The following is a 57671-nucleotide window of genomic DNA, read 5'->3' on the forward strand; positions in this document are numbered from 1 at the left end:
CACGAAGCTGGCTACTCATGACTCCAAGACGCTCAATCAAGCACTTATCTCGCCGTACACGAAAAACGCGAGAAGATATGGGTAAAGCTATGGATGTAGTCCGATCAGCATGGTCATAGCAGCCAACGGGGATTCGCCTCCTCCTCGTCTCCCCGAATTGACGCCATCGTGCGACGCGACGTCCACGATGGCGTTTTCTTGTTGAGCGCTCCCAGACCTCACTGTATTCTCGTGCACTTTCGGTCCGGCACGGTCCGCGACGGATAGCGCTCCACGGCGTTGCGCACCCGACCGCAGCAACTGCTGCTCGACCCCCCAGCGCAGAGTCGACCCCGAGCCCACAATGACGCATACCGAGAGCACCTCTCCGCAAGGCTGGGCCCAGACCGGCAGGGAACTGCTGAATCCGAACGTCGTCACCATGCTGTTTCTCGGCTTCTCGGCCGGAATTCCGCTGCTGCTGATCTTCTCCTCGCTCTCGCTGTGGCTGCGCGAGGCGGGCGTCGAGCGCGACGCGGTCACCTTCTTCAGCTGGGCCGCGCTGGGCTATTCGTTCAAGTTCGTCTGGGCCCCATTGATCGACCGGCTCCCGGTCCCCTTCCTGACCCGCTGGCTGGGTCGGCGCCGCGCATGGATGCTGGTGGCCCAGGTGTCGATCGCCGCCGCCATCATCCTCATGGCAATCACGGATCCGTCCTCGGATCCGAATAGTCTGACCCACATGGCGCTGGCCGCCGTCATGCTCGGCTTCTCCGCCGCGACACAGGACATCGTCATCGACGCCTTCCGCATCGAGTCGGCCCCGCCTCGGCTCCAGGCGCTCATGTCCTCGACCTATATCGCAGGCTATCGCATCGGCATGGTGGTCTCGGGGGCCGGCGCGCTCTATCTGGCGGCCCTGTTCGGCTCGGAGGCGGGCGACTATAGCTACCTGGCCTGGCGCAACACCTATATCGCCATGTCGGCGACCATGCTGGTCGGACTGCTGACGACCCTATTGGTCAAGGAGCCGGTGACCAAGCGCTTGGCCGAGCATGCCTATACCCCCAGCGACCACCTGCGCCTACTCGGGGTCTTCCTGATAACGGCCGCCGCCTTCGCCACCAGCTTCTTCCTCAGCGGCGGCCCGTTCGACGCGCTCAAGGCCGCGCTCGGCGGCGGCTCCCTGATGCACTTCCTGATCGAGATCGTCCATTTCGCCCTGGCGGTCGGCATCGCGGCCTGCACCGTCTGGCTGTCGGTGCGGCTGGGCGCCATCAATCGCACCATGGCCCGCGAGACCTGGGTCGAGCCGGTGCAGGATTTCTTCGAGCGCTACGGACTCAAGACGGCGCTGCTACTGCTCGCCCTCATCGGGCTCTACCGGATCTCGGACATCGTGCTGGGGGTCATCTCCAACGTCTTCTACCAGGATCTGGGGTTCACCAAGCCGCAGATCGCGACCGCGGTCAAGACCTTCGGGGTCTTCGTCAGCATCGCTGGCGGAGTGCTCGGGGGATTGCTGGCGACCCGCCACGGCGTGATGCGCATCCTCATGCTGGGCGCCATCATCGTGGCGGCGACCAACCTGGTCTTCGTGGCACTCGCCCAAGTGGGAGCCAACCTGCCGCTACTCTACGCCGCTGTCAGCGCCGACAACCTGGCCGGCGGGCTCGCCAGCGCGGCCTTCGTCGCCTTTCTCTCGAGCCTGACCAACGTCTCCTTCACGGCCGTTCAGTACGCCATCTTCAGCTCGCTCATGACCTTGCTGCCGAAACTGCTCGGCGGCTACTCGGGCTCGATCGTCGACGGCATCGGCTATCCGGGCTTCTTCATCTTCACCAGCCTGCTCGGGGTACCCATCATCGGATTGGTGTGGCTGGCGGGCAAGCGGCTCGCCATCGCGGAGACCTCGAGCTCGAAATGAGCGGAGCCGAGAAGGCGACGGCGGACACGGACCGAAAGGCATTCTGATCCTGATGATGATTCGTCGCCATCCATTGCGTGCGACGAAGGCCAGCGCCTATACTCGGGCGCACACATCACAATAACAGGCCATTCGCCCGGGATACGGGCGCGATGGGTCGTCAATCATTCCTCCGGCCCATCGGATCCTGCCTCGCTCTCCGTCGAGAATCGTGCACCTATCGGAGCACAGGCTCCGGGGCATGCCGCAGCGGCTCGATGCCATCTCCACATCACCGCAATGGGAAGTCGGAGCACCGATAGGATCCGCTGTCGGATCACATCCGCTGGAGGTTCGGGATCCATGATCCTCGAACGCCGTGGACCTCGACGTCTTTGTCGTCGGGACTCTCGGGGCACTCTCGCCCCAATGGAGACGCCATTTGGAGCGCGTCTCCGCAATGATCGCAACTCACAGGTAATGAGCATGAAGCAATCGATCAAATACGCCGGACTCGCGGCACTCGTCGGTCTGGCCGGCGTCTCCTTCAACGCGAGCGCCTGGTGGGGCGGAAATCCCGGCTACGGCAATGGCAGCGGCCTGTGGGACAACATGGGGGACATGTTCGGTGACGGCACCGGCAACTTCAACATGAACATGAGCGGCGGCGGTACCGGGCGCGGCTACGGGCGCGGACAGGGACGCGGCTACGGCTATGGCTACGGCGCACCCTACGGTTACGGTTATGGCGCACCCTACGGTTATGGGGCCCCCTATGGCTACGGCATGCCTTACGGCGGCGGCTACGGAGCACCTTATGGCGGCTACGGCGCGCCCTATGGCGCTATGCCCCCGCAGATGCAGGCCCCAGCTCAGGCCGCCCCCGCGCAGTAATGGCTCCAGCCCTCGCATTCACGGGGGCTGAAACGGACAGGTGCGCCCGATCGCCGGGCGCACGTCGGATCGAAGAAACGAACGCACACCTCCGTGCATTCGACCCGCAAGCGGCATCCATTTCTACGCCGACATCCCGCAATCAGACCGCGCCCCAGGCCTCGCGCTTGGCGTCGGTCTTGGTCGCCAGAACCTCGTCGAGGGTCTTGACCGGAAAGTTGGGCTTGTAGCTCTTGCCCGCCTCGAAGAGGGTCACGACCTTGTCCTCGCCGGAGAGACCCTTGAGGTCGTGCTTATCGATGTAGTAGGACTCGGAGAGCTCGTTCCAGACCACTCCATCACGATACTGGATCAGCACGTAACGATTGCCCTCGACCTCGATCTGGCAGCTTTCGGCCAGGTTATCGATATAGAAAACCGGAACGCATTCCGGATCCAGATCGCCCTTGAAGCGCGAGATGAACTCGGGCAATTCGTCGACGCTCTCGAAACTGCCGGCGACCATCAGCAGCTTGTCGGCATTGGCGAGCAGAACGGCCTGCTTGATCAGGGCGCGCGGCGGGGTGCGCTTGCCGGCGGCGGCCTTCAGTTCGCCCTCGAGGACAACGAACTCGCCACGAAAGGCCTGCATGCCAGGGTTGGAGGTGGCTCCGAACAGGTTCTTCAGCCAGAAACGTTCTTGTTCTTGGTATGTATCGAGCAGCATCGCGGAAGATTCTCCAGGAAAAGATAAGCACATCATGACGAGCGCCATGCACTGGTACCCGGCCATATGTCCGATAGAGCACCCCGTGTCGTCGCATTTGCTACAAAGGCGCGAACCTTTGACGAGGTGTCTACGCCTCCGATCGTCGACAGAACCGGAATAAGTCATGGACTTGCGACGAAGGAGGCCTTCTCGCGCACTTGCGGCCGCGGAGTCGGCAGGTTTGAGCCACAGGCGCACAGCGCCCATAAGCAATTCGAGTGCCAGCAGCCGGAATCAACGTACCGTGCAAATTCAGGGGCCCGATGAACCCCATGCATCGAGGACCCAAGTTCGGACGATCGCGTTGGAGCGCACTCGGCGGCTCGACCGCCATGACAGGGCATCGAAAACATGGCACCCTGCCGAGGATACGATCAGCCGACCCCGACCCCATGTCCCATTCGAGAGCGTCCACCACCCCTCCTCCCCGCATCCAGGCACTCGTCGTGTCGATGCTGCCCATCACTGCACTGTCCCAGCCCATGGAGCCGCCAGGCGGCGCCGGCGACCTTCTTTCAGAGGCGCTGTTCCTCAAGCTGGGCTTTTCCTTCATGATCGGCCTGGCGGTCGGCTTCGCGCTCAAGGTCGCCTTCAAGATCGCGCTGCTGATGATCGGAGTGGTACTGATCGCGCTCTTCGCGCTCCAGTACCACGGATTCATCATCATCGACTGGGCCGGAATCGAGCCGCACTACGACAGCATCGCCCATGGGATCAGAACCACGGGGGCGGCCTTTCTGGATTTCGCCGCGCACAATCTGAGCAGCGCGGCCTCCTTCTTCGCCGGCCTGGCCATCGGCCTGAAATTCTGAAAGGGATCGCGTCCCGCCCGATTCAGTCAGGCGCCGACGGATCGAGACGCTCGCCCCAGGCCGCGAACAGAGCGCGCAGCACATCGAACGCCTGCGCCTGGATGCCGGCCGCGCCCGATTCGCGCGGACCGGCGCAGTTGAGCGTGCGGATCCGGTTGGTCAGCAGCCAGGCGAGGACCCCCTCCTCGTCCAGCGGGCGCTCCAGATCGCGGACGCACAGCGGCCGGCCGAGCCGACGCGCCAGATCGGCGGTCAATTTCGTCCCGCCGCCGAGCGCGCCGCGACAGAGGATCAGGGTCGCGTCCGAATCGCGCACGTTCCACTGGGTGCGCTCGGCGTAGTCGCGGCTCCGGCTCTCGGTCAGTGGATAGCGATCCGGAATGCAGCCATCCTCGGCCCGACGCCCGCTTGGGCACCAGCCCCCGACCGCCAGACCGAGCGCGAGCGCCGCATCCAAGGCGGCACGATCGACCCCCGTCTGGCCGCCCGACAGGATCCGGATCGGCTCGCCGTCCGAATGATGATGCATGGCGCCGATCAATTCCCGGTCGCGGCGCGCGAAATAGAGATCCTCCTCGGCCTTCTCCTTCAGCTTGAGCTTGTCGACGAAGCTGGTCATGACACCTCCCCCATGGAACTCGTTGATTTCATTTCGAGCAGCCCCGCCCGATCCATCGGAGCTGGCAGCCGAAGGCCGCTTCCCATCAACCGCGTCGCGCGATCAGGATGGCCCGGATCGGCGCCGGCAGTCCCTCGACGGTCAGACTGGGATCCTCGGGATCCAGGTAATCGGGAAGCGACTGGAATCGCATCCAGTCGGTCGAGCGCTGCTCCTCCCGGGTGGTCCGGCTGACGTCGACCGCCCGTACCTCGGTGAAACCGCAGCGGCCGAGCCAGACCTTCAAGGCATCGACGGTCGGAATGAACCAGACGTTGCGCATGCTGGCGTAGCGTCCGGGCGGCACCAGCACGGAATCACCCTCCCCTTCCAACACGAGCGTTTCGAGGACCAGTTCGCCGCCGGGTCGCAGCAGACGGCCCAGTTCGAGCAGATGGTCCATCGGCGAGCGGCGATGGTAGAAGACCCCCATCGAAAAGACGGTGTCGAATCCCGTGATGCCGGCGGGGAGATGCTCGATCCCCAATGGCAGCACCGACAGCCGATCGTCCCCGAGATAGCGGTTGATGGCCTGGAACTGGACGACGTAGAGCAGCGTGGGATCGATGCCCATCACCAGACCCGCGCCGGCCCCGAGCATGCGCCAGGCGTGATAGCCATTGCCGCAGCCGACATCCAGCACCAGCCGTCCGTCCAGCGGGCTCAGCGCGTCGGCCAGACGGTCCCACTTCCAGTCCGAGCGCCACTCGGTATCCAGATGCAGCCCCTGCAGACGATAGGGTCCCTTGCGCCAGGGATGAAGACGCATCAGCGTCTCGCGCAGACGCGCCTCGGTCTCCGCCGACAAGGGATCCGGCCCCTGCAGACCCACGCAGGAATCGGTCAGAACGACGGCCGCGCCCGGCAGATCGGGCAGCTCGGCCAAGGCCGTCTCCCAGGCGGGCAGATCGCCGTGCGCTCCGGGACCGAGCCGCTCCAGGACGGCCTCCTCGAGACCGGATCGCCAAGGGGCCAGAGCCGTCCGCTCCAGCTGTTCGAGAAAGGGATGGAAGGGCGTCAGATCCATGCGACCCAGGCCACGAAGTTGAGACTCTGGAACCAGCGGCCGACACCGGCGAAACCCGCCGCGCCCAGTCGTGCCTCGTGCGTCTCGACGCTGTCCGGCACCAGGACGCGCTCCAGGGCCGTCCGCTTGCCGCTGATGGCCATCTCGCTGTAGCCGTTGGCCCGTTTGAAGTCCTCGTGCAGCTGGATCATGAAGCGCCCGCCGCGATCCTCCGGGATCAGCACCTTCTCGGCCAGCATCAGCACCCCGCCCGGCACCAGCCCCTCGCGGATCCGGGTCAGCAGATCGAGCCGCGACTCGGGCGGAATGAACTGGAGGGTCAGATTCAGAACCACGAAGGAGGCGTTCTCGATCGCCACGTCCCGAACGTCGGCACAGAGCGGCTCGACCCGCTCGGCATGGGGCACGTCCGCGAGCCGAGCCTGCAGCCCCTCGATCATGGCCGGGGCGTTGTCGACCGCGATCAGGCGGACATCCGCCTCCACCTGACGCAGAATGGAGCGGGTCACGGCGCCGAGCGAACAGCCCAGGTCGTAGCAGTGGGTTCCCGGACGGGCCGCCCGGCGGGCGATGAGTCCGGACATCCCGACCAGCTCGGCATAGCCGGGCACCGAGCGCCGCACCATGTCGGGAAAGACCCGGGCGACGTCGGCGTCGAACTCGAAGGGGCGGACCGGCCCCGAGGGGCGGTCGAACAAATCATCGATAAGGGTGCTGTCATTCATCGAAGCTGCGCGAGAAACCATGCTATTCAGGGCGGTGCAAAGACCGACGGCCCTACCACCCAGCGACTCGAGCCGAGGGGAATATCGGCAAATATCCTACCCATAGATTAGGTTATAATGCACTGGCTGAGGGCCGTGCATTCCGTCCGGCAATGTCCGCGTGCGCTTGCCATCGCTTCCTCGAACGAATTCATCATGCACTCGAGAAACCGCATGCTAGCGGAAACGCCATCGTAACCATTATTCAGTTCACGGAGGAGACGCCCATGCAAGCGCACATCGTCGTCGACGATCAATTGATGAACGAGGCTCTGCGCGTGACCGGCCTGAATGGCACCGAGGAGGTCATCGAAGTGGCCTTGCGGGAGCTGATCGAGCACCGCCGCAAGGATCCGCTTGCCCTGGCCTTTGGACAAATGCCCTGGGATGGCGATCTCGATGCGATGAGAACGGACCGATGATGGTGGTCGATTCGTCCGTCTGGATCGACTATTTCAACGGCCAGCCGACGCCTCAAACGCGATATCTGCGCGACCGGGCCGAGCGCAGCCAGATCGTCGTCGGCGACCTGATCCTATGCGAGGTTCTGCAAGGTTTCCGGCGGGATCGGGATGTGCGGACCGCACGCGAATTGCTGCTCGGCTTCCAGTACCGCGAGCTGGTCGGCCAACAGGTCGCCCTGGAAGCGGCCGGCCATTATCGAACCCTGAGGACCAAAGGCGTGACGGCCCGAAAGACCATCGACATGTTGATTGCCACCTTCTGTCTGCGCAACAATTTCGCGTTGCTGCACGCGGATCGCGACTTCGATCCAATCGAAGCTCACTTGGGTTTGCAGGTTATCCGGACGTGAGAACGAGTCGATCGATCGTGGCCTGAATCCATATGGCCGCTGCATCTCGACCGCTCTCCGGAATCGCCAACCCGGATCGCCCCTGAGCGCCTTGCTTTTCATACTTCCGGGCACAGGCCTGCCACGCCTCTGCGCTCCGGCCCGCCGGAACCTGACGCCCATCACACAGACACGAGTTGCCGTACCTAATCCCAGCAACCGGTGCAAGAGATATCGTGCATTGCACCGGTCTAAAATGTGGGATATCCAGGACACGACCGCACCACCGAGGACCCGGGACACGACATGAGCCTAACCGATCACCAAGAAGCGACCGAGGCCGCGGGCCCGATCGACTCCACATCCGCCGCCCCCAGCCTTCCGGACGACATCGACCTGGACGACCCCATCCTCTATCTGAGCCGGGAACTGACCTGGCTGGCATTCAACCGGCGCGTGCTGCACGAGGCGGAAGATCCGCGCAACCGCCTGCTGGAGCGGGTCAAGTTCCTGGCGATCGTGAGCAGCAATCTCGACGAATTCTTCATGAAGCGCATCGGCGGGCTCAAGCAGCAGATCGCCGCCGGCGTCCACACGATCAGCCTCGACGGCCGCACCCCGAGCCAACAGCTCCAGGAGTGCCAGACCGCGGTCCGCGCCTTCCAGTCGGAGCAGCGGCGGATCCATGTCGAGCTGATGCGCGAACTCGACGAACACGATATCCGGGTCTCGCTCTACAAGGATCTGGACGAGGATGACCGCGAACGGCTGCGCGAGCATTTCCGCGCCAACATCTTTCCCATGCTGACGCCCCTGGCGATGGACCCGGCGCATCCCTTCCCCTTCATCTCCAACCTGACGCTGAACCTGCTCGTGACCCTCAAATATCCGGGGGGCAACGAGATCTACATGGCGCGCGTCAAGGTGCCGGTTAACAAGGACGTCTCCAAGCGACTCATCCCGGTCGACGGCACCCACACCTACGTCACCCTGGAAGACCTGATCGTCAACAACCTCGACATGCTCTTCCCGGGCATGGAATTCGTCTCCTGCGCCCTCTTCCGCATCACCCGCAACGCCATCGTGGAGCCGGACGTGGAGGCGGCCAACGACCTGCTCGAGATGATCGAGAGCGAGCTGCGCGAGCGCCATTTCGCCCCCATCGTGCGACTGGAGGTGCAGCCCGGCATGGAGCCGACGCATCGGGGCATGCTGGCCGCCGAGCTGGGACTGAACGAGGAGGAGGACGTCATCGAGGTCGAGGGCATGATGGCCCTGCGCGACCTCTTCGAGATCGCCGCCATCGACCTGCCCGAACTGCACGACAAGCCGCACCGTCCGGTCGACCATCCGCTGCTCGCCAACGACCGCCGCAACATCTTCCACATCATCCGCGAGAACGGGCCCATCCTGCTGCAGCATCCCTACCAGCCTTTCAGCACCTCGGTCGAACGCTTCCTGCGCACCGCCGCCGACGACCCCAAGGTCCTGGCGATCAAGATGACGCTCTACCGCACCTCGGCCGGCGCCATCCTCGACTCCCTGATCAAGGCCGCGCGCAACGGCAAGCAGGTCGCGGTGCTGGTCGAGCTCAAGGCGCGCTTCGACGAGGCCGCCAACATCCAGTGGGCGCGGCGCCTGGAGGCCGAGGGCATCCACGTCAACTATGGCGTCATGGGGCTCAAGACGCACAGCAAGCTGATCTTCGTGGTCCGCCGCGACTACTCCCAGCTGCGCCGCTACTACCACATCGGCACCGGCAACTATCATCCCGGAACCGCCAAGCTCTATACCGACCTCGGCATGCTCGGCTGCGACGAGGAGATGGGTCAGGACCTCACCGAGCTCTTCAACTATCTGACCGGCTACTCCCCGCCGCCGAGCTACCGCAAAATCCTGGCCGCCCCCTACAACCTCAAGCGCGCCATCGTCGACAAGATCAACCGCGAGATCGAGCACCACAAGCGCGACGGCAACGGCCTGATTCAGATGAAGATGAACGCGCTGGAGGATCCCGAGATCACCCGCGCGCTCTACAAGGCGAGCCGCGCCGGGGTCCAGGTCGACCTCATCATCCGCGACACCTGCCGTTTCCGCCCGGGCCTGCCCGGCATCAGCGAGAAGGCGCGCGTGGTCAGCATCGTCGGACGCTTCCTGGAGCACGCGCGCATCATGTATTTCCGCAACGGCGGCGAGGAGGAGTACTACATCGGCTCGGCCGACATGATGCGACGCAACCTGGACAGCCGGGTCGAGGTGCACGCGCCGGTCGAGAATCCGGAACTGCGCCAGGAGCTGCGGCTCATCCTCGACGTCCAGTTCGCCGACACCCGATCGGCCTGGGACATGGACGCCAACGGCGACTACACCCAGCGCACCCCGGAGGACGAGAGCAAGCGAGGGGCGCAGGAGACGCTGATCGGGGTGGCCGAGAAGCGTCTCGCCGCGGCGGCCAAGCACAAGGAGAAGAAGATCCGATCCCGTCTGCTCAGCCACTTCCAATGGCGTCTGCGCGACAAGAATCTGGGTTCCTGACGCCAGAGAGCCGGATCGCCGAGAGCGCGAAGGATCGCGATGCCCATGGCCATCGGTGGACCATGATCGGCTGTCACGCCCAGGTTTTTCCGTTCATAACCTTATGAGATACTAAGGGGCGAATAGAGCGGCCTGATCGATTCAGCGAGGATCGTTGGGCGTGACGATGGCCGAGCCCGTCGGTCTGGTGCGGTCCAGCAGGACTTCAAGCGTCCTCCTCGAGTCGTCCACAGGGTCTATCCGACCCAGATCCCGAGGATATCCCGAGTTGCTTGCCATTCTGTCGATCTTTTCAGGCGCCGGACTGGGTGCATTGCTGCGCTGGTATCTGGGCACGCGCCTCAACCCCGTCTTTCCGACACTGCCGGTCGGCACCCTGGCGGCCAACCTTCTGGGCGGCTTTCTGATCGGTGCCGCCATCGCCTGGTTCGGGCGCCACCCCGGTCTTCCGCCCGAGCTGCGTCTGATGATCGTCACCGGGTTCCTGGGCGGACTCACCACTTTTTCGACCTTCTCGGCCGAGGTTGTCAACCTGCTGATGCGGGGCGAATATGCGTGGGGATTCGGCGCCATCGCCGCCCATCTGACCGGATCGCTGGCCATGACCGCGATGGGCGTGGGTCTGGCTCATATCCTGATGCGAACCTGACCGCCGCCTGTCGTCATGATCGAGAGGGCTACAACCATGCCGGGCTGTTTTCTCAAGTTCTACGTGGCCGAGAACCGCCGTCACCAGCACAGGCTGGCCTACGAATGGCTGCTGGAGGAGGCGCAGAAGCTCGGCCTGCACGGAGGATCCGCCTTCCGCGCGCTGGCCGGATTCGGCCGCCACGGACGCCTGCACGAGGAGCATTTCTTCGAGCTGGCCGGCGACCTGCCGGTCGAAGTTGGCTTCGTGCTCAGCGAGGAGGAAGCCGACCGCTTCGTCGCCCACGTGGGCCAGTCGGGGCTGAACCTCTTCTATCTGCGGGTACCGGTCGAGTACGGCTTCACGAACCCGGACCGTGCTTGATCGTTCAACGCAAAGGCGCAAAGAAGACCGAGGACGAGAAGGGCTTCGGTGCCACTCCAAACGGGCGCTCGCGCTCTAGAGACAGGTGCCGAGCCAAAATCGATTTCCTTTGCGCGCTTCGCGCTGTTGCGGTTCGAAACTGCAACGAACCCCTTTTCACCACACCAGGGAGACATCCCCATGCCTAGCGTCCCGAGCAAGTCGCTCGAGATCTTCCCCAATCCGCAACCGGAACGCGACTACACTATCCGCATCCGGGTACCCGAGTTCACCTGTCTGTGCCCCAAGACCGGACAGCCGGACTTCGCCGAGCTGACCCTGGAATATGTCCCCGACCGGCAGTGCGTCGAACTCAAGTCGCTCAAGACCTATGTCTGGTCCTACCGCGACGAGGGCGCCTTCCACGAGGCGGTGACCAACCGCATCCTGGACGATCTGGTCGAGGCCACCCGGCCGCGCTTCATGCGCCTGACGGCCGACTTCAACGTGCGCGGCGGCATCTATACCACGGTGGTCGCCGAGCACCGTGCCGCCGACTGGCAGCCGCCGGCACCCGTCTCGCTACCCTGATCGGCTCGCGATCGCCCGCGTCCGAGGCGGATTCGGAGCAAACACCGAATCCGGATATCGGCGGCGATCGCCGGAAGCGCCTCAGGCATCTCCAGCCGAATCCGGCGAACGCGGGCAATCCTCGCGCCCGGCACCGAAGCGGCGCTCCGACGGATAGGGGAAGACGTCCTCCAGATGCCCGGCGCGGATGTTCTCCTGGCGCTCGCGCCACCAGGCCGGATCCAGCAATTCGCCGTGCAGCTCGCGGAAGACCTTGCGGATGCGCGGGTCGGTGAGCAGGAAGGTCTCGAACTCCTCCGGGAAAACGTCGTTCGGCCCGGCGGTGTACCAGGGCTCCTCGCTCATCTCCATCTCGGGATAGGGCGCCTCCGGGATGTCGCGGAAGTTGCACTCGGTCAGATAGCAGAGTTCGTCGTAGTCGTAGAAGACCACCCGCCCCCTTCGCGTCACCCCGAAGTTCTTGAACAGGAAGTCCCCCGGAAAAATGTTGGCGGCGGCGAGCTGGCGGATGGCGTCGCCGTACTCGCGGATGGCGTGGCGGATATCCTCCTCGTCGGCGCTGTGCAGATAGAGATTGAGCGGCGACATGCGCCGCTCGATGTAGAGATGCTTGATGATGAGCTGATCCCCGACCAGCTCGATGCTGTCGGCACATTCGCTCTCCAGGAGCTCGCGCAGGGCGGGCGAGAATCGCTCCAGCGGAAAGGCGACGTGCGAGTACTCCCAGGAGTCGGCCATGCGCCCGACGCGGTCGTGCATCTTCACCAGCTGATACTTCTCCTTCACGCCCTCGGGGGTCATGTCCTTGGGCGGCGGGAAGCGGTCCTTGATCACCTTGAAGACGAACGGAAAGGACGGCAGCGTGAAGACGCACATCACCATGCCGCGGATACCGGGTGCGACCACGAAATCGTCGGACGAATAGCGCAGATGCTTGAGGAAGTCGCGATAGAACTCGGCCTTGCCGAACTTCTGCAGACCGATGGCGGTATAGAGTTCGGCCTTGCCCTTGCGCGGCATCAGCGGACGCAGGAAATCGACGACGGCCGCGGGGACCTCGGTGTCGACCATGAAATAGGCGCGCGAGAAACTGAAGACGTCCGAGATCTCGTCCGAGCCGCTGAGCAGACTGTCGACATAGAGCCCATTCTCCTCGTCGTTGAGGACGGGGATGACGAAGGGGATCTGGTCGGCCCCGTTGATCGCCTTGCCGATGATGTAGGCGCCTTTGTTGCGATAGAAGGGCGAGCAGAGCACGGCGAGCTGAAAATTCTGCTGAATGGCACGATTGGCCGGAAAACGCGCGCGGATGGCGAGCAGCAGACAGCGGATGTCGCGTCTGAGATCGCGGAAGGGCCGCTCGAAACCCATGTCGCGCAGGATGCGCCGGACCACCTGGGGGAAGCCGTCCCGGGCCGGATAGTAGGGCCGGAAGATGGGCACCTGGGCCTCCAGATGCTCGGTCGAGATCAGAGGCCAGACGAAGATGTAGCTGTTGTTGTAGTAGTGCCGGTCGAACAGACGGCAGAAGACCGAGTTGTAGAAGGTCTCGGCCAGCTCGGGCTGATTGAGCTGGGGCAGCAGGCGCAGATACTCGACCTTGATGCGCCGCCACAGAATGTCGCCCGGATCGCGCAGATGGAACTCGCGTTTCAACAGGGCGACCGTCTCGCCGACCCGCCGGTCGTAGAAGCCGATCCGCTCGCGCGCGGCGACCTGGGCCGCTGGCCAGTCGGCGCTCTCGAAACGCGCCTGGGCACCGCCCGTGACCTCGCGGAACAGCCGATAGTGTCGCTCGAACCCCTCGAGAATCGCCTCGGCGATGAGCTTGGCTTCGGTCCAGGCCATGGGGATATCAGTCGAGCAACGGTCGATCCGAGACGAGGACGCCGTCCTCATCGCAATAGACATGATCGCCCGGATCGAATCGCACCCCGGCGAAGGTCACCGGAAGGTCCCGCTGCCCCTCACCACGACGCTGACTCTTGCGCGGAATGGCGGCGAGCGCCTTGACGCCGAGCGGCATGCGGGCGATCTCGTCGCTGTCGCGCACGCAGCCGAACATGAGAACCCCGGCCCAGCCCTGCTCCACGGCGCTGGCGGCAATCAAATCGCCCAGCATGGCGCAGCGCAGGGATCCGCCGGCATCCACGACCAGGACCCGGCCCGCGCCGGGCTCGGCCAGGGTCGACTTGACGAAGGAGTTGTCCTCGAAACATTTGACCGTGACGATCGGGCCGCAGAAGCGGACCCGGCCGCCGAAGTCGCGGAAGATAGGCTCGCAGACACGGAGCGAGTCGCCGTGGCTGTCGTAGAGATCGGCCGTCTTGAAATCCATCGCACCCTCTCTGTCACTGATTCCGTTTCCGGGTCCGGTAGGGCGCAACAGGCCGCCTTCCATTGACGGCGGCATCACTCGGCCGCCGGTAACGCGCTTCATGATCTGCGCCGCCCGAACGTTCGAGGCGACCGTATTGCGCCGGATGCTCGCGGTGAGCTCAAACAAGACCTCACCGCCTTTCCCATACGGCGCAATACGCTGTCGCTATTGCGCCCTACATTGGTCAGAGTCCGTTCCCGTCAGGCATCAGAACTGCTCCTCCTCGGTCGAGCCGGTCAGCGCGGTCACCGAGGAGGCGCCGCCCTGGATCACGGTGGTGACGTCGTCGAAGTAGCCGGCGCCCACCTCCTGCTGGTGCGAGACGAAGGTGTAGCCCTTGTCGCGCGCGGCGAACTCCGGCTGCTGGACCTTCTCGACATAGTGGCGCATGCCCTCGCCGCGGGCGTAGTCGTAGGCGAGGTCGAACATGTTGAACCACATGTTATGGATGCCGGCCAGGGTGATGAACTGGTACTTGTAGCCCATGTCGGCCAGCTCGTCCTGGAAACGGGCGATGGTCGCGTCGTCCAGGTTCTTCTTCCAGTTGAAGGAGGGCGAGCAGTTGTAGGCCAGCAGCTTGTTGGGGTTCTTCTCGAGCACCGCCTGGGCGAACTCGCGGGCGAACCCGAGATCCGGGGTGCCGGTCTCGCACCAGACCAGGTCGGCATAGGGCGCGTAGGCCAGTCCGCGGCTGATCGCCTGCTCCAGGCCGTTCTTGACCCGATAGAAGCCCTCGTCGGATCGGGCGCCGGTCACGAACGGACGATCGTTGTCGTCGACGTCGCTGGTCAGCAGGGTCGCCGCCTCGGCGTCGGTGCGGGCCAGCAGCAGGGTCGGCACGCCCATGACGTCGGACGCCAGACGCGCGGAGATCAGCTTCTGCACCGCCTCGCGGGTCGGCACCAGCACCTTGCCGCCCATGTGCCCGCACTTCTTGACCGCGGCCAGCTGGTCCTCGAAGTGAACGCCCGCCGCGCCGGCGGCGATCATGTTCTTCATCAGCTCGAAGGCGTTGAGCACGCCGCCGAAACCGGCCTCGGCGTCCGCCACGATCGGCAGGAAATAGTCGACGAAGCCTTCGTCGCCGGGCTCGATGCCCTTGGCCCACTGGATCTCGTCGGCACGCTTGAAGCTGTTGTTGATGCGGCGCACCATGGTGGGCACCGAGTCGTAGGCGTAGAGCGACTGGTCCGGATACATGGTCTCCGAGGTGTTACCATCGGCGGCGACCTGCCAGCCCGACAGATAGATGGCCTCGATGCCGGCCTTGGCCTGCTGCATCGCCTGGCCCCCGGTGATGGCACCCATGCAGTTCACGTAGCCCTTCTTGGCCTCGCCGCGAACCAGCTTCCAGAGCTTTTCGGCACCATGCCTGGCATAGGTGTGCTCCGGCTGGATGGATCCGCGCAGACGTACCACGTCCGCGGCCGAATAGCCGCGGGACACATCGGTCCAACGAGGATTTTCTGCCCAGTCCTGCTCGAGAGCCTTGATCTGATCTTGGCGGGTCATTGGAATGCTCCTTGGATGCTTGTTGTCGGACCGCTCGATGCCCGTTCTTCCAGATCTCCTAATGGATGGAGTCTCAGTGGTTTATCCGGAAGCAAAGCGGCTTATGCTTGACCGTCTAAGTAGGTCTTGATCTAAAAACCTACCGGGACGGTTAGCATTTGGAAAGCCAATTATCCTAATTTTTTTTATTGCTATTGATAATTTTCAATGAAGGCTTACAACCCAAATGGTCTTTCGGATCGTCGGCGCGGAATACGCTCATGGACCCAGCGCTCGAGGGAGTCTGCATGAACGCCAACCCTGAAACCTTGAGACAGGAGCTCATGGGCCACGGGCTGTCCAGATCCGAGCTCGACCCGAACCCCTTCCTCCAGTTCCAGGGCTGGTACGAGCTGGCCATCGGCACCGACCTGCCCGAGCCGAACGCACTGACCCTCTGCACGGTCGACGCCAGCGGCCAGCCCTCGGCGCGCACCGTCCTGCTCAAGCTCTACGACGAGCGCGGATTCGTCTTCTTCACCAACTACGAGAGCCGCAAGTCGCAGGAGATCCAGGGAAATCCCAAGGTCGCCATGCTCTTCCCCTGGGTCGCCCTGGCCCGCCAGGTCCAGATCAGCGGCCGCGCGGAGCGCATCTCGACCGCCGAATCGCTGGCCTATTTCTCCACCCGGGCACGGGGCAGCCAGATCGGCGCCTGGTCCTCGCCGCAGAGCCGGGTGATCGGTTCGCGCTCGCTGCTGGAGGCCAAGGTGGCCGAGATGGCCCGCAAGTTCGCCAAGGGCGAGATCCCGCTACCGGATTTCTGGGGCGGCTATCGGGTGGTTCCGGAGTCGATCGAATTCTGGCAGGGACGCGACAGCCGTCTGCACGACCGTTTCGTCTATCGCAGGAACGCGGATGGAGGTTGGCGCATCGACCGACTGGCGCCCTGAGCCGACCGATCTCCGCTCATCGAACCAGCCAAGCCGCAGACATATCGGCCCGGGCCGATGAGCGCCATCATCCACCGCCCATCATGCCGAGAGAATCTTCCGCCTCATCGCCATCCTGGTCCTCCAAGACCTGAAGCGCGCGTGGATTGCGGATCTCCCAGCGCTGCCCCGTCGGGAACAGATCGCCCCGCAACGAGATGGCAGACTTGCCCTGGAAGGCATGGATGACCTGTGAATAGAGCGTTTCCTCGAAACGCACCCGGACCCTGCGTGGCTTCTCCTCGATCAGCACACGCAGGGTCGCATTGCCGTCGAACTGGTCGACAGGACGGTCGAGCGCGACCACGAACCCGGTCACCCGGGTATCCATCATCGGCTCGGAGCGACGAAAGATCGCCGCCGCTTCACGCAGCACCTCGCCCACCTCGGGCGTGAAATGGAAGGTCTGACGGGGTCGTCCGGAGGGCCGGGTACGCGCCCAGGTCAGACCGATATCCACACCGCGCGCCGTTTCGGCCAGGCGCGCGATCGCGTCGCACAGATTCGCGCTCACACCCTGAGATACGGCTGCATCGAAGGGGCCGAATGCGTTGTCGGCGAGCGCGCGATCCGCCGCGCGCTTGACGGCTCCCAGGGCCTCGGCCAAGCGCAGCGTCACCGTGCGCGCGAAGGGCTCCTCTCCGAGATCCAGCTGTTGCTGAGGTCCGAGACGCGGCTGCACGGGCGAATAGACGGTCAAAACATAGCTCCCACGCTCGCTCGGCCCCAGCCGGACCGTCTTGAGGTAGTCGGTAGCCTCGGTGACCTTGCGAAGATGGTAATTGCGTCGCGGATCGACAACCGAGCAGGCCGCCGACAACATCAGGTTTTCGGCCTCGCGGTAGAGCACCACGCCTTCCTCGATGGCGATCGCCCCGCTTGCATCGGCGCCAGGCGCACGCAGTCTCACCACGTCGAGACCCGACATGGTGAGGTCGCGATAGACGTCCAATGCCGAGCGTTCCTCCCGCTCGGCGAGGATCTGAATGGCCTCACCTATACGCGAGGCATAATCGCCCAGGTCATCTCGGGCAGGAACCAGAATCTCCACGCCATCCGTCATGGCCGGATCGGGCACGTAGACCAGCGCCTTGTCGCCGATGCGCCCGGCCAGGTGCCAACCTTGAGCATCCAGATAGGATTTGAGGTCACCCCATGGGAGTTGCCGCAAGGCGGATTGATCCGTCAGTTCGAGTTTCATAGACAGCCCTTCGCGTCGATCCAGCTCATCATCGTCCGCAACATCTCGGGCGTGAATCGCTGTGCACGGGGAATATGGACGGTGACACGGGCCGAATTCTCCCGCTCGGATGCCCCGGCGAGTGAATGCCAATATCCGCAGTGACGAAGGATCAGCGCATCCTCGCCATGCGTCAGCCAGTCCTCCTCGCGCTGCGGAAGCACGACCAGGATCAGCAGGCGAGGAACGATCACATCCATGCGCAAATCGTCATAGTTCTTGAGCGACAGCGGAAAGGTCACGACCTCGTCTCCGACCACGTCGCGCGCCGTGGCCTTGGCCTGGAACTCGAGTCGGGGGCGACGTCCGCGATGAGCGATCAGCATCCCATCGACACTGTCGATGTCGACCTTCGGCTCGACCACATCGAAGCCGGCACAGGCCGCAACCGCATTGATGTAAGCCAGTGAGAATCGAGCCTTGCGGTCGTTCGCGTGCATCAGTGGATCTGCTCCTCAGCGAGCCAAGGGCAAAGTCTCAGCTTAGAGATCCCCGCTCGATCCGGTGCCGCCCGGCGTGCTTGGCCGCGTAGAGCGCCTGGTCGGCGGCCTCGATGATCTGGCGTGGGGTCGCATGGGCGTCCGGGACCGAGGTCACCACGCCCATGCTGAGGGTGACCCAGTCCGCGGCGCGGCTGGCCGAGTGCGGGATGGCCAGATCGTCCACGCAGCGATTCAGCTCCTCGGCGATATGCCAGACCTGCTCCTCGTCCGTATAGGGCAGCAGAACCATGAACTCCTCGCCGCCGTAACGGGCGATGAAGTCGCCGGAGCGCTGCAACCGCTTGGACAGGGTCGAGGCGAGACGGCGCAGACAGTCGTCGCCGGCACCGTGGCCGTAGGTGTCGTTGTATTCCTTGAAATGGTCCACGTCGAGATAGATGAGCGAGAGCGGCCGGCCCGAGCGCTGGGCGCGGTTCAACTCGCCCTCCAGAACCTGATCGAAGCGGCGCCGGTTGCTGACCTCGGTCAGGGCATCGACGAAGGCGTAGGACTCCAGCAGCTCGTATTTGTGCTTGAGCTCCAGATGCAGCTTGACCCTGGCCTTGACCATCGGCGGATGGAATGGCTTGGTGATGTAGTCGACCGCGCCGGCGGCGAAGCCCCGGGTCGAGTCCATCACCTCGGAGACCGCGGTGACGAAGACCACCGGGATGGACTTGGTGGCCTCGTTGCGCTTGAGCGCGGCGCACAGCTCGTAGCCGTCCATCTCGGGCATGAGGATGTCGAGCAAGATGACGTCGGGCGGACTCTCGGCCTGGGCGAGCTTGAGCGCACGCTCCGGCTTGGTGGCGGCACTGACGCGGAACTCGTCGCGAAAGACATCCATCAGGACATCGATGTTCTCCTTGGTGTCGTCCACGATGAGAATCTTGGGTCGGTCGTCCCGCTCATTGGTCACGGACCATCTCCTCGGCAAGCGTTGTGAGTATCTCGATGGCGGCATCCATGTCGAAATCCTCGATCCGATCCGCGACCGATGCGATGGGCTCCGAGCCGAAGCGGTGTTCCAATGCGGGACGCAGCCCGTCCAGACGCTCTCGGGCCCGGGCCAGATCCTCGTCGAGCAGGACGATCAGCTCCTTCAGCGCCTCCTCGCTCAAGCCGATGGCGGCGTCCTCCTCGGGAACCGCCCGGGCCTGCTCGGCGGGCAGATCGGCCAGTCCGTCCAGCACCTCGGCCATGGCGAGATCGAGCGAGCGCCAGGCATCCGAATCGGTGTCGCGGCCGCCTTCTGCGATACCCTGCTCCACCACCCGAGCGGCCTCGTAGAGTACGCCGGCACCGATGTTTCCCGCGACACCCTTGAGCGAATGCACCCTCCTGCGGGCTTCCTCGATGCGTCCGACGGACAGGTCCTGGCGCGTCAGGATCAGGGCATCGCCCCAGGCCGGACGAAAACCCCGCAGGAGCTTCAGGTAGAGCGTCGGGTTGCGGTTGGCGTGCATCAACCCCTCTTCGAGATCGATTCCGGACGGACGGAACCCGGCCAGCATCGCCTCGGACGAATCGCCCTGCTCGGCCTGCCCGATCCGAGCCGGCCCGTCCTGGTGCGGCCGATCGCCCGGCTCCACCCAGCGCGCCAAGGCGGCGAACAGACGCTCCGGATCGATCGGCTTGGACACATAGTCGTTCATGCCCGCCTGCAGACAGCGCTCGAGATCGCCCTTGAGGGCATGGGCGGTCATGGCGATGATCGGCAGATCGGCCTTGTCCGGATCGGAACGAATGCGCCTGGTCGCCTCCAGCCCGTCCATCAGCGGCATCTGCAGATCCATGAGTACCGCATCGTGACGCCCGGGATCCGCCTGGGAAACGGCCTGGACACCGTTCTCGGCCGTCTCCACCTCGAATCCGACCGAGCTCAGCCATTCGATCGCCACCAGGCGGTTCATCTCGATGTCCTCGACCAGCAGGACCCGGCGACCGCTGAAATCCGGCGTCGACCCGTCACTCGGCTCGACCTGGCGCATCAGCCCGCCGGCGATCGCCGCATCCGGGTGTCCGAACAGGGCCATGATGGTATCGAAGAGGAACGACTGGTTGACCGGCTTGTTGAGGAAGGCGTCCAGAATCGAGCGCTCGCCCGGCTGCATCAGATCCTCGCGGGCATAGGCCGAGACCATGCAGACGACCGGAGTCTTCTCGAGCCGGAGATCGCCGCGGATGTGGCGCGCGGTCTCCAGACCGTTCATCCCGGGCATCTTCCAGTCCATGAGGACCAGATCGAAGGCGCGGCCCGGCTCGGACATGAGCTCCAGCGCCTCCCGCCCCGAGGCCGCGGGGACGGCCGACATCTGGAAGGATTCGATCTGTCGCACCAGGATCTCGCGCGAGGTGGCGTTGTCGTCCACCACCAGGACCTGGAGCCCGCGCAGATCGACCGGTGTCGAGGGAAGGCGTTCCTCGCGCTCGGGCTGACGCTCGAAGGCGAGCGTCGCGATGAAGGTGCTGCCCCGTCCCAGCTGACTCTCGGCCACCAGGTCGCCGCCCATGAGCCGCGCCAGATCGCGCGCGATCGCCAGCCCCAGACCGGTACCGCCGTGACGCCGGGTGATGGACTGATCGGCCTGGGCGAAGGACTCGAAGACGGTCTGCAGCCGATCCTCGGGGATGCCCGCCCCGGTATCGCGAACCTGGAAGCGCAGCATCACGGAATCCGGATCGGGTGCGTCCGGCGGCGGATCGAGCCGCTCGACCGAGACCATCACCTCGCCCTTCTCGGTGAACTTGATGGCATTGGAGGTCAGGTTGATGAGGATCTGACCGAGCCGGGTCGGATCGCCGATCAGGGCGCGCGGAACCCCGGCATCCGCCGAGACGATCAGCTCGATCTCCTTTTCGTGGGCGCCGTAGGCGAACATCTCGCTCAGATTCGCCAGTACCTCGTCGAGCGAGAAGGGGGTGCGTTCCAGTTCCAGCCGTCCAGCCTCGATCTTGGAAAAATCGAGGATGTCGTTGATCAGGGCCAGCAGCGATTTGGCGGCGATGCGCGCCTTGCTCAGATAGTCGCGCTGACGCGGATCCAGCTCGCTGCGCAGCACCAGGTCGGTCAGCCCCATGACGGCATTGAGCGGGGTACGGATCTCGTGGCTCATGTTGGCCAGGAAGCCGCTCTTGGCCTCGCTGGAGAGCCGCGCCGCCTCGCGCTCCAGTTCGGCCTGCTGGCGCGCGCGGCGATCGGTGAGATCGGACACCATGCCTTCGAGCAGCGAGGATCCGTCGGCCTGCTCGACCAGCCGCATCGAGATCCCGGCCCAGAAGGTGGACCCGTCGAGACGCCTCAGCTCGGCCTCGAATCCGCTCAAGGCCCCCCGCTCGCGGACCAGGCTCAGCAGCCGCGAACGCTCGGCGGGGTCGACATAGACCAGATTCCCCAGATCCCGCATCTCGGACAGATCGCGCGCCAGATCCGAATCCCCCAGCATCCGCCGCAGCGCCGGGTTGGCGGTGATGAAGTCACCGCTCGGGGTGGTCTGGAAGATGCCCTCGGCGGCATGCTCGAAGATGCCGCGATAGCGCTGCGCGATCTCCTCGATACGCACTCGGCTCGCCATCAGGCGCTCGGCCATGCGATCGAATGCACGCGCCAGAACGCCGATCTCGTCCCCACGGGTACTCTTGAGACGCACGCTCATGTCGCCGTCGGCGATCCGCGTGGCGCCATCGGTCAGGCTGGCGATGGGGCGCGCCAGTGCCCGCCCCATCCACCAACCGCTCAGGACGATCAGGGGCAGGGTGAAGGCGAAGGCGCCGAGCGCGAGCCAGATCACGCGCCGCTCGTAGGCACGGACGGTCTCGGCCGAGATGTCGGCGCCCAGCACGCCGGCCCGGGTGCCGTCGGAGGCCAGAATCGGCGCATAGCCCGACAGCCAGGTTCCCCAGCGGTCCGTATATAGATCCGTCTCGACCAGCGCGGAATCGAGCGTCGCGAAACGGCGAGTCAGCAGCTCGCTGGCGCCGCGATAGAGACCGCCGGCCGGCACCCGACGCTGCGGATCATCCTCGGCGTCGACGAGGAAGCGAATGCCGCCCTGCGAATCGGCTCGCATGCTGTAGAAATCGTCCAGATCCGGCACCTTGGACAGAAGCGATTGGAAGACCGCCTGCATGCGCCGATAGGCATCGCCATCGTATCGGGTATCGAAGGGGATGCTGAGGTGCAGATCTCCATCCAGATTGGCGGCGGCCACCGCGACGATGTCGGACAGACGCTGTCGAAGGGATGACATCGCATAATCGCTCTCCACCCGATAGACAGCGGTCGAGATGACGGCGGCGACCGCCACGGCGATCGCGAAGAAGGCCAGCGAGAATTTCCCCTGAAGACCTAGGCGGCGCAATCCTTCAGCGGGATGTGACATGGATCTCAAGTTACGGACGGATCAACCTAATGTCATTGAATATAACCAATCCCAAACGTACTGTCCCGTTATCCGTTCAGGATCCAAACAGAGACATCGCCGGAGAGGAGTCGAGCGGTCGAAGACAACTTCCAGATTTCAGGACGAGCCCGCTTCCGACGCCATCCCAGCCATGAATCGCCCCGATCACTCTGAGCTCGCCTTGCTCGGCGTTGCGGATCTCGTCTCGACGCAGGTACATGCCTCGTTCGCCCAAGATCTGGCCGAGCGGACCGCCCGCCTACTGGGGCTGGATCAGGTCCAGGTCGGCTGTCTCGATCCCTCGGGCGAGCGCATCGAGGTCCGGGCCGCCTGGCACGCTGGCCGGCAGCTCGGCACCTGGAGCTACGCACTCCGCGACACGGCCGCCTCCGCGGTCCTGCGCGAAGGCGGCCAGGGTATCGCAAGCGGGGCCCGCGATGCACATCCATTGGACCCCGATCTCCAGCATCTGGAGGCCGAGGGCTTTATCGGCGCCCCAATCCCAGGTCTCTACGGAAGGCCCTCCGGGTTGATCTCGGGGTGCTCGTCCCAGCCCCTTGCCAGACCGGATCCGCTGCTGGCCGCGCTGCGCATCCTCGCCGTGCACGCGGCAGGCGTCTTCGCCGCCTCGGCCAACCACGACCGACTGCGCCGCGAACGCCGCGCACTCCAGCGTATGCTCGACCAGGCCGAGCATCGTCAGCGCGAAACCGAGGCACGCTTCCACACCATGCTCGACTGGACCTACGACTGGGAATACTGGGTTCGGCCCGACGGCAGCTTCTACTACATGACGCCCTCGGCCGAGCATTTCACCGGCTTTCCCAGCGAGCACTTCCTGCATGACCCCGACCTGCTCGAAAGGATCGTCCACCCGGACGACAAGGCCATATGGAAGCGGCATATCAAGGGATCGCTTCCACCCCGCAGCCAAGATATCTACGAGCTTGAATTCCGTATCCGGCACAAGGACGGCAGGCTCCTATGGGTCGAGCATCGCTGCCGCCCCGTCATCGACGCCAGCGGCGACTATCGCGGCCGGCGGGTCAGCATCAGCGACATCACGGCCCGCAAGGAGGCCGAGGAGCAGATCCGCAGCCTCGCCTACTTCGATCCCCTGACCGGTCTGCCCAACCGGCGTCTGCTGCTCGACCGTCTCGGTCATGCCCTCGCCGCCAGCCGCCGCACCCGCCAATACGGCGCTCTGCTCATGATCGACCTGGACCATTTCAAGTCGCTCAACGACACCCAGGGCCACGATGTCGGCGACCGCCTCCTGGTCGAGGTCGCCCGCCGCATGACGCAGTCGCTGCGAGCCGAGGACACGGTCGCACGTCTGGGCGGGGACGAATACTTGGTGATGCTCGAAACGCTCGGAACCGACGAGCAGAACGCCGCCAACGAGGCAGAGGGTATCGCCGAAAAGATCCGACTGAGGCTCAAGGAACCCTATCCCATCGGTCGCGCGGATCAGGCCGACCATTACTGCAGCTGCAGCATCGGGCTCTCACTGTTCCAGGGGGATCGCGAATCGGTCGAGGTCCTGCTGAAACAGGCCGACGTGGCCCTCTATCAGGCCAAGGATGCCGGCCGCGACACCATCCGCTTCTTCAATCCGGAGATGCAGAAGGCCATCGAATCGCGTATCGCCCTGGAGACGGCGCTGCGACAGGCGCTGCTGCGCGGCGAGCTGCAGCTCTTCTATCAGCCCCAGATCGATCAGCACGGCAAGCGCATCGGCGCCGAGGCGCTGCTGCGCTGGCTGCATCCGAATCGCGGGCTCATACCGCCCCTGGATTTCATACCCCTGGCGGAGGAGACGGGCCTGATCGTTCCGATCGGCCACTGGGTCGTGGATACCGCCTGCGCCCAGCTCAAGGAGTGGGAGACCTGCGCGACGATGAGATCGCTTCAGCTCGCGGTCAACGTCAGCGCACGCCAGTTCCATCAGCCGGACTTCGTCGCCCAGGTGCGGGAGAGTCTCGAGCGGTCCAAGGCGAACCCTGCCCGGCTCAAGCTGGAGCTGACCGAGAGCGTCGTCCTGGAGAATGCCGACTCGGTGATCGAGCGCATGCACCAGCTGCGCGCGCTCGGCGTCAGTTTCTCGATGGACGATTTCGGAACCGGCTACTCGTCTCTGTCCTATCTCAAGCGGCTCCCGCTCGATCAGCTCAAGATCGACAAATCCTTCGTGCGCGACATCACCACGGATCCCAACGACGCCGCCATCGTGCGCGCCATCCTGGCCATGAGCCGCTCGCTCGGCATCCAGGTCATCGCCGAGGGCGTGGAGACCGAGGAGCAGCAGCTCTTCCTGCTCGACAACGGCTGTTTCGCCTTTCAGGGCTATCTCTTCGGCAAGCCGAGTCCCATCGTCGACTGGCGGTCTCAGGCGACTCAGGGCCCATCTCGCGCCGAGGATTGACGGGATGCCGATCGGACGCCCTCCCGGCGTTCGATCGGCTCGCGGGTCGAATAGACGCTTTCCCTAAAGCCCCATGCAGTTGGCGTAATAGGTCACGGTCGCGGGCCAGTCCGAGAAGATGCCGTCGATGCCGACGTCCCAGGTCAGGACGTCGAGCAGCTCGTACATGTCGCCGTCATTGTCGATGGCGTCGGTGATCGACTGATAGTAATAGCCGCCACCGTCCTTGAGCAGACCGGAGCGCTCGAGGGTCCAGGTGATGATTCCCAGCCCGGCCGACTTGGCCTGGCCGGCATAGACCGAGGGCACGATCTTGCCGTCACCGTCCAGGGTGACCAGCATCCAGGTCGGCGGGGCGATGTATTTGACACCCCTGTCGGCCAGCTGCTGCATGCTCGGCGACCAGGTCGCTGGCTTGGAGGGATCGAAGGAGGCATCCGAGTCGCGTCCGTCGAGATAGACCGCCTGACGACCGAACGCGGGATCCGCCGCGATCCAGAAAAGCACGTCGTCCAGATTGAACGACTGGGCGAAGACCCGCTCCGGACGCACGCCCAGGCTCTTGTACTCGTCGATCATCTGCTGGGCATAGGCCTGCTGCGTGTAGTCGCCCTGGAAAGGCATGGTCACGCTGGGCTCCTTCAGTTCGGGCGTGAACTTGGCCCCGAGCGAGCTGATGAGCGCGATGCTCTCGCGATGGGTCATGACGGTGCCGCAGGTCGCGTAGAGATCGGTACGGTAGTTCGCCGTACCGCCCATGTACTCATCGACCGTCAGGGCGTCGGGGTTGCTGGCATCCATCTTGCCGCACAGCGACTTGAACTCGTTCAGGGTGATGTCGCTGGTGCAGCAGACGGCCGAGGCGGCTTTGGTGCGGTTGCCGTTCTCGTCGAATTCGGCCGGGGAGAAGGGCTGGGTGCATTTCGCAGCCAGCTCGGGATGGGCCAGGATGTCGGTGGTGGTGTGCAGGTCGCACTGCGAGTGCCGGCAGACCAGCTGGCGGTCCTTGGTGAAGGTCACGTCGCACTCGATGATGCCGGCGCCCATCCTGGCGGCGGCGACGTAGGACTCGCGCGTATGCTCCGGGAACTGCAGGGCGGCGCCGCGATGGCCGATCGAGAAATCGCTCTTCTCCATCGGCATGTCGCGGCAGGAGTCCAAGGTGGACTTGAGCCATCCCTCCTCCATGTCGTCGATCAGATAATAGGGGCGGGGTCCGATCTGAACGTCGGCGAACAGGGTCGGCGCGACCAGGAGTGCGCCGAGCCCGAGGATACGTCTTAGCATGCGCATTGCGGGCTCCGTCAGGGAGAATTGAGTCGAAACGATGGAGCTCGCAAAGATAATGCGCGGAGATGACGGCTGGATGCCGTTTCGATGACGATCCGAGCGCGGGCATCCACACCTGGATACCCGGACATGGGGTCAGGCGAGACCGATCCTCGCCAGCTCCTCGACCAGACTCACCAGATCGCGTTCGAGGTTGGCGACGCCGGCCTCGATGACCCCCTGGGTCGCCTGCTGGCGCAGATCCAGCTCGAGCTCGGCGGCACGCTGGCGCACCCGCTCCGCCCCCAGGGTGGCGGCGACCCCCTTGAGACCATGCGCCAGCAGCCGCGCCCGATCCAGATCGCCATCCCCCAGGAACTGGCGCAGCTTGGTGCCGTCGTCCCCATGATCGGCCGCGAAACGGCCGAGGAGCTTCAGATAGATGGCCTCCTTTCCAGCCACCGCCGACACGCCTTGGAGCACGTCCAATCCGGGGATGTCGATTTCGGCCAGGGTCGTCGGCGGCGAACTCGACGCCGAGGATGGAGACGTCGTCCCGCCCCGCATGGCCATGACGGGAAGCCAGCGCAGCAATGCCTCGTAGAGCCGATCCGGCTCGACCGGCTTGCCGATATGATCGTTCATGCCGGCGGCCAGACACTGCTGGCGGTCCTCGTCGAAAGCATTGGCCGTCATGGCCAGAATGGGCAGCTCGCCCTTGTTGCCGGGAAGGCGCCGGATCTCGCGCGAGGCCGTGAGCCCATCCATGACCGGCATCTGCATATCCATGATGACCAGGGCGTAGTCCTGTGCGCGCACCTTCTCGACCGCCTGCTCGCCGTTGTCGGCGACATCCACCAGCAGCCCGGTGTCCTTGAGCAGGGCGAGCGCGACCTCCTGATTGATGGGATCGTCCTCGACCAGCAGGATTCGTGTCCCCGCATGCTCGCGCGCCAGGACCCGCTCCGAGGGGGCCTCGAACCCTCCCCGATCCGGACCGCTCGATGTATCGACCCCTGCGCGCGCCGGCTCGAACGGCAGACGGACCCAAAAGGTGCTGCCCTTTCCCGGCTCGCTCTCGACGCCGATCTCGCCGCCCATGAGGGTCGACAGACGCTTGCAGATCACCAGCCCCAGGCCGGTGCCGCCGAAACGGCGCGTGGTGGAGTCGTCGGCCTGGACGAAGGGCTGGAAGAGACGCTGGCGCTGCTCGGCGGTCATGCCGATGCCCTGGTCGCTGACCTCCAGGCGGATCCAGCAGCGCCAGTCCAACATCTCGACCAGACGGATTCCGACCCGAATCTCGCCGCTATCCGAGAATTTGATCGCATTGCTGAGGAAATTCACCAGGACCTGGCCGAGCCGCAGCGAATCCCCCCACAATGCTTCGGGAACCTCGGGGGCGATCTCCTTGACCAGCTTCAGCCCCTTCGAGGCCGCGCGCTCGTTCAGGAGGCCGAAGGATTCCTCGATCAGCTTGGCGGGCACGAAGCCGCGGCGCTCCAGGACCAGCTGATCGGCCTCGATCTTGGAGAGATCCAGGATGTCGTTGATGACCCCGAGCAGATGATGGGCCGCGCCCTTGATCTTGGCCACTTGGGCGCGCGAGCGGCTCGTGGAGACCTCGCGATCCAGCAGATGGGCCAGGCCCAGGATGGCGTTCATCGGGGTGCGGATCTCGTGGCTCATGTTGGCCAGGAAGGCGCTCTTGGCCTGGTTGGCGACCTCGGCCGCCTCCTTGGCCTCGGCCAGGGCGATCTCGGCGCGCCGACGCATGAGGATGCGCCACAGCTCCTCGGCGAACCGCTGCAGCTGCTGGGTATCGCTGGCGTCGTAATCGGCCTCCTTGTTGCCGACCCCGATCAGCATCCGGACCTTGCCGTCCTCTAGCACCGGAACGGCGAGATGGCGAATCAGATGCACATGCCCTTTCGGATACCCTTGACGCGACGGGATGGCCTGAAAGTCGTTGTGGCATACCGCCCGACGGGTGCGGACCACGTCCGCCCAGAGACCGGCCTTCGAGACCGGATGGTGACTCTGGAACTGCGCCGAGCACTCACGCCGGATGTCGGACGACCAGATGCAGAAACGGACGGCGTCCTGAGTCTCGTCCAGGAAATGCAGATACCCGATCCGGCTGCCGCTCAGCGACACCGCGCTGTCCAGCCCGCGCTGCAGCAACTCCCGCTCGTCCATCGAGGAGACCGACTGGCTCAGCTCGAACAGCGCCTTGAGCCGGCCGTCGTTCTTGCGCAGCAGACGGTTCGCCTCCTCCAGTTCGTTGGTGCGGGACCGCACCAGGGCCTCGAGATGATTGCGGTGGCGATCCAGCTCCTCCGCGGCCTGTTCGCGCTCGGTGATATCGCGGGCGATGCCCAGAACGCCGACCAGCCGCCCCTCGGCATCGCGCACGGGCGTCTTGGCGGTCTCGAACAGACCGCGATACTCGTCCTCGGCGAAGGTGAGCCATTCCTCGTTGACGGTCGGCCGATCGGCCTCGAGCGCCTTGAGATCGTTGGCGCGAAAGAAATCCGCCAGATCGCGATCGACGAAATCGTAGTCGGTATGCCCCACGATGGCCTTCTGACGCGCACCGTAGAGACGCTCGAAGGCGGGATTGCAGGCCAGATAGACGCCCTCCGTGTCCTTGAGCCAGATCGGATCCGGAACCGCGTCCAGAATGCCCTGCAGGCGATCGTTCGCCGCCATGATCGCCGCTTCCTGGCGTTTGTGCTCATAGGCCAGTGCGTAATGATCGATGGCATAGGAGATATCCGATGACATCTCTTCGAGCAGTTGACGCACGTCGGCATCGAACGCGGCACAGTTCCTGGCATAGAGTCCGAAGACGCCGATCACCCGACCCCGGCGATGCAGCGGAAGCGCCGCCTCGGCCAGCCAGCCGTGATGCTCGGCCTCGGGACGCAGATGCCGGGTGGCGGAATCGCTGAAGATATCCTGACACCAGTAGGGCAGATCGCTGCGGACCGAAATGGCGGCCGGATCGCGGCCGAAGGGGCTGTCGACGCCGACCTGGATGCGCCGGCCGAGCAGATCCTCGCTGCCCAGGCCGTGCGCCACCTTGATCACCAGGGTATCGGGATCGGCATCGATCAAGCCGACCCAGGCCGTGGCCATGCCGCCGTAGAGCACGGCATCGCGGCAGATCTGAGCGTAGAGCTCCTGCTCGCTGTCGCAGCGGATGATGGCCTGATTGCATTGGCTCAAGGCCGCGTAGAGACGCGAGAGTTGATGGGCCCGCGCCTCGGACTGCTTGCGCCCGGTGATGTCGGAGCAGGTCCCCAGGGCCAGCGTCGCCACGCCCCGATCGTCACGCCGCACCACCCGGCCCAGCGAGTTGATCCACACCCAGTGTCCGTCTGCGTGCCCGATACGGTATTCGGTTCGGATCGGCGCGTCCTTGGGTGAGAAGGAGTCCTGATAGTGTTCCAGGACCGCATCGTAATCGTCCGGATGGAGACGGCCGAACCAGTCGTCGAGACGCTCCAGCGGATCGTCCGCGGCGAGCCCGAGGATCGATCGCACCGTCTGATCGACGACGAGGCGTCCGCTCGCGGGGTTCAGCTCCCAGAACCCGATCCCGGACGCCTCGATCGCGATCTTGAGACGCTGCTCGGCGAGCTGATTGCCGCTCGCAAGGTTCTCGGCCCGATACCAGCCATGCTCCTGCAGCAGGACCGCGCTGATGCGCTCCATCAAACGATGCAGCGTCACCATCCCGATCACGAACCCATGCTCGTCGACGACCACCAGATGGCGGACCTGCAGATCCTGCATCAGCCGCACGGTCTCGGGCACCGAGGTATGCTGGGCGATGACCTGGACCGGGGCCTGCATCACCTCGCGCAGCAGAACCCCGCGGCCATCGCCGCAGATCCCGGTAGAGATCAGCCGCGCCAGATCGCGCTCGGTGAGGATACCGCGCGGCAGCCGGCCATCCGTCGCCAGCACATAGGTGGCGTGCCGACGCTGCATCAGCTCCAGCGCCTCCTCGAGCGGGGCATCGGGCGAAACGAAGGGCAGATCGCGATCCATCACGTCGGTGAGATCGTCGAGCCGGCGCAGGAAGCTGAATCCCAGATGGCGGCGGAAGTCGGTCTCGGTGACGACCCCGGCCAGCCGGCCGTCGTCCTCCACCGCGATCAGATGACGCACCTGATGCGCGAGCGCCGTCCGATAGGCGTCAGGGAAGGGCGTCTCCTTGTGGATCGTCATGACCGGGGTGGTCATCGACTCCGAAACGGGCGCATCCATGGACGCACGCTGATTTAGGAGACGCAGAAGGTCGCGCTCGGTCAGGATCCCGACCGGCTGGTCGCCCTCCAGGACCAGGAGGGACGAGATACGCGCCTCCGCCATCTCACGCACCGCCTCGCCGAGGAGACGATCGGGCGGCACGTGCCGAACGCGCCGGTTCATGATGTCAGCAAGCGTCAGATCGATCACCGAGAGCATGCGCAAGCCCTGCAGCTGGAGCGATGAGGGCTCGGCGCCGCAGCCACCTGGGCGGACGCCGAAGCCGATCCGCTAGTGTGTCAGTAAATCATTGGATGCCGCGTGACCGGGGTGGCGTCGCGATGCGATGGCGGCGAAATCGTCCAGCTGATCGAGGAAGGCATCCACGACCGCCGGATCGAACTGGCTGCCCCGCCCGTCGCGCACGATGTCGACCCCCTCCGCGAAGGAGGAGGCCGCCTTGTAGACCCGGTCAGAGATGAGTGCGTCGAAGACGTCCGCGAGCGCCATCATGCGGGCGGAGATCGGGATCTCATCCTCGGCCAGGCCGTCCGGATAGCCCGAGCCATCCCAGCGCTCATGGTGATGGAGGGCGACATCCTTGGCCATGTTCAGAAAACCCGGAGAACGCTCGTCCTCCATTTCGGCCATCTCGATGGCATCGCGCCCCAGACGGGTATGGGCCTTGGTGATCTCCCACTCCGCGGGATCGAGCTTGCCGGGCTTCAGGAGAATGCGGTCCGGAACCCCGACCTTGCCGATATCGTAGAGCGTGGACGACCGGACCAGCGTGTTCAGATTGTCGTCGGAGAGGAACCCGGAGAAACGCGGATGGGAGCGCAAGGGAACGGCCAACGACCGAAGGTACGACGGGATCCGCCGAAGATGCCCGGTCACGCCCGGATCACGGATCTCGGCAAGGTGGGCCAGCGCCCGGATGCCGACATCCTGAGCCAAGCGGCTCTCGGCCCGACGTCTGCCGATCTCGAATTCGAGCTGGACGTCGCGCTCGCGGAGCTGGCGCCGCAAGGCCGCAAGCTCCAGATGCGTGCGCACCCGCGCCATGAGGATCGCCGGGCGAATGGGCTTGGCGACGTAATCGACCGCGCCCAGTTCCAGCCCCTGCATCTCGTTGGCCACGGTATCGAGCGCGGTGACGAAGATCACCGGGATATCGGCGGTCGCCGGTTCCGTCTTCAAGCGGCGCAGCACCTCGTACCCGTCCATCTCGGGCATCATGATGTCGAGCAGGATCAGATCCGGCCTGGGTGTGCTCTGGGCGGCCCGCAGGGCGCGCTCGCCCGAGCGCACGGCCCGAACGACATGCTCCGGGCTCAGCAGCTCGCTGAGAATCTCGAGATTCGCAGCTGTATCGTCGACGATCAGGATGGTCGGCATGGTCGGGATTCGGTCTCGGCTTATGGTTATAGAGGCCATGGAATGGCCTTATCGTCGCGAGGCGAGCCTGGATGTCCTCCGCTCTCGCGGCCAATCCTAGCATGGAGAGCGCCGTATCCCTATCGTGCCCCCTCGCCACGGCCGATCAGAGATCCACGGCTCCGAGTCGCGCCACGTCGCGATCGCGCATGCCCAGCAGATAGAGGATTCCGTCCAGCCCCACGTTGGTGATGGAGTGCCTGGCCTGCCGGGTGACGATGGGCTTGGCGTGGAAGGCGATCCCCAGCCCGGCGATGGAGAGCATGGGCAGATCGTTGGCGCCGTCGCCGACCGCGATCACCTGCTCGAGATGGATCCCTTCGCGCTCGGCGATCTCGCGCAGCAGCTCCGCCTTGCGCCTGCCGTCGACGATCTCGCCCGAGACCTCCCCGGTCAGCTTGCCGTCGCGGAAGTCCAGACGGTTGGCATAGATGTAGTCGACTCCGAAACGCCGCTGGAGATGCTCGGCGAAATAGGTGAATCCGCCCGAGAGGATGGCGACCTTGTAGCCGAGCCGCTTGAGCGTCGCGATCAGACGGTCGGCGCCCTCGGTGATGGGCAGGCGCTCGGCGATCCCGGCCAGGACCGATTCGTCGAGCCCCTCGAGCAGCGCCATGCGGCGGCGGAAGCTCTCCTGGAAGTCCATCTCGCCGCGCATCGCCGACTCGGTGATGGCCGCGACCCGGTCGCCGACCCCGGCGGCGGCGGCCAGTTCGTCGATCACCTCGGTCTGGATCAGGGTCGAGTCCATGTCGAAGCAGACCAGACGCCGGTTGCGCCGGTAGATGTCGTCCTCCTGCACCGAGACGTCCACGTCCAGTACCTGCCCCAGGGCCAGCAGCTCGGCGTGCAGATCCGCCAGGCTGTCCACGGCGCCCCGCACCGACAGCTCGACCGAGGCCAGCGCGTTCGAGCGCGCCTCGCGCCGCGAGATACGGCCGGTCAGACGCACGATGCGATCGACGTTGAGCCCGCGCGCAGCCACCACCGAGGACACCCGGGCGATATGCTCGGCATCGATCTCGCGACCGAGCAGGGTGAGGATGTGGCGTGGACGGCCCTGCTCGTGGACCCAGCCCTCGTAGGCATCGCCTTCGATCGGCGCGAAACGGATGTCGAGCCCCATGCCATGGGCGCAGAAGAGGAGATCCTTGAAGACACCGCAGTCGGCCCCGGAGCGCGGCAGCTCGACCATAAGACCCAGCGCCAGCGCGTTATGGATGGTCGACTGACCGATGTCCAGAATGGGAACCCGATAGCGGGCGAGGATCTCGGTCAGGGATGCGATGATACCCGGCCGATCCTCGCCGGTGACGTTGATCAGAACGATTTCGCTCATCTTGGAACCCGCTGCGCTCGGCGAAAAAAGCGCCTATTGTAGGCGCTCGGCGCATGGCATGGCCGCCGAATTCGATCCTTGGGCCCGGCAGCCGCCAGCGAGCCTACTCCCCGGCGATGGTCATGCGGTCGATCAGCCAGGATCCGGTCCGTGTGCTGCCGGGGAAGTCGCAGTCGTTGCCGACCGCCACCAGGCCGGCGAACATCTCCTTGAGATTGCCGGCGATGGTGATCTCCTCGACCGGATACTGGATCTCGCCGTTCTCGACCCAGAATCCGGAGGCCCCGCGCGAATAGTCGCCGGTGACGCCGTTGACCCCGTGTCCCATGAGTTCGGTGACCAGCAGACCGGTGCCCATCTCGCGCAGCATGCCGGCGCGGTCCAGATCGCCCATCCCGATGCGCAGATTGCGCACCCCGCCGGCGTTGCCGGTGGTCGGCATGCCCAGCCGGCAGCCCGAATAGGTATCCAGCACATAGGTCTGGAGGATGCCGTCGCGGACCAGGTCCTTGGGCCGGGTCGCGACCCCGTCGCCGTCGAAGGGGGCGCTGGCGAGCCCGCGCCTCAGATGCGGTTCCTCGTGAATACGGACGAACTCGGGGAAGATGCGATCGCCGAGCCGATCGAGCAGGAAGCTGGAACGGCGATAGATGCTGTTGCCGTTGATCGCGCCCAGCAGACTGCGCAGCAGACCGGTCGCGACCTCGGCCCGGAACATCACCGGCGCCTCGCGGGTGTCCAGCCGGCGTCCGCCCAGACGTGCCACGGTGCGCTCGGCCGCCCGCTCGCCGACCGTGCCGGCCGCGTCGAGATCGGCGGCGCATCGGGCGCTCGTCCACCAGTAGTCGCGCTGCATGGCATCGCCGTCCTGACCGATCACCGCGCAGTTGAGGCTGTGACGGCTGGTGGGATAGCCGCCGATGAAGCCACGGCTGTTGCCAGCGACATGGATGCCGGAATGGGAAGAGAGGCTCGCGCCCTCGGAATTGACGATGCGGGCGTCATAGGCCCGGGCCGCATCCTCGCAGCTCAGGGCCAGCTCGATGGCCTCCTCCACCGCGATCGGCCAGGGATGATAGAGATCCAGGTCCGGAACCTCGGTCGCCATCAGCTCGGCCTCGGCGAGATGGGCGCAGCGGTCCTCCTGGGTATGGGCGGCGATGGCGCAGGCCGCGCTCACCGCATCGCGGACCGCCGCCGTACTGAGGTCGGAGGTGCTGGCCGAGCCCTTGCGATGACCGAAATAGACGGTGATGCTCAGACCGTTGTCACGGGTGTGCTCGACCGTCTCCACCTCGCCGAGCCGCACCGACACCTCGAGCCCGGCGCTGCTGCCGACCGATGCCTCGGCGTCGCTCGCGCCCTGGCGCTTGGCCTCCTTCAGCATGTCTTCGATGATCTCTTGCAGTCGGGTCAGGCGCTCGGCCGTGTCCTCGGTCGTCAGGATGGGCATGGCGGATTTCGAGTCCTCGAATGGGCGAATTGAATGATGAGGTCGGATCTGTATCCGGGGATTTGAACCGCAAAGGCGCGAAGGACGCGACGCGACATGAGGGTTATTGGCTCGTCCCGCCGACGGTCAGGCCGTCGATGCGCAGCGTCGGCTGGCCGACGCCGACCGGCACGCTCTGTCCCTCCTTGCCGCAGGTCCCCACGCCCTGGTCGAGTTCGAGATCGTTGCCGATCATGCTGACCCGGGTGAGCACGTCCGGACCGTTGCCGATCAGGGTCGCACCCTTGACCGGGCGGCCGATGCGGCCGTTCTCGATCAGATAGGCCTCGCTGGCCGAGAAGACGAACTTGCCGGAGGTGATGTCGACCTGGCCGCCGCCGAAGTTGACCGCATAGAGGCCCTTGTCGACCGAGGCGATGATCTCGCCCGGATCGCGCTCGCCGGCCAGCATGTAGGTGTTGGTCATGCGCGGCATGGGCAGATGGGCATAGGACTCGCGCCGGCCGTTTCCGGTCGGGCGGTTGCCGGTGAGACGGGCGTTGAGCTTGTCCTGCATGTAGCCGCGCAGGATGCCGTCCTCGATCAGCACTGTGTTCTGGGTGACGGTGCCCTCGTCGTCCATGTTGAGCGAGCCGCGCCGCCCGGGAAGCGTGCCGTCGTCGACCACGGTGACGCCGGGCGCGGCGACGCGCTGGCCGATCCGGCCCGAGAAGGCCGAGCTGCCCTTGCGGTTGAAGTCGCCCTCCAGACCGTGACCGATGGCCTCGTGCAGCAGCACGCCGGGCCAGCCGGCCCCGAGGACCACGGTCATGGTCCCGGCCGGGGCGTCGCCGGCCTCCAGGTTGGTCAGGGCCAGACGCACCGCCTCGCGGGCGAAGGACAGGGCGCGGTCCTCGACCAGGAAATAGCCGAGATCGGCGCGCGCGCCGCCGCCGCTCGAACCCTGCTCGCGCCGGCCGTTCTCCTCGGCGATCACGTTGACGCTGAGCCGCACCAGGGGCCGCACGTCGGCCGCCAGGGTACCGTCGTCGGCCAGGACCAGCACCGTGTCCTGCACCGCGACCAGGCTGGCGACGACCTCGCGCACCCGGGGATCGACCCGGCGCGCCTCGGCGTCGACGCGCTGGAGCAGTGCGATCTTGTCCGGATCGGAGAGGCTGCCGATGGGATTGAGCGGCTCGTAGAGACGGCGTTCGGCCGGCACCATGGCGATCTTGGTCCGCCCCTCCTGACCGGCCCGGGCGATCGCGCGGGCCGCCTCCGCGGCCTGTTCGAGCGCGGGGAACTGGAGCTCGTCCGAATAGGCGAACCCCGTCTTCTCGCCGGAGACGGCCCTGAGACCCGCACCCTGCTCGATGCTGAAGTTGCCGTCCTTGATGATGCCGTCCTCCAGCACCCAGGACTGCAGCCGGCTGGTCTGGAAATAGATGTCTGCGGCATCGAGGGACGCGCCGGTCAGACGCCCGAGGAGACGGTCGAGGTCCCGTTCGAGGAGTCCGGCCGGCTCGAGGATGCTCTCGCGGGCGATGACGATGGGGTCGGTCATGATTGGGATAGACGGCTCTCGTTCTATTGTCTGGATGTGCCGCGATCCGGATCCATGGGTCTGGATCTCAGGACGCGGAACGCCGCGGCTTCGGCGTCTCCGCGCCTCTGGTATTCGCGGCGGGCTCGATAAGGACTTGCGGACTCAGACGCTGCATTTCAAACGGCGGTGGTCGATGGTCGGGAAGCTGCGGCGGACCGAGTCCTGGAATTCCTTGTCGATCGCGGAGCAGATGCAGCCGGTCCCACGCGGGACCTGGGCCAGGATCGCGCCCCAGGGATCGACGATCATGCTGTGACCATGGGTCTCGCGACCGTTGATGTGGAAACCGCCCTGGGCCGCGGCGACGACGTAGACCAGATTCTCGATCGCGCGCGAGCGCACCAGGGTCTCCCAATGCGCCTTGCCGGTGACGGCGGTGAAGGCGGAGGGGATGGCCAGGATCTCCATGCCGCTGTCGAGCATCTGGCGGAACATCTCGGGGAAGCGCAGATCGTAGCAGACCGCGACGCCGAGCTTGCCGAAGGGGGTCTCGACCACGACCAGCCGGCTGCCGGCCTCGATGGTCGCCGACTCCTGGTAGCGTTCGTCCACCCCGGGCAGGTTGACGTCGAAGAGATGGATCTTGTCGTAGCGGGCGACCCGCTCGCCGCGATCGTCGTAGACCAGGCAGGCCGCCCGGACCTTGTCGGGGTCCTCGGCGACCAGCGGAATGGTCCCCCCGACCAGCCAGATCCCGAGCTGCTTGGCAACCCGCGACAGGAAGTCCTGCAGGGGACCCTCGCCGTCGGCCTCGCGCCTGGCAACCTGATCCCGATCCTCCTTGCCCATGAAGGCGAAGTTCTCGGGCAGCACGACCAGACGCGCGCCCTGATCGGCCGATTCCTTGATCAGCCGCTCCACCTCGAACAGATTGGCGCTGACATTGGGGCCAGTCGCCATCTGCACCGCACCCATCTTGTATTTCGTTTTCATCGAATATCGTTACCCAGACCAGACACGGCTGCGGGGCGGAGCCGCTCCGCGACGGGAATCCCCCGTCAGTATGCAGCACCGCTCGACGGCTTGAACCAGCGTTCGGAACCGGAGATGCGGCAGGCGATCACCCCTGACATCTCTTCGCAATTGTTGCAACGATACCACCAGAGCGGCCACCCAGAAAACGCGCAGACAGGGCGCCGCCGGCGAGCGGCCGTCAATCGACGTCCAGAAAGAGGTTGCGGTCCTCGGTCTCCGGGGGGCCGGATTTGGAATCGCCGGATGGTTCGGCGCCGGCCTGATCCCCCAGCGGCTCCCAGCCGAGCCGTTTCAATTCGGGCGCGTTCCAGGGGCCGGTGACCCGGTAGCGGTAGCGTCCCAGCCGATCGATCGGATTGCCGGCGACCTGATCGACCAGATAGACCGCGGCCCCGACGACGGGACCGCCCGCGACCGCGCTGGCGAGCGCCACGCTCGACCCGAGCTTGGGCTCGACCGTCACCCGCTGATCGAAGGTCTGGGTCGCCAGGTCGGACTCCCCGGCGACCATGATCTTGCCGGCCGGTCCATCGATCACGAAATCCTCGAACCTGGCCTTGCCGCCGCCCAGTGAGATGCGGCCCTGCATCCGCTCGAAGGCGAAGCCCTGACCGTAGAGATCGGTGAAGTCGAGCGCCAGACGCCGGCCCAGTGCGCTGAAGTTGAAGAAGCCCAGGAGACGCCCCAGCCCGGGCTCGACCTCGGGGAAACGTCCCTTGCCGACCTCGAGCGCGATCGATCCGTCCGTCCTCTCGCGGGAGAAGGCGTCCAGCGGACCGGGCCATTCCAGGGTCAGTTTGGCCGAGCTTCGGCCCGCCTCCAGGTTGCTCTTGTCATCGAGCCTTTCGAGCAAGGCGCCCAGGTCGGCCGTTTCCAGACTCAATCCCAGGCGGCTGCGGCCGCCAGCGCCCGAATCCCACCACTGTGCACTGCCATGCACGCCGAGAGGGCCTCCATCCAGATCGATGAGCGGCAGACGGACGCCTTCCGGCTGCCGGCGCAGATCAAGCTTCAATGTGCCGAGCGATTCGCCATGCCATTTCAGATCGGTCACCCTCAGATCGAGCGAAGGCAGCCCGGAAAACCTCGAACCCTGACTTGCGGACCTCTCCTCGGCTCCGTCTCGCGCCTTGGAGGACGACTCGAGCTGCGCGATCAGGGGCGCAAGATCCAGCCGCTCCAAGGCGATCGACACCGGCCCCTCGGACGCGGACGCCGGGAGATCGATGCGTCCGCTCAGCTCGTTCGCATCCAATGCGATCCGCCAGCCATCGTCCCGGGGATCGACCACCAGCCGCGAGTCGCCGAGATGCAGGTCGCCCAGATCCAGACGCCCGATGCGCAGGCGTGCGCCCTCGAAGGGCAGATCGCCGCCGACGGTCTTCTGCTTGGCGCGCGACGCGAGCAGGTCCGTCCAGGGGGCGAGGTCGAGCCGATCCAGCGACCCGTCCAGAAAGAGACCTTCACGCTCGGGGGCCGACGCCTTCTCGGCCCCCAGACGCAGGTTCCCCCCGACCAGCCTGGGAGAGCCGGAATCCAGGGCCAGTTCCAGGTTGGCGGCCAGATCCTCGATCCGACCGGAGACGACCAGCGAGCGACCGGGCACCAGGCGGCCATCGAGGCCGAGCCGGCCCCGCGACTTGGCGGACTTGCCCAGCGGCGGCGGCAGATCGATCGCGAGTCCCCGCAGATCGGAGGCGAGACTGAAGTCCAGCGGCACCTCGCCCCTGCTGACATGCTTGTTGTGCAGGCTCACCGTCAGATTCCAGTCGAGATCGCCGCCGAGATCGCGCCACAGCGGCGAGGGAAGGCGCCGGGCCAGCTCGGAGACCGGGGTGGTGGAGCGCGCCTCGATCCGGGTCGCCGCACCCTCGGCATCCCCGGCCTTCCGGGTCTCGATGGAGAGGGCGAGCGGCCGTCCCCAAAGCCGGGCGCGGATGTCCTCGGCGCTCAGACTGTTGCCGGTGAAATGCAGTTCGCCCTCCAGGTTCGAGAGCTCGAGCGGCGTACCCAGGATCGCCAGGCTGGCGGGACCGGGCCAGGTCACCGTGCCCGAGACGCCCAGGTGCCCATCCCTGACCAGGGGCAGATCGATGTCGAGCGCCACGCGCGAGCGTCCTTCGACCGCGAGCGTCTCGGCCAGACGTCCCAGATCCTCGGCCAGGGGGGTGTCGACGAGGGTACGGCGGGCATCGGCGAAGGCACCCTCGGCCTCGCCGTGGATGCGCATCGTCTCCGGCCCCCAGAGATCGGCGATCTCGGCGCGTCCGTCCGAGAAGTCGCTGTCGTAGATACGCCCGCGATCCACCTGGATCAGCAGACCCTGATCGAGAAAGCGCAGATGCCCGCCGGCCGAGCGGATGGGCGGCCAGCCCTTCTGATAGTCGAGCAGCAAATCCTCGAAATCCAGCAGCAGCTCGAAGCGGCCCTGATGGTCGCGGAAGGGAAAGTCGGCGAGCCGGCCGCGAAAGGTCGCGTCGCCCTGGGCCAGCCGGCCGGAGACGATCGAGCGCTCGAGCCAGCCGATCAGGTTGGGGTGCATGATCCCCGCCGGCAGATAGGGTCTGACGTTCCCGACGTCACCGCTGAAATTGGCCCGCAGATCGAGGAAGGGACTCTCGCCATCGGCCGGGATCAGCAGATCGAACCGCACCCGCCCGCCCAGATCGGCCGTCTCCAGACTGACGGTTCGCGCCGAGAGACGCAGATCCCCACCCGGCTCGCGCCGCCAATCCAAGCGCCCGCTGAAGGCATCCAGATGCAGGGGCAGGGTGAAGAGCGGATTCAGGTCCAGATCGAGCGCGGCGGATCCGAGACGCAGCTCGCCGCCGGACCGATCGGCGTAAAAGGCACCGTCCAGCCCCCTGAAACCGGGCAGCCCGTCGTGCCGCTCGAGCGACAGACCTCGCAGCGAACCGGATGCCGACCAACCCCATCGCCCATCCGCGGAACGCTCGCCACCAAGACGCAATGCATTCAGCTCGCCGGACGGTCGAGAGTCGCGCAGGACCGCCATCGGCCCGGACTCGGCCCAGGGTCCGGCATCGAGGATTCCGGATAGCAGCGACAGATCGCATCGATCGACCGAGAGAGCGGCCCGGGACACTCGGCCCCCGCCATCCAGGTGCAGATCGGCATCGACGCCCTCCAGATCCGCCCCCTCGATCCGGGCATTCAGATCCGCGATCTCCAGCCGCCAGCCGTCCCTCTCCTGGCGCAGACGTCCCAGCAGACTCGCCCGGGACAGCGCGAAGGACTCGCCCCGATCCGATCCGGCGCCCGCGGACAGCATCAACCCGCTCAAGTCCGCACGCAGCAGGGATTGGACGAGCCGCCCGGAGCCCAGACCGAACCAGCCTTCCAGCGAGACGCCGCGGGTATCCAGGGTGCGGCCCTCGATCAGCCCCGGAGGCAGAAGGAGTCCCAGATTGGAGCCGTCGAAGCGGACATAGACGCGGCCGCTCCAGGCCCGGAGATCGGCGGGTGGGCCGCGTAGATCGGCGATCAGATGCAGACGGTTGTCGCCCGAGGGGACCCGGGGCCCGTCGCCTGCGTCATCCCGAGTCCGGCCCGCGACTGGATGCGGAGGCACCAGGCGAGCGGACAGCTCGGCCAAATGATGGCGGCCGTCGTTGCTCAGATCGATCCGGGTCCCGGCAAGGCGCAGGATCCGTCCGTGCGAGCTCGCATCCTCGACGATCAACTCGCTGTCGACCAGTGCGAGCCGGCCCTGACCCAGGAAGAGTGCGAGCGCCTTGGGATCGTCGCTGCGGAGCCCTCCCAGCCCGACCAGCTCGAAGCGGCCGTCCGGCTGACGGCGCAGCACCAGCCGCGCGCCGATCAGGGTCAGTGCATCGATCCGGGGCGCCGCGGTCAGAATCGAGCCCAGCGTATCCAGTTCCAGTTCCATGGCGCGCAGCGCGAGAACGCGAGCCCCCGTTGCCGGATCGGACAGCCGCACACGTCTGAGCAGGAGTCGCGGATGCAGGCCGGACAGACTCAACCCCAGACCCTGGATGGAGACCTGATAGCCGAGTCGCGGCCCCAGGTGTCGAGACAGGACGTCGGCATAGCCGGAGACCCAGGGCTGCAGCAGATTGACCGTCCCCATCAGCAGGGCGAGCATGACCAGCGCGACAGCGCCCGCTCTCAGGACGAGGGACCGGAAACGCCTGATGAGTCGATTGGGGTCAGGTCGTGGCATCGAGTCGGTGAATCGGGTCGGAACGAACCCATGGCTCCAGGGATGGAGACCGACCCGGGATCCGCGGAGCGAAGCGCGAGGCAGGACTCAGCCGTCGGAGCGATGGGCGCTGAGAGAAGCCATCAAGGGTTCGAGTTGATCCAGTACGTGCTTGGCCTGACGCGACGAAAGAAGGCTCGGAAGCGTATCACAGAGATCCTGGATCTCCAGATAAAGATCCTCGGGATTCACGCAGCGTTCGATCCGCTCGGCACGATGCGAGCCGGCCGGACCCAGCGCCCCCAGGATCACGAAGCGCGCGAATCCCTTCGCCTTGTCGAGATTGAATACCTGCGACTCGTTTCTGTCGTCCTGGTTCCGGGCCGAGCGCCGCTCGACCAGAAAGCCATCGGCGACCAGTCTTTGGAACTGATCCTCCAGGTCATCGCCCAGGTTCTCATAGCGCCTCATGAGGTCGCCGAGGGTGCTGCGCCCGTCGACCATGAGCAGCAGCCGCCGCAGCCGCGCCGGCAGCTTGAAGGCGCGGGTCTGGATTTCCTGCAGCCCCTTCTGGGATTTGATGAAGATTTGGCGGGGGTCGAGCGTCCCGCTGGCGACCTGGCTGGGATCCATGGGTGAATAGAGGCACCTCGTCAGGGTTGAGCCAACCCCATATAGGTAGGACCTAAAAGCGCGACAGGCAAGCCGACCGGTTCACGCGCCAGGACGATGTCGGGGCGCCGATCTCTGTGATCCGTGACGCCGGTCAAATCAGCACCACGTCGTATTGCTCCTGGGTATAGAGTGCCTCGGCCTGCAGCCGGATCGGACGGCCGATGAACTCCTCCAGCTCGGCGAGATGGGCGGACTCCTCGTCGAGCAGGCGGTCCACCACCTCCTGCGAGGCCAGCACCAGCAGGGTCTCGACGTCGAACTGGCGCGATTCGCGCAGGATCTCGCGGAAGATCTCGTAGCAGGTGGTCTCCGCGGTCTTGATGGATCCGCGCCCGCCGCAGCAGGGACAGGGTTCGCAGAGCACGTGCTCGAGCGACTCGCGGGTGCGCTTGCGGGTCATCTCGACCAGGCCCAGGGAGGAGACCTCGGTGATGTGGGTCTTGGCATGATCGCGGGCGAGACACTTCTCGAGCGCGCGCAGCACCTGGCGCTTGTGCTCCTCCTCGGTCATGTCGATGAAATCGATGATGATGATGCCGCCGAGATTGCGCAGACGCAGCTGACGGCAGATGGCCTGGGCCGCCTCCAGGTTGGTCTTGAAGATGGTCTCCTCGAGATTGCGGTGACCGACGAAGGCGCCCGTGTTGACGTCGATGGTGGTCATGGCCTCGGTCTGGTCGATCACCAGATGGCCGCCGGACTTGAGACTCACCTTGCGCTGCAGGGCCTTCTTGATCTCCTCCTCGACGCCGTAGAGGTCGAACAGCGGGCGCTCGCCCTGGTAGTACTCGATGCGGTCCTGGATCTCGGGGATGTACTTGGTCGCGAAGGGCAGCGCCTTGTCGACCATGGCCCGCGAATCGATGCGGATACGCTCCACCTCCGGGGTGACCAGATCGCGCAGCGCCCGCAGCGCCAGCGGCAGGTCGTCGTGGATGAGCCCGATCTGGCTGGCATGGCCGCAGCGCTCCTTCACCCCGCGCCACAGCTTGGCCAGGAAGGCCATGTCCTTGAGCAGCGCCTCCTCGCCGACGCCCTCGGCCGCGGTGCGGGCGATGAAGCCGCCGTCGCCCTCGTGCACCTCGACATAGCGCTGGAGGATCTCGCGCAGACGCCGGCGCTCCTCCTCGTCCTCGATCTTCTGCGACACCCCGGTACTGGCCAGGGCCGGCATGCACACCAGATAGCGCGAGGCGATCGAGATGTTGGTGGTGAGCCGCGCACCCTTGGTGCCGAGCGGATCCTTGACCACCTGGACCACGATCATGTCGCCCTCGTGGACCAGCTCGTGGATCTGATCGCCGCGCGGCTCGCCCTGGGGACCGATGATGTCCGAGGCGTGGAGAAAGGCCGCGCGCTCCAGACCGATGTCGACGAAGGCGGCCTGCATGCCGGGCAGGACCCGGCAGACCTTGCCCTTGTAGATGCTGCCCACCAGACCGCAACGCTCGGCGCGCTCGATGATGATCTCTTGCACCACGCCGTTCTCGACGACGGCGACCCGGGTCTCGGGCGGTGTGACGTTGATGAGGATCTCTTCGCTCACGGGGTCTTGGTCTCAGTGGTTTTTTATCGTTTCTTCATAGAGGCTGGCCCAGCGGCGAGAGAAGCGCGTCAGATCGGCCGGATCCCGGCCCGTCGCAACAGTTGTCCCGTCTCGAACAGGGGCAGCCCCATCACGCCCGAGTAGCTGCCCTCGATCGCCTCGACGAAGAGCGCGCCGCGGCCCTGTATGCCGTAGCCGCCGGCCTTGTCGGCGGGCTCGCCGGTCTCCCAGTAGCGACGCGCCTCCCCGTCCTCGATCGGACGAAATCGCACCCGGCTCTCGCTGAGCGCGACCTCCAGGTCCCGGCCCGTCATCAGCGCGACGGCCGTGAGCACCCGATGGGTTCGGCCGGACAGCGCGGCGAGCATGCCGAGCGCCTCGCCCCGATCGCGCGGCTTGCCCAGGACCCGATCGCCCAGCACCACGGCCGTGTCCGCCGCCAGGACCGGCAGCGAATCGTCGGCACCCAGGCGCGCGCGTCCCGCCCTGGCCTTGTCGGCGGCGACCCGCCGCACATAGTCCTCGGGAGCTTCCCCGGGACGGCCCGTCTCGTCCGTCTCGACCGCGAGATGAGCGAAGCGCACGCCGACCTGGGTCAGCAGCTCGGCCCTGCGCGGCGAATTCGAGGCCAAATAAATGTGCGGCCGCCCATCCATGCTCATGCGCAGTGGCTCCGCCCGCTATGATCGGATGTCTTCACGCGCTCCATCCAGGATGTCGTCGAAGCAAGCGGCGGGCCGGGACCGCCCCGGAATCCGCATGCGTTTCAAGTCAGTACCGACCGCGGCTATTTCAACCGCCACGGTGATACGGGTGGCCCTGCATGAGGGTCCAGGCACGATAGATCTGCTCGGCCAGAATCACCCTCACCAGCGGATGGGGAAAGGTCATCGCCGACAGCGACCAGCGCTGCTCGGCGCGCTCGAGACAGTCCCGGGCAAGACCGTCGGCCCCTCCGACCACCAGTGCCCGATCGCAGCCGGAGGCGAGCCAATTGCCGAGATGGCCCGATAGCTGCTCCGTGCTCCAATCCTGTCCGCGCTCGTCCAGCACGGTGATCGCGGCCCCCTTGGGGACCGCCTTGAGGATGCGCCGCCCCTCTTCCTCGCGCGCCTGATTCGCGGATGTGGAACGTCCGCGACGCAAGGGATCGATCTCGATGAGGTTCAGCGAGCACTCGCGCGGCAGGCGCTTGGCATATTCCGCGTAGCCCTCCTCCACCCAGCCGGGCATGCGTCGACCGACGCAGATGAGATGGATTCGCATGAAAAATACGTCTTGCCGCCGACAAAGGCATGTCATCATCGCCTATATGGCCATCCGGCGTAAATCCGCAAAACCTCCGCTTCCGAGACGGCTCGGCTTTCGGTTATGATTTCGAGGATCGACCATCCGGGCGGAAGACTGAGCGCCCGAAGCGGCGAGCCGCCGGACAACCAAGCCGGCGTGGGCGGTCGTCGCGAACGAACGAGAGACCATCAGGCGCGCGATCTGCGCGGCGGAGACATTGACGCATGGGAATCGGCGGCATCAGCATCTGGCAACTTCTGATCGTTCTGGTCATCGTTCTGCTGTTGTTCGGGACCAAGCGCCTCAAGAACGTCGGCTCGGACCTCGGGGACGCCATCAAGGGCTTCCGCCGCTCGCTCTCGAGCACTGACGAGGAGGAGACGCCGAACGTCTCCGATCCGAGCGCGTCCAAGCGAACCGCCGAGCGGACGAGCTCCAACCCGCCGCCCGACCGCGACTCCGAGCGTGCCTGAACCCTTCTCGAACCCCGTCCCCTCATGAAACCTAGGTTGACGATACCCCATGTTCGACGTCGGCTTCACTGAACTGCTGCTGATCGGCGTGGTCGCGCTCGTGGTGCTGGGCCCCGAGCGCCTGCCCCGGGTGGCCCGCGTGGCCGGCATGTGGGTCGGCAAGGCACGCCGCACCCTGTCCTCGGTCAAGCAGGAGATCGATCGCGAACTCAAGGCCGAGGAGCTCAACCGCATCCTCGACCGGCAGTCCAGAATCGACCCGCTCGAAACCATTCTCGAGGAGCCCGCGAAGACGCCGACCCCGGAGTCTCGCCCGCCCGAGAAGACCACCAATTCGACTGCCACCAAGCCGGATCAGCCAGCGCGCGACTGAAGGCCCAAGGACAGCCAACCTTGCGCCGCCGCGACCTCCTCGATTGTCGGACGGCGAGATATTCCATCCGACCATTCCTCAACGACGAGGTCCAACCTTGAATCCCTTGCCCAATCCCAGTTCCGCGAATCCGGACGCCAAGCATTCCAGCCTGCCCTGGCGCCGATCGATCGTCGCCCTCTTCATGCTGGTCGCGCTCGCCATGCCGTTGCTGCTCTACGCGGCCCCGGTCGGAAACCCGATCAGCATCCTCGGCATCCGCATCGAATTCATCCTCTTCGCCCTGACCCTGCTGGGCGTCGCCTTCTTCCACAATCACACGCTCCTGGTGGCGCTCGCCGGACTCTCGGCCATCACCGCCTACAAGTGGCACATCGCCGGGTTCGAACAGGGCCTGGGGCTCGATGGGCTGCTGCATCATCTGGGTCACGAGTGGGTCATCCTGACCAACCTGCTGGGCCTGCTGCTGGGATTCGCGCTGCTGGCGCGCCACTTCGAGGACAGCGGCGTGCCGGACGCCCTGCCGCGCTTCCTGCCGCAGGGGGCGTTCGGGGCCTTCACCCTGCTGTGCCTCATCTTCGTGATGTCGGCCTTCCTCGACAACATCGCCGCCGCCCTGATCGGCGGGACCATCGCCGCCAGCGTCTACAAGTACAAGGTCCACATCGGCTATCTGGCCGCCATCGTCGCCGCCTCCAACGCCGGCGGAGCGGGCAGCGTCGTCGGCGACACCACGACCACCATGATGTGGATCTCCGGCGTCGCCCCGTATCAGGTCCTGCACGCCTTCATCGCCGCCGGCGCGGCCCTCCTGCTGTTCGGCATCCCGGCCTCGATCCAGCAGAGCCGAACCGCGCCCATCGTCCGCGACACCTCCACCGAGGTGCGCATCGATTGGGACCGACTCTGGATCGTCGGCGGCATCCTGGCCGCGGCCGTCGCCACCAACGTGATCGTGAACTGGGCCTTCAAGGACATCGCCGAGAGCTTCCCCTTCCTCGGCGTCGCGGTCTGGGTCGCCATCCTCGCCGCCATGCGGGTGCGTCAGCCCGAATGGGGCCTGTTGCCTGAGGCCCTCAAGGGCAGCCTCTTCCTGCTGTCGCTGGTCTTCTGCGCCTCGCTGATGCCGGTCGAGGAGTTGCCCGAGGCATCCTGGTTCTCGGCCATGATCCTGGGCTTCGTCTCCGCAGTGTTCGACAACATCCCGCTGACGGCCCTGGCCATCCAGCAGGGCGGATTCGACTGGGGCGTCCTGGCCTTCGCGGTCGGCTTCGGCGGCTCCATGGTATGGTTCGGCAGCTCCGCCGGCGTGGCGCTCTCCAATATGTATCCTCAGGCGAAGTCCGTGGGCGCCTGGCTGCGCAACGGCTGGCATATCCCGATCGGCTATGTGGCCGGCTTCGCGCTGCTGATGCTGACGCTCGGCTGGCATCCGGAACCACCGCATCATGCCAGCGACGAGGCCAGCGCCTCGGCCGACCACCCGGCCTCGCTGACGGCCCCCGAACCCCAGGCACAGCTCGCCTTCCACGCCCCGAACGGGCAGGAGTCGTTCCAATGATCAAGTTTCTGGTCCCGGTCGATGGCTCGGAATTCGCGGATCGCGCCGTTCAGCACCTGATCAAGCTGGCCCAATGCCAGCAGCCGGCGGAGATCCATCTGCTCAACGTGCGCAGTCCGGTCGACGCCTGGGAGGTCAAGCGCTTCCTCAGGGCGGAGGAGATCGCCAAGGCCCAGCAGAGCGAGGGCGAGAGCGACATGCAGTCGGCCCGAGACCTGCTCGATCGGGCACAGATGCCCTACACCCCCCATATCATGGTCGGTCCGGTCGCTCAGACCATCGCCCAGCTCGCCAAGGATCTGAACTGCGACGCCATCGTGATGGGCACCCACGGCCGGGGCGAACTGGCGAACCTGGTCATGGGATCCATCGCCGCCAAGGTCATCCATCTGGTGAAGATCCCGGTCACCCTGGTCAAGTGATCGAACCTTAGGATCCGGCCGCGGTCGAAAGATGGCCGCGGCGCCCAGCGCGGGGACGGCGAATCGCGCGCCCCGAACGCAGACCCGCGTCCACGCCCCTCGGCCCGCGTGGCTCGCGACATAACCATAAGAAGGCTCACGAGGAACGGACCCGTACCTCCATTGAGGCACTGGCTCACCCGCCCCCATTTCGAGGGGCATCAACGGCAATGCACCCATCCGTCAGATGTTGCGACGACTCTTACCCCTCCTGATCCTGCTCGCCGGATTCGGGACCTTCTTCATCCTCAAGGAAACCCGTCCGACGCCTCGGCCGGTCGAGCCCAAGGAGCGGGTCTGGCGCGTCCAGACCCAGCCGGTCGCCCCAGCCGACCACCAGCCGCTGCTGTCGCTGTTCGGGCGGGTCGAGGCCCCGGACCGTATCCGCGCCTCGGCGCCCGTCGAGGGACGCCTGATGGAGGTTCCGGTGCGCGACGGCGAGCGCGTCGCGGCCGGCGCCCTGATCGCCCGGCTCGATCCGCGCGATCTGCAGCCCAGACTGCTCAAGGCCCGCGCCGAGCTGAAGAAGGAGCGTCTGCGCCAGACCCACGACCGCGAGGCGCTGGACCAGGAACGCGAGCTGCTGCGTCTGGCCGAGGCCGCCCTGGGGCGTGCCGAGCGAGTACAGTCGAAACAGCTGGGCTCGGTCTCGAGCGTCGACGAGGCGCGCGAGTCGCTCGCCCGGGCGCGCCTGTCCGTGACCCTGCGCGAGCAGTCCATCGCCGAGCAGCCCGCTCGGATCGCCATCCTGGAGGCCGCGCTGGCCGAGGCCGAGCGCGACGCCGCGCGCGGCGAGATCCGCGCCCCCTTCCCCGCCCGCATTGGCGTGGTCGAGGCCGCCCCCGGGGATCAGCTCAAGGCCAACCAGGCCATCCTCACCCTCTATCCGCTCGACGGGCTCTACGTCCGCGCCAAGGTGCCCGGCGCCTACGGACCCGAGCTGCGCCAGGCGCTCGCCGAGGGTGCCCGACTGGAGGCCCGGGGCGAGCAGGCCGGACGCCGGGTCGCCGCCGTGCTGGAGCGCATCTCGGGCGAGGCCGACGCCCGCGGGGTCGACGCCCTGCTGCGGCTCGCCCCGGAGACCGAGCTTCCGCTCGGCGCCTTCGTCGAGCTGCAGCTGCAGCGCCCGGTCGCGCCCGGCACCATCGCCGTCCCCTTCGCCGCCCTGCACGGCGGCGACCGGCTCTTTCTCGTCGAGGACGAGCGGCTGCATGGGGTCCGGGTCGAGCGCGTCGGCGAACTGGACGACCGCGGCGGTGCCAGCGGCCTCCAGGTGGTGCGCGCACCCGATCTGCCCGCGGACGCCGAGGTGATGGTCACCCACCTGCCCAACGCAGTCGAGGGGCTCAAGGTGGAGTCGATCCAGTGACGGAGCGCCTGCAGTGAGCCTGGATCCGATCGCGGTCTTCGCCCGTCACCGGCTGCTGGCCAACCTGCTGATGGGCGTCATCTTCATCGTCGGCGCCATCGCGCTGAGCCGCATGAACGTCCAGTTCTTCCCGACCTTCGAGCTCGACATCATCTCGGTGCGCGTGGTCTGGAGCGGCGCCGCCGCCGAGGACGTGGAGAACGGCATCGTCATCCCGCTCGAGGAGCGGCTCAAGACGGTCGACGGGCTCAAGAAGCTCACCTCGACCGCCGCCCAGGGCATCGCCAGCATCTCGCTGGAGCTGAACGAGGGCACGGACCCGCTGCTGGCGCTCGACCAGGTCCGCCAGCGGGTCGACGAATTCCGCAACCTGCCCCAGGAGGCCGAGACGCCCCAGATCGTGCGGGTCTCGCGCTACGACTCGGTCGCGCGGCTGCTGGTCTCGGGTCCCAACCTGGCCGACCTGCGCCCCTGGGTGCGCCAGTTCGAGCGCGAGCTCCTGGCGCGCGGCATCGACCGGATCGACATCGACGGAATGCCCGAGGAACGGATCGCGATCCAGGTTCCGGGCGCCGCGCTGGAGACCCTGGAGCTCTCGCTCGAGGGCATCGGCCAGCAGATCGACCGCTTGGCCCGCGACATCCCCTCCGGCATCGCGGGCGACGCCGACGGCGCGCGCGAGCTGCGCGGCCTGGAGCAGCGACGCGACCCGCTCGCCTTCGAGGACCTGGCCGTCCTCAGCGACGACCGCGCCCTGATCCGGCTCGGCGACGTGGCCACCATCGTGCGCGAGGCCCGGCCCGGCAGCCTGACCCTCTCCGAGATCCAGGACGGGCCGCCGGGGAAGGCCGCCGAGTCGGACGGCCCCGCCACCATCGAACTGCTGGTGCAGCGCGCCGAGACCGGCAACTCGCTCACCGCCGCGCGCATCTTCGACAGCTGGCTGGAGGACACCCGCCCCACCCTGCCGCCGAGCATCCAGCTGACCGTCTTCGACGCCCAGTGGCGCACCATCAATGGCCGTATCGACCTGCTCGTGCACAACGGGCTGCAGGGATTCACCCTGGTACTGCTGATCCTCTTCGTCTTCCTGCCCGGACGGGTCGCCTTCTGGGTGGCGATGGGCATCCCGACCGCCTATCTGGCCGCCCTGACCCTGCTCTGGGCCTTCGGCGGCACCATCAACATGATCAGCCTCTTCGGCCTGCTGCTCACCCTCGGCATCATCGACGACGACGCCATCGTGATCGGCGAGTACGCCGAGTCCCGCTACCGTCTCGGCATGGCCCCGGCCGAGGCCGCCATCGCCGGCGCGCGGCGCATGTTCTGGCCGGTCATGGCCTCGGCCATGACCACCATCGCCGCCTTCCTGCCGCTGATGCTGGTCGGAGGCATCATGGGCAACGTCCTGGGCGACATCCCCTTCGTCGCCGTCATGGTGCTGATCGCCTCGCTGGTCGAGGTCTTCCTGGTGATGCCGGCCCATCTGCGCGCCGCCTTCTCCCATCACGTCCGCCAGGAGATCCCCGCCTGGCGCCAACGGGTCGACGCCGGATTCGACCATTTCCGCGACCGCCTCTACCGTCCGCTGGTCACCAAGGCGGTGCACAACCGCGGCATCACCGTCAGCCTGGTCGCCGCCATGCTGTTCCTGGCGATCGGACTCATCGCCGGCGGGCGTCTCCAGTTCGTCTTCTTCCCCACGCCCGAGCCCCAGGCCGTCTTCGCCAACGCCACCTTCGTCGCCGGCACGCCGCGCGAGCGGACCGCCGCGTTCCTGGACGAGATGGAGCGGGCACTGCAGGAGACCGAACGCGAGCTCGGCGGCAACCTGGTCGAATCGGCCGTCGCCCGGCTCGGCGCGACCGTCTCGGTCGACGTCGGCGCCGGGGCCAAGGGCGATCAGCTGGCCTCCATCCAGGTCCAGCTGGTGCCGTCCGAGGAACGCGAGGTGCGCAACGAACGCTTCCTCAAAACCTGGCGCGAGAAGGTGCGGATGCCGGCCGGGCTGGAGAGCCTGGTGATGTCGGCACGCCGCGCCGGTCCGCCCGGACGCGACCTGACCGTGCGGCTCACCGGCGACGACGCCATGCGGCTCAAGTCGGCCGCCCTGGAGCTGGCCCAGAGCCTGGAGAGCGTGCCCGGCGTCTCGGACATGGTCGACGACATGCCCTACGGCCGCGAACAGCTCATCTATCGCCTGACACCGGCCGGACAGGCGCTCGGGCTCACCACCGAGTCCCTCGGACGCCAGCTGCGCGCCGCCTTCGACGGCTATCTGGCCCAGCTGGTCCAGGTCGGACAGGACGAGCTGGAGGTGCGCGTCCTGCTGCCGCGCGGCGAGCGCACCCGGCTCAGCGCCCTGGAACAGCTGCTGATCCGCGCACCCGACGGCCAGTTCGTCCCCCTCAGCACCGTCTCCGCCTGGGAGACCCGGCGCGGATTCGAGGCCCTGCGTCACTCGGCGGGACGGCTGGCGGTCGAGGTCTCGGCCGACATCGACCGGGCGCTCGCCACCCCGGACAACGTGCGCGAGGCCATCTCGCGCGAGCTCCTGCCCCGCCTGGCCCACGACTACGGCATCGAGTACAGCTTCGAGGGCCGCGCCGCCGACCAGCGCGAGACCCTGGGCGACATGAAGCTCGGGCTCGTCCTGGGGCTGGGAATGATCTACATCGTCCTGGCGGCCATCTTCTCCAGCTGGGGCTGGCCGCTGGTGGTCATGACCGCGATCCCGCTCGGACTCATCGGCGCCATCGCCGGACACTGGCTGCTCGGAATCGACCTCACCCTGCTCTCGCTCTTCGGGCTGTTCGGGCTCTCGGGCATCGTGGTCAACAACGCCATCATCCTGGTCAGCATGTACCACGAGCTGCGCGAGACCGGCATGGAGATCGACGAGGCCCTGATCGAGGCCGCCTGCTCGCGCCTGCGGGCCATGATCCTGACCTCGGCCACCACGGTCGTGGGCCTGGGACCGCTGATCTTCGAGACCAGCCTCCAGGCCCAGTTCCTCATCCCCATGGCCGTCTCCCTGGCCTTCGGCGTGACCTTCGCGACCCTGCTGGTGCTGCTCTTCACCCCAGCGCTGCTATCGCTGCACGAGAGCCTGCACCAGCGCATGAGCCGGCTCTGGGGCTGGCTGGGCGGAGAGGAATCACGCAAGCCGGTGACGAGTTCCTGATCCGAACGGACAATCGAGGCTCAATCCCCCTTGACTGAATCGGGGGAATCGAGCACGAAATAGGTGTCCACGCGCAGCCCCACCGGCAGGTCCGAGCCCGGATCCAGATCGACCAGCACCTCCAGCACGCGGGTATCCAGACGCTCGTCCGGCCGCTCGCTGCGCAGACCCTTGCGTCCGACCAGCACCCCCACCCGCGACACATGCCCCGCGAAGCGCCGCTCGCCGTAGGCGTCGGCCCTGACGTAGGCACACTGACCGGGACGGACGAGCGCGATGTCGGCCTCGTCGACCTCGGCGCGCACCCTCAGCACCGAGAGATCGCCGACCGTGACGATGGGCGTCTCGAGCATCTCGGTGACCAGCTCGCCGGCATGACGCAGCTTGCGCAGAACCATGCCGTCGACCGGGCTGCGCACGAAGGACTTGTCGAGGACGGCGCGCGCCTCGGCGAGCCTGGCCTCGGCCAGGGCGACCTCGGCCTCGGCGCGGGCCTGCTCGTCCGCGCGCGGCGGACTCTCGATCACCTCGCGCTGGAAGCGCACCCGCGCCAGCCGGGCGAGCGCGACCTGCTGCTCGCTGCGGGCACGGTCGAGATCCTGCCGGCTGCCCAGATCGCGCCGGGCGAGCCCCTGCTGGCGCTCGAGCTCCTGCTCGGCCAGCGCCAGCACCGCCTCGGCCTCCCGGACCTCGGCCTCGGCCTGATCGCGCTCGGCCTGACGGGCACCGTTGATCAGCCGGTCCAGACTCGCCCGGGCGATCGCCAGCGAGGCCTCGGCGCCCCGCACCCGCGCCCTGTGATCGGCGTTCTCCAGGGTGGCCAGCACCTGGCCGCACCGGATGGGATCGCCCTCGTCGACCTCGACGCTGGCCAGACGCCCGGTCATGGCCGCCGCGATCTGCATCTCCTCCGAGCGCGGCTCGACCCGGCCGAGCGCGGCGACCTGGGTGCGGGGCACAGGAACCGGAAGGTGCGATCCGCGTCCCCCATTCGACACACCGTCCCCACCGGCGATGGACAGCCAAACCGGAATGCCCAGAGCCGCGATCGCAACCGCGCCGGCCAACCAGCGTTTCACTGCAGAATCCTCCCATCGGCAATACTGACCACCCGGTCGGCCATCCGCGTCACCCGCGGGTCGTGCGTCACCATGACGACGGCCCGCCCCTCCTCGCGGGCGATCCGCCGCAGCAGCTCGACGACCGCCATGCCGTGCTCGGTGTCGAGCGCCGCGGTCGGCTCGTCCGCGAGCAGGATGGACGGATCGCCGGCCAAGGCGCGGGCGATCGCCACGCGCTGCTTCTCGCCACCAGAGAGCTGACGTGGATAGCCGTGCCGCCGCGGCGCCAGACCAACCTCGGCGAGCAGCGTATCGGCCCCGTCCAACGGATAGCCCTTGAGCTCCAGCGCCAGCTGGACGTTCTCCAGGGCCGTCAGGGCCGGGAAGAGATTGTAGTGCTGGAACACGAAGCCCATGTGGGACAGGCGCAGCCGGGCGCGCTCGGTCTCGGAGAGCGGGTCGAGCGCGATACCCTGCACCTGAACCCGTCCCAGGGTCGGGCGCAGCAGGCCACCCAGCACCATCAGCAGGCTCGTCTTGCCGCTCCCGGACGGACCCATCAGGGCCAGCATCTCGCCCGACGCCAGGCTCAGATCGACCCGGTCCAATGCGTGAACCGCCGTGGCACCCTGTCCATAAATGAGCGAGACCTCCTCCGCCTGAATCGCCGGTTTCATGGACATCACCGCTGGAAGACCATCGCCGGATCGATCCGCATCGCCTTGCGGATCGAAACCACGGCCGCCGCGACACACATGGCGAGCGTGAGCAGGAACAGCCAGGCGGCCATCGCGGGCGAGACCACGACCAGCACGGTCCCGGTCTCGCTGGCCTCGGCCAGCGCCATGGCGATCGAGATCCCGAACAGATGGCCGATGGTCGCGCTGATGACCGCCTGCCCCAGGATGACCCGATAGATGAATCCGCTCGGCGCGCCCATGGCCCTCAGGGTCCCGAACTCGGTGAGATGGTCGACCGTAGTGGCATAGAGCACCTGGGCCACGATCACCACCCCGACGACCACGCCCAGTATGGCCGAGACCAGCACCGAGGCCCCGGCCCCCGTGGTGAAGACCCAATAGTCCCGGGTCAGCGCGGCGAGTTCGTCGACGCTATGGACGTCGGCCTCCGGCAGGATGGCCTTCAGGGTGGCCTGCACCCGGACCGGATCGCACCCGGGCTCGACGTCGACCAGGACGTAGTTCCAGTCGGACGCCTCGAAGTTGCCCATGCGCTGCGCCGTGCGCGCGGCGGTGAAGACCCAGGGCGAGGTGGTGAAGGAGCGGATGCCCTGGGTCATGCCGACGATCCGCGCGCGATGGCGGTTGATCTCGACGCGGTCGCCGATCCCGGAGACGCCCAGCTTGTCGGCATAGATATGGTCGACCACGATGGAATCGGACCGCCGCAGATCCTCGAGATCGCCGTCGACCAGATTCCAGGGACCGGCCAGACCGCTGTTGAGATCGAAGCCCACCAGGAAGACGCTCTCGTCGCCCCCTCCGGGCTTTTTCCAAGGAACGAACTGAGTGACCAGACCCTCGGCCCGGTCGACGCATTCGAGCGACTTGGCCGCGTAGAGCTCGCGGTCGTGGATGGGGACCGTGATCTCGAAATTGCGCGTCCCCTTGGCCATGATCCAGAGATCGGCGTTGGTGTGACGGATGACGGTGGTGGTGCTGGTGGTGAAGCCTTGATAGAGCCCCAGTTCCATGGCGATCAGCACCACGGCGAAGACCACGCCCACCATGGTCACGATGAAGCGCGAGAGATCGTGGGTCAGGTTGCGCCAGGCGAGCACCCCGGCCATACCGAGCCCCCAGCGACCAAGCCCCCGGGTCCACGAACTCACCGGAGACGGAAAGACCCCGAAGGACGGGGGTGCTCAGAAAGGCGCGAACCCATCGCGGACGCCCCTCAAACGGCCTGACGGCGCTGCCACAGGTAGTAGCCGATCAGGGTCAGAACCACGAACCCGAGCGCGGCACCGGTCACCAGTGGCAGATTGCGTTGCAGCAGTTCCTCGTTGCCGCCGATGAAATAGCCGAGCGCGATCAGAACCGCCGACCAGAGTCCGGCGCCGAGCGCGGTGTAGGCCGTGAAGGTCGGCAGACGCATACGGCAGAGCCCGGCGGGCAGGGAGATCAGCTGGCGGATCCCCGGAATCAGACGGCCGGTGAAGACGGAGATGGCGCCGTGCCTGGCGAAGAAGGCGTCCGACTTGTGCAGCATCGTGGGACGGATGAAGAAATACTTCCCGTAGCGCTCCAGGACGGGCCGTCCGAGCATGAGTGCGAAGAAGTAGTTGAAGAAGGCTCCCGCCAGACTGCCGGCCAGCGAGGCGGCCAGGATGAGGCCCAGGTCCATCTTGCCCTGATAGGCGAGATAGCCCGCCGGGATCAGCACCACCTCGCTGGGAAAGGGGATGAAGGAGGACTCGATCGCCATCAGGGTGAAGACACCCGCGTACCCCCAGCCATGGACCGTCATCAGGATCCAGTCGATGAATTCGTGCAGCATTCCAGAGAGACCTCGGTCGGATTGTAATTGGGATTCGTCGAATGGACGGTCGGCCGGCCCGAAGGGAGCGCCGGTCCATCGGGAACGCCCCTCCCGCCAAGGCCCGGCACCGGGGAAGCGCTTTCAGAAGAAGTCGCCCGACCCTTTGGGAAAACCCAGGGACGCGAATGATACCCTCAATTGGGGCGAGCGAATGGGAGACCGCCAAATCATCTCGGCGTGGGTAGCAGACAAGACCGAAAGGCGACGCTATGAGCAAACCCATCGTTCAGCAGGACCTGGATCTCGATCGACTGCCGCCCCTGAGCGAAGAGCAGAGAGCCGAACTCGCGGCACTCCGCGCGCGCGATGACAGCGCGATCGACGACAGCGACATCCCTCCCCTCACCGATGACGCCTGGAACCAAGTCGTGCAAGGGCGTTTCTACAAACCTACCAAGACCTCGACCACCATCCGCCCCTGCATCACCAAGTAGGGCGCAATAGTGCAACGTATTGCGCCGCATGCCGGATTGCACAAACGCCAACACACGAATCGAGCCAGCATGGTCGGTCTACTCCATTCGGCGGAATACGCTATCGCTATTCCGCCCTACGGGGCTACCAACAGCGCCGCGTTGGGCCTCGTACCTCGGCCCAACCTACAAATCGGCTGTTCCGGCAAGAGCAAGCGGCGAATCGGAGACACGGCTGCTGTCCGCACTGCACGCGCAAGGCAGGAGCTCAAATCACCCCGATCGCATGCAGGAAGACGATCACCACCAGCAGCGGCGAGATATAGCGCACCAGGAATCGCCAGACCCGATAGCCGATGGACTCGCCCGCCTGCAGCTCGTCCCGGGTCGAGGCGCGGGACATGATCCAGCCGGCGAAGATGGCGATGAAGAAGCCGCCGAGGGGCAGCAGGATGTTGGCGGTCAGATAGTCGAACAGGTCGAAGATCGTCTTGCCGAAGAGCTGGAATTTCTCGCCGGACATGAGGTTGAAGGAAAAGACGGTGCCGAGCCCGAGGAACCAGGCCAGGAAGCCGACGACGACCGAGGCCGAAATGCGGCCGAGTCCGTGGTTCTCGACCAGCCAGGCGACGGCCGGCTCGATGATCGAGATGGCCGACGACCAGGCGGCGAAGACCAGGAGCACGAAGAAGAGGGTTCCGAAGAACTGGCCGAAGGGCATGGCGCCGAAGGCGATGGGCAGAGTCTGGAAGATGAGACCCGGCCCGGCGGCGGGCTGCAGACCGTTGGCGAAGACGATGGGGAAGATGGCCATGCCGGCAAGGAGGGCGACGGCCGTATCCGCGATCACGATCACCAAGGTCGCGCGGCCGATGGAGGCATCGCCGGGCATGTAGGAGCCGTAGACCATGATGGCGCCCATCCCGAGACTCAGGGTGAAGAAGGCGTGCCCAAGAGCGATGAGGATGGGCTCGCCGCTGAAGCGGCAGACCTCGGCACCGGCCGCATCGAGCTCGCAATGGTAGAAGACCTTGCCGAAATCCGGACTGAAGAGGAAATCCAGGCCCTTGCCGAAGGCGCCCAGGGTC

Annotated in this window: 46 protein-coding genes (1 of these 46 running past the window's edge); 18 read left to right on the plus strand and 28 right to left on the minus strand. The window is 66.1% G+C overall.

Going from position 1 to position 57671, the window contains the following annotated elements; translation table 11 throughout:
- Nucleotides 1-343 precede the first annotated feature (343 nt).
- Entirely contained in the window at nucleotides 344-1906 is a 1563-nt protein-coding gene (locus D779_RS04135) for an AmpG family muropeptide MFS transporter (protein WP_043749915.1), read from the plus strand.
- A gap of 465 nt (nucleotides 1907-2371) precedes the next feature.
- A complete protein-coding gene (locus D779_RS04140; protein ID WP_043750087.1) occupies nucleotides 2372-2779 on the plus strand; it encodes a sulfur globule family protein in 408 nt (135 codons plus the stop codon).
- Nucleotides 2780-2921: 142 nt separating this feature from the next.
- On the opposite strand, the gene D779_RS04145 is transcribed toward D779_RS04140, so the two are convergent.
- On the minus strand, nucleotides 2922-3485 hold the full coding sequence (locus D779_RS04145; protein WP_043749916.1) for a hypothetical protein: 564 nt from the start codon (nucleotides 3483-3485) through the stop codon (nucleotides 2922-2924).
- A 434-nt stretch (nucleotides 3486-3919) separates the two neighbouring features.
- On the opposite strand from D779_RS04145, the gene D779_RS04150 reads away from it, so the two are divergent.
- Nucleotides 3920-4339 (plus strand): FUN14 domain-containing protein, encoded by a 420-nt coding sequence (locus tag D779_RS04150; protein ID WP_232424061.1) that lies wholly within the window; start codon nucleotides 3920-3922, stop codon nucleotides 4337-4339.
- Between the two features lie 22 nt (nucleotides 4340-4361).
- On the opposite strand, the gene D779_RS04155 is transcribed toward D779_RS04150, so the two are convergent.
- The 3 genes from D779_RS04155 to cmoA form a co-directional block, all read right to left on the minus strand.
- Nucleotides 4362-4958, minus strand: a complete 597-nt coding sequence (locus tag D779_RS04155; RefSeq protein WP_081763317.1) for a putative molybdenum carrier protein — start codon at nucleotides 4956-4958, stop codon at nucleotides 4362-4364.
- Nucleotides 4959-5043: 85 nt separating this feature from the next.
- Nucleotides 5044-6024 carry a tRNA 5-methoxyuridine(34)/uridine 5-oxyacetic acid(34) synthase CmoB gene (gene cmoB, locus D779_RS04160; protein WP_052347814.1) on the minus strand — a complete coding sequence of 327 codons (981 nt, stop codon included), beginning with the start codon at nucleotides 6022-6024 and terminating at the stop codon, nucleotides 5044-5046.
- On the minus strand, nucleotides 6015-6749 hold the full coding sequence (gene cmoA / locus D779_RS04165; protein ID WP_043749918.1) for a carboxy-S-adenosyl-L-methionine synthase CmoA: 735 nt from the start codon (nucleotides 6747-6749) through the stop codon (nucleotides 6015-6017). The genes cmoB and cmoA overlap by 10 nt, the downstream gene beginning before the upstream one ends.
- A 266-nt stretch (nucleotides 6750-7015) precedes the next feature.
- Between cmoA and D779_RS04170 the strand changes: the two genes are divergently transcribed.
- From D779_RS04170 to queF, 6 genes are all read left to right on the plus strand, one after another.
- Complete coding sequence (locus tag D779_RS04170) at nucleotides 7016-7210, plus strand: type II toxin-antitoxin system VapB family antitoxin (protein WP_043749920.1); 195 nt, start codon at nucleotides 7016-7018, stop codon at nucleotides 7208-7210.
- Nucleotides 7207-7602 carry a type II toxin-antitoxin system VapC family toxin gene (vapC, locus tag D779_RS04175; RefSeq protein WP_043749922.1) on the plus strand — a complete coding sequence of 132 codons (396 nt, stop codon included), beginning with the start codon at nucleotides 7207-7209 and terminating at the stop codon, nucleotides 7600-7602. Before D779_RS04170 ends, vapC begins: the two co-directional genes overlap by 4 nt.
- Nucleotides 7603-7887: 285 nt before the next feature.
- Nucleotides 7888-10116, plus strand: a complete 2229-nt coding sequence (ppk1, locus tag D779_RS04180; RefSeq protein ID WP_043750099.1) for a polyphosphate kinase 1 — start codon at nucleotides 7888-7890, stop codon at nucleotides 10114-10116.
- 268 nt (nucleotides 10117-10384) lie between these two features.
- Complete coding sequence (crcB, locus tag D779_RS04185; RefSeq protein WP_043749923.1) at nucleotides 10385-10765, plus strand: fluoride efflux transporter CrcB; 381 nt, start codon at nucleotides 10385-10387, stop codon at nucleotides 10763-10765.
- 36 nt (nucleotides 10766-10801) lie between these two features.
- Nucleotides 10802-11128, plus strand: a complete 327-nt coding sequence (locus tag D779_RS04190) for a DUF190 domain-containing protein (RefSeq protein WP_043749925.1) — start codon at nucleotides 10802-10804, stop codon at nucleotides 11126-11128.
- 180 nt (nucleotides 11129-11308) lie between these two features.
- Nucleotides 11309-11698: a preQ(1) synthase gene (queF, locus tag D779_RS04195; RefSeq protein WP_043749928.1), complete on the plus strand. Its 390-nt coding sequence runs from the start codon at nucleotides 11309-11311 to the stop codon at nucleotides 11696-11698.
- Between the two features lie 81 nt (nucleotides 11699-11779).
- On the opposite strand, the gene aceK is transcribed toward queF, so the two are convergent.
- The 3 genes from aceK to aceA form a co-directional block, all read right to left on the minus strand.
- Nucleotides 11780-13546 (minus strand): bifunctional isocitrate dehydrogenase kinase/phosphatase, encoded by a 1767-nt coding sequence (gene aceK / locus D779_RS04200; protein WP_043749930.1) that lies wholly within the window; start codon nucleotides 13544-13546, stop codon nucleotides 11780-11782.
- Nucleotides 13547-13553: 7 nt separating this feature from the next.
- Nucleotides 13554-14036, minus strand: coding sequence for a ribonuclease E activity regulator RraA (rraA, locus tag D779_RS04205; protein ID WP_043749932.1), 483 nt, complete (start codon nucleotides 14034-14036; stop codon nucleotides 13554-13556).
- A 249-nt stretch (nucleotides 14037-14285) separates the two neighbouring features.
- Nucleotides 14286-15590 (minus strand): isocitrate lyase, encoded by a 1305-nt coding sequence (aceA, locus tag D779_RS04210; protein ID WP_043749934.1) that lies wholly within the window; start codon nucleotides 15588-15590, stop codon nucleotides 14286-14288.
- A 287-nt stretch (nucleotides 15591-15877) separates the two neighbouring features.
- Between aceA and pdxH the strand changes: the two genes are divergently transcribed.
- Nucleotides 15878-16522 (plus strand): pyridoxamine 5'-phosphate oxidase, encoded by a 645-nt coding sequence (gene pdxH / locus D779_RS04215; protein WP_043750102.1) that lies wholly within the window; start codon nucleotides 15878-15880, stop codon nucleotides 16520-16522.
- A 67-nt stretch (nucleotides 16523-16589) separates the two neighbouring features.
- Here the strand turns inward: pdxH and D779_RS04220 are convergent, their stop codons facing one another.
- Genes D779_RS04220 through D779_RS04235 form a run of 4 tightly spaced genes read right to left on the minus strand, consistent with a single transcriptional unit; the run spans nucleotide 16590 to nucleotide 22665 of the window.
- The gene (locus D779_RS04220; RefSeq protein ID WP_043749937.1) at nucleotides 16590-17762 is read right to left on the minus strand and encodes a hypothetical protein; all 1173 of its coding nucleotides are present in this window, start codon (nucleotides 17760-17762) and stop codon (nucleotides 16590-16592) included.
- Nucleotides 17759-18241 (minus strand): DUF4365 domain-containing protein, encoded by a 483-nt coding sequence (locus D779_RS04225; protein WP_043749939.1) that lies wholly within the window; start codon nucleotides 18239-18241, stop codon nucleotides 17759-17761. The genes D779_RS04220 and D779_RS04225 overlap by 4 nt, the downstream gene beginning before the upstream one ends.
- A 37-nt stretch (nucleotides 18242-18278) precedes the next feature.
- Nucleotides 18279-19202: a GGDEF domain-containing response regulator gene (locus D779_RS04230; RefSeq protein WP_043749941.1), complete on the minus strand. Its 924-nt coding sequence runs from the start codon at nucleotides 19200-19202 to the stop codon at nucleotides 18279-18281.
- On the minus strand, nucleotides 19192-22665 hold the full coding sequence (locus tag D779_RS04235) for a hybrid sensor histidine kinase/response regulator (RefSeq protein WP_043749943.1): 3474 nt from the start codon (nucleotides 22663-22665) through the stop codon (nucleotides 19192-19194). The genes D779_RS04230 and D779_RS04235 overlap by 11 nt, the downstream gene beginning before the upstream one ends.
- A gap of 172 nt (nucleotides 22666-22837) precedes the next feature.
- On the opposite strand from D779_RS04235, the gene D779_RS04240 reads away from it, so the two are divergent.
- Nucleotides 22838-25111 carry a putative bifunctional diguanylate cyclase/phosphodiesterase gene (locus D779_RS04240; protein WP_052347816.1) on the plus strand — a complete coding sequence of 758 codons (2274 nt, stop codon included), beginning with the start codon at nucleotides 22838-22840 and terminating at the stop codon, nucleotides 25109-25111.
- Nucleotides 25112-25174: 63 nt separating this feature from the next.
- On the opposite strand, the gene D779_RS04245 is transcribed toward D779_RS04240, so the two are convergent.
- The 12 genes from D779_RS04245 to rlmH form a co-directional block, all read right to left on the minus strand.
- Complete coding sequence (locus tag D779_RS04245; protein WP_081763323.1) at nucleotides 25175-26398, minus strand: glycerophosphodiester phosphodiesterase family protein; 1224 nt, start codon at nucleotides 26396-26398, stop codon at nucleotides 25175-25177.
- Between the two features lie 138 nt (nucleotides 26399-26536).
- On the minus strand, nucleotides 26537-30859 hold the full coding sequence (locus tag D779_RS20910; RefSeq protein WP_052347818.1) for a GAF domain-containing protein: 4323 nt from the start codon (nucleotides 30857-30859) through the stop codon (nucleotides 26537-26539).
- Between the two features lie 72 nt (nucleotides 30860-30931).
- Nucleotides 30932-32038, minus strand: a complete 1107-nt coding sequence (locus D779_RS04255) for a response regulator (RefSeq protein ID WP_052347819.1) — start codon at nucleotides 32036-32038, stop codon at nucleotides 30932-30934.
- A 145-nt stretch (nucleotides 32039-32183) separates the two neighbouring features.
- Complete coding sequence (serB, locus tag D779_RS04260) at nucleotides 32184-33416, minus strand: phosphoserine phosphatase SerB (protein WP_043749947.1); 1233 nt, start codon at nucleotides 33414-33416, stop codon at nucleotides 32184-32186.
- Between the two features lie 103 nt (nucleotides 33417-33519).
- Nucleotides 33520-34869, minus strand: coding sequence for a metalloprotease PmbA (gene pmbA / locus D779_RS04265; RefSeq protein WP_043749950.1), 1350 nt, complete (start codon nucleotides 34867-34869; stop codon nucleotides 33520-33522).
- A gap of 103 nt (nucleotides 34870-34972) precedes the next feature.
- A complete protein-coding gene (gene tldD, locus D779_RS04270) occupies nucleotides 34973-36415 on the minus strand; it encodes a metalloprotease TldD (RefSeq protein ID WP_043749953.1) in 1443 nt (480 codons plus the stop codon).
- Between the two features lie 144 nt (nucleotides 36416-36559).
- A complete protein-coding gene (locus D779_RS04275) occupies nucleotides 36560-37390 on the minus strand; it encodes a carbon-nitrogen hydrolase family protein (protein ID WP_043749955.1) in 831 nt (276 codons plus the stop codon).
- Nucleotides 37391-37610: 220 nt separating this feature from the next.
- On the minus strand, nucleotides 37611-41636 hold the full coding sequence (locus tag D779_RS04280) for a YhdP family protein (RefSeq protein WP_043749957.1): 4026 nt from the start codon (nucleotides 41634-41636) through the stop codon (nucleotides 37611-37613).
- Nucleotides 41637-41723: 87 nt separating this feature from the next.
- Nucleotides 41724-42248 carry a hypothetical protein gene (locus D779_RS04285; RefSeq protein WP_043749958.1) on the minus strand — a complete coding sequence of 175 codons (525 nt, stop codon included), beginning with the start codon at nucleotides 42246-42248 and terminating at the stop codon, nucleotides 41724-41726.
- A 133-nt stretch (nucleotides 42249-42381) separates the two neighbouring features.
- Nucleotides 42382-43836, minus strand: coding sequence for a ribonuclease G (rng, locus tag D779_RS04290; protein ID WP_043749960.1), 1455 nt, complete (start codon nucleotides 43834-43836; stop codon nucleotides 42382-42384).
- A 68-nt stretch (nucleotides 43837-43904) separates the two neighbouring features.
- Nucleotides 43905-44498: a Maf family protein gene (locus tag D779_RS04295; RefSeq protein WP_198295659.1), complete on the minus strand. Its 594-nt coding sequence runs from the start codon at nucleotides 44496-44498 to the stop codon at nucleotides 43905-43907.
- A 130-nt stretch (nucleotides 44499-44628) separates the two neighbouring features.
- Nucleotides 44629-45102, minus strand: coding sequence for a 23S rRNA (pseudouridine(1915)-N(3))-methyltransferase RlmH (rlmH, locus tag D779_RS04300; protein ID WP_043749964.1), 474 nt, complete (start codon nucleotides 45100-45102; stop codon nucleotides 44629-44631).
- Between the two features lie 248 nt (nucleotides 45103-45350).
- Here rlmH and tatA point away from each other — a divergent pair, with 248 nt between their 5' ends.
- The 6 genes from tatA (at nucleotide 45351) to D779_RS04330 (ending at nucleotide 52547) form a co-directional block, all read left to right on the plus strand.
- The gene (tatA, locus tag D779_RS04305) at nucleotides 45351-45599 is read left to right on the plus strand and encodes a twin-arginine translocase TatA/TatE family subunit (protein ID WP_043749967.1); all 249 of its coding nucleotides are present in this window, start codon (nucleotides 45351-45353) and stop codon (nucleotides 45597-45599) included.
- 49 nt (nucleotides 45600-45648) lie between these two features.
- Nucleotides 45649-45972, plus strand: a complete 324-nt coding sequence (gene tatB, locus D779_RS04310) for a Sec-independent protein translocase protein TatB (RefSeq protein ID WP_043749970.1) — start codon at nucleotides 45649-45651, stop codon at nucleotides 45970-45972.
- A gap of 97 nt (nucleotides 45973-46069) precedes the next feature.
- The gene (locus D779_RS04315) at nucleotides 46070-47533 is read left to right on the plus strand and encodes a citrate transporter (RefSeq protein ID WP_052347821.1); all 1464 of its coding nucleotides are present in this window, start codon (nucleotides 46070-46072) and stop codon (nucleotides 47531-47533) included.
- Nucleotides 47530-47955 (plus strand): universal stress protein, encoded by a 426-nt coding sequence (locus tag D779_RS04320; RefSeq protein WP_043749973.1) that lies wholly within the window; start codon nucleotides 47530-47532, stop codon nucleotides 47953-47955. The genes D779_RS04315 and D779_RS04320 overlap by 4 nt, the downstream gene beginning before the upstream one ends.
- A 226-nt stretch (nucleotides 47956-48181) precedes the next feature.
- Nucleotides 48182-49363, plus strand: a complete 1182-nt coding sequence (locus D779_RS04325) for an efflux RND transporter periplasmic adaptor subunit (protein WP_081763321.1) — start codon at nucleotides 48182-48184, stop codon at nucleotides 49361-49363.
- 13 nt (nucleotides 49364-49376) lie between these two features.
- Nucleotides 49377-52547: an efflux RND transporter permease subunit gene (locus D779_RS04330; RefSeq protein WP_043749975.1), complete on the plus strand. Its 3171-nt coding sequence runs from the start codon at nucleotides 49377-49379 to the stop codon at nucleotides 52545-52547.
- Nucleotides 52548-52567: 20 nt separating this feature from the next.
- Here D779_RS04330 and D779_RS04335 read toward each other — a convergent pair whose 3' ends face one another.
- The 4 genes from D779_RS04335 to D779_RS04350 form a co-directional block, all read right to left on the minus strand.
- Entirely contained in the window at nucleotides 52568-53626 is a 1059-nt protein-coding gene (locus D779_RS04335) for an HlyD family secretion protein (RefSeq protein WP_043749976.1), read from the minus strand.
- Nucleotides 53623-54285, minus strand: a complete 663-nt coding sequence (locus D779_RS04340) for an ABC transporter ATP-binding protein (RefSeq protein WP_198295660.1) — start codon at nucleotides 54283-54285, stop codon at nucleotides 53623-53625. The genes D779_RS04335 and D779_RS04340 overlap by 4 nt, the downstream gene beginning before the upstream one ends.
- Before the next feature lie 5 nt (nucleotides 54286-54290).
- The gene (locus D779_RS04345) at nucleotides 54291-55418 is read right to left on the minus strand and encodes an ABC transporter permease (RefSeq protein ID WP_043749980.1); all 1128 of its coding nucleotides are present in this window, start codon (nucleotides 55416-55418) and stop codon (nucleotides 54291-54293) included.
- 107 nt (nucleotides 55419-55525) lie between these two features.
- Nucleotides 55526-56128 (minus strand): DedA family protein, encoded by a 603-nt coding sequence (locus D779_RS04350; protein WP_043749982.1) that lies wholly within the window; start codon nucleotides 56126-56128, stop codon nucleotides 55526-55528.
- Nucleotides 56129-56379: 251 nt separating this feature from the next.
- On the opposite strand from D779_RS04350, the gene D779_RS04355 reads away from it, so the two are divergent.
- Nucleotides 56380-56604: a hypothetical protein gene (locus D779_RS04355; RefSeq protein WP_052347823.1), complete on the plus strand. Its 225-nt coding sequence runs from the start codon at nucleotides 56380-56382 to the stop codon at nucleotides 56602-56604.
- Between the two features lie 247 nt (nucleotides 56605-56851).
- Here the strand turns inward: D779_RS04355 and D779_RS04360 are convergent, their stop codons facing one another.
- On the minus strand, nucleotides 56852-57671 hold the 3' portion of the coding sequence (locus D779_RS04360) for a sodium-dependent transporter (RefSeq protein ID WP_043749984.1). Its footprint extends 596 nt past the window's final position; the window shows 820 of its 1416 coding nt (coding positions 597-1416); the start codon falls outside the window, past its right edge; the stop codon is at nucleotides 56852-56854.

This window comes from Imhoffiella purpurea (assembly GCF_000585215.1).
Taxonomy (GTDB): Bacteria; Pseudomonadota; Gammaproteobacteria; order Chromatiales; family Chromatiaceae; genus Imhoffiella; species Imhoffiella purpurea.

Excerpts from the sequence above, each read along its gene's own strand:
- D779_RS04135 (WP_043749915.1), top strand. The coding sequence starts at position 344 with ATGACGCATACCGAGAGCACCTCTCCGCAAGGCTGGGCCCAGACCGGC.
- D779_RS04140 (WP_043750087.1), top strand. The coding sequence starts at position 2,372 with ATGAAGCAATCGATCAAATACGCCGGACTCGCGGCACTCGTCGGTCTG.
- D779_RS04145 (WP_043749916.1), bottom strand. The coding sequence starts at position 3,485 with ATGCTGCTCGATACATACCAAGAACAAGAACGTTTCTGGCTGAAGAAC.
- D779_RS04150 (WP_232424061.1), top strand. The coding sequence starts at position 3,920 with ATGTCCCATTCGAGAGCGTCCACCACCCCTCCTCCCCGCATCCAGGCA.
- D779_RS04155 (WP_081763317.1), bottom strand. The coding sequence starts at position 4,958 with ATGACCAGCTTCGTCGACAAGCTCAAGCTGAAGGAGAAGGCCGAGGAG.
- cmoB (WP_052347814.1), bottom strand. The coding sequence starts at position 6,024 with ATGGATCTGACGCCCTTCCATCCCTTTCTCGAACAGCTGGAGCGGACG.
- cmoA (WP_043749918.1), bottom strand. The coding sequence starts at position 6,749 with ATGAATGACAGCACCCTTATCGATGATTTGTTCGACCGCCCCTCGGGG.
- D779_RS04170 (WP_043749920.1), top strand. The coding sequence starts at position 7,016 with ATGCAAGCGCACATCGTCGTCGACGATCAATTGATGAACGAGGCTCTG.
- vapC (WP_043749922.1), top strand. The coding sequence starts at position 7,207 with ATGATGGTGGTCGATTCGTCCGTCTGGATCGACTATTTCAACGGCCAG.
- ppk1 (WP_043750099.1), top strand. The coding sequence starts at position 7,888 with ATGAGCCTAACCGATCACCAAGAAGCGACCGAGGCCGCGGGCCCGATC.
- D779_RS04190 (WP_043749925.1), top strand. The coding sequence starts at position 10,802 with ATGCCGGGCTGTTTTCTCAAGTTCTACGTGGCCGAGAACCGCCGTCAC.
- queF (WP_043749928.1), top strand. The coding sequence starts at position 11,309 with ATGCCTAGCGTCCCGAGCAAGTCGCTCGAGATCTTCCCCAATCCGCAA.
- aceK (WP_043749930.1), bottom strand. The coding sequence starts at position 13,546 with ATGGCCTGGACCGAAGCCAAGCTCATCGCCGAGGCGATTCTCGAGGGG.
- rraA (WP_043749932.1), bottom strand. The coding sequence starts at position 14,036 with ATGGATTTCAAGACGGCCGATCTCTACGACAGCCACGGCGACTCGCTC.
- aceA (WP_043749934.1), bottom strand. The coding sequence starts at position 15,590 with ATGACCCGCCAAGATCAGATCAAGGCTCTCGAGCAGGACTGGGCAGAA.
- pdxH (WP_043750102.1), top strand. The coding sequence starts at position 15,878 with ATGAACGCCAACCCTGAAACCTTGAGACAGGAGCTCATGGGCCACGGG.
- D779_RS04220 (WP_043749937.1), bottom strand. The coding sequence starts at position 17,762 with ATGAAACTCGAACTGACGGATCAATCCGCCTTGCGGCAACTCCCATGG.
- D779_RS04225 (WP_043749939.1), bottom strand. The coding sequence starts at position 18,241 with ATGCACGCGAACGACCGCAAGGCTCGATTCTCACTGGCTTACATCAAT.
- D779_RS04235 (WP_043749943.1), bottom strand. The coding sequence starts at position 22,665 with ATGTCACATCCCGCTGAAGGATTGCGCCGCCTAGGTCTTCAGGGGAAA.
- D779_RS04240 (WP_052347816.1), top strand. The coding sequence starts at position 22,838 with ATGAATCGCCCCGATCACTCTGAGCTCGCCTTGCTCGGCGTTGCGGAT.
- D779_RS04245 (WP_081763323.1), bottom strand. The coding sequence starts at position 26,398 with ATGCTAAGACGTATCCTCGGGCTCGGCGCACTCCTGGTCGCGCCGACC.
- D779_RS20910 (WP_052347818.1), bottom strand. The coding sequence starts at position 30,859 with ATGCTCTCGGTGATCGATCTGACGCTTGCTGACATCATGAACCGGCGC.
- D779_RS04255 (WP_052347819.1), bottom strand. The coding sequence starts at position 32,038 with ATGCCGACCATCCTGATCGTCGACGATACAGCTGCGAATCTCGAGATT.
- serB (WP_043749947.1), bottom strand. The coding sequence starts at position 33,416 with ATGAGCGAAATCGTTCTGATCAACGTCACCGGCGAGGATCGGCCGGGT.
- pmbA (WP_043749950.1), bottom strand. The coding sequence starts at position 34,869 with ATGCCCATCCTGACGACCGAGGACACGGCCGAGCGCCTGACCCGACTG.
- tldD (WP_043749953.1), bottom strand. The coding sequence starts at position 36,415 with ATGACCGACCCCATCGTCATCGCCCGCGAGAGCATCCTCGAGCCGGCC.
- D779_RS04275 (WP_043749955.1), bottom strand. The coding sequence starts at position 37,390 with ATGAAAACGAAATACAAGATGGGTGCGGTGCAGATGGCGACTGGCCCC.
- D779_RS04280 (WP_043749957.1), bottom strand. The coding sequence starts at position 41,636 with ATGCCACGACCTGACCCCAATCGACTCATCAGGCGTTTCCGGTCCCTC.
- D779_RS04285 (WP_043749958.1), bottom strand. The coding sequence starts at position 42,248 with ATGGATCCCAGCCAGGTCGCCAGCGGGACGCTCGACCCCCGCCAAATC.
- D779_RS04295 (WP_198295659.1), bottom strand. The coding sequence starts at position 44,498 with ATGAGCATGGATGGGCGGCCGCACATTTATTTGGCCTCGAATTCGCCG.
- rlmH (WP_043749964.1), bottom strand. The coding sequence starts at position 45,102 with ATGCGAATCCATCTCATCTGCGTCGGTCGACGCATGCCCGGCTGGGTG.
- tatA (WP_043749967.1), top strand. The coding sequence starts at position 45,351 with ATGGGAATCGGCGGCATCAGCATCTGGCAACTTCTGATCGTTCTGGTC.
- tatB (WP_043749970.1), top strand. The coding sequence starts at position 45,649 with ATGTTCGACGTCGGCTTCACTGAACTGCTGCTGATCGGCGTGGTCGCG.
- D779_RS04320 (WP_043749973.1), top strand. The coding sequence starts at position 47,530 with ATGATCAAGTTTCTGGTCCCGGTCGATGGCTCGGAATTCGCGGATCGC.
- D779_RS04325 (WP_081763321.1), top strand. The coding sequence starts at position 48,182 with ATGTTGCGACGACTCTTACCCCTCCTGATCCTGCTCGCCGGATTCGGG.
- D779_RS04340 (WP_198295660.1), bottom strand. The coding sequence starts at position 54,285 with ATGAAACCGGCGATTCAGGCGGAGGAGGTCTCGCTCATTTATGGACAG.
- D779_RS04345 (WP_043749980.1), bottom strand. The coding sequence starts at position 55,418 with ATGGCCGGGGTGCTCGCCTGGCGCAACCTGACCCACGATCTCTCGCGC.
- D779_RS04350 (WP_043749982.1), bottom strand. The coding sequence starts at position 56,128 with ATGCTGCACGAATTCATCGACTGGATCCTGATGACGGTCCATGGCTGG.
- D779_RS04355 (WP_052347823.1), top strand. The coding sequence starts at position 56,380 with ATGAGCAAACCCATCGTTCAGCAGGACCTGGATCTCGATCGACTGCCG.